The following is a 56,068-nucleotide window of genomic DNA, read 5'->3' as shown; positions in this document are numbered from 1 at the left end:
GCACGTTCTTGGTAGCGCCCGCCGTGCGCACTTGCTGGCCCGCCACGGTGAGCGCCGCCAGCATGAGAAAGCCGATGCCGCCGCCGAAGTAGCCGCCGTAGATCGCAATCGCAAACTGGATGGCCGCCAGCGTCGTGGTCGACATGCCCGCCGTCGCGTGCAACGGCTTGCGGCGGAAGCTGCCCCACGCAAACACGGTCGTCGCAAACAGCACCAGGTAGGGCACCAGCTTGGCGAAGAACGACGGCGGTGTCGCCAGCAGCAACAGCGCGCCGAGCACGCCGCCGATCAGGCTGATGACGATGAGTTGCTTGAGCGAGAGATGATGCGCGTCGGCATCGACGCCGCCGGCCAGCTTGCGTCCGGCAATCGATGAGGTGATCTGGCTCGGGAACAGCGCAATCGTCGACGTCATGTTGGCCGCCAGCGGGTTGAGCCCCGCCAGCAGCAGCGCGGGAAACGTGATGAACGACCCACCGCCGGCCAGCGCATTCTGCGCGCCGGCATAGACGCCGGCCGCCGCGACGAGCAGGGCGGTGGAAAACGAAAGCGTGGTCATGGGCGAGAGGTCCGGCGCGGCTGAGGTCAGGCCGCATGGTAATGGAACGCCCGCGCCCGCGCTTGTTACCGGAGTGGGGTGTCGCCGTGCCGCCGCAACCACCATTCGGCGAGTTCGAACGCGCCTTGCACCGCCAGTGCCAGCACTGCGGCGGGGATGGCGCCTGCCAGCAGCGTTGCGCTGTCGTTCAGGGCGAGCCCGGTGGCGATGCGCTCGCCGTAGCCGCCAGCGCCGATGAACGCAGCGATGGTCGCCGTGCCCACGCTGATGACGGCCGCTGTCTTGACGCCCGCCAGGATGACGGGCAGCGCCAGCGGCAGATCGACCACGCGCGTGCGCTGGGATGGCGTGAAGCCCAGCGCCAGGGCGGCATCGCGCAGGCCTGCGGGCACCTGCTCCAGTCCGACGATGGTGTTGCGCACGATCGGCAGCAGCGCGTACACGGCCAACGTAATCAGCGCCGGCACCACGCCGATCGACCCGACGACCGGGATCAGCATCGCCAGCAGCGCCAGCGACGGAATTGTCTGCAGCACGCCCACCATGGCCAGGATCGGCTGCTTGATCGGCCGCCGCGCCGCCATGAGCCCGAGCGGCACGCCAAGCAGGACGGCCACGCCCGTGGAAATGCCCACCAGCGCCAGGTGGCGCTGGGTGAGGCGCCACAGGTCATCGGTCAGCTGCGTGAAGAACCCTCGTGTGGGTGTGGCCGCAGGTACATCGCCATGGCCGGCCAGAAACTGCCGCGCGACTTGCGAGAACGACTTGCCCTCGAGCTCTACCGCCGCGTTCATGGCAATCATGTCGTCGCGCTGGATGCGGCGGGCCAGCGCGCCAATCGCCTGCCATTGCGCAGCGTGCCGTCGCGCAACGTCGGCGCGATAGAGCAGCACGGCGTCGTAGCGCGGGAAAATGTGCGCGGGATCGTCGAGCACGCGCAACTGTTCGCCGCGGATCCTGGCGTCGGTCGAGTAGATGTCGATCACGTCGACCTGGCTGGCGCGCAGCGCGTCGTAAGCGACGCCGTGATCGAGGCCAGTCGGACGCTGCGGCAGCTTGTAATGTGCGGCGATCGCCGGCCAGCCGTCCGCGCGGCCGAGGAATTCATGCGACAAGCCAAGGCGCAGCGCCGGGTGCGTGGCCAGATCGGCCAACGTGCGGATGTGTGCGCGTTCGGCGTCGGCCTCGCGCATGGCCAGCGCGTAGGTGTCTTCAAAGCCCAGCGGCACGCCGGCGGCGAGCCCCAACGGTGCAAGCGCACGATTGACGTCGGCCAGCAGCGCAGCCTGATCCGGATTGGCGGCTTGCGCAGCCGGCAGACGCAGGACTTCAGCGGCGATGGTGCCGAGGTAATCGGGGTAGACGTCGATGCTGCCGTTCTTGAGCGCGGCGAAGACGATGGCGGTGTTGCCGAGGCCCGGCACGTGTTGGGCAGGGCCATGCGGGGCGGCCGTCTGCGAGAGGATTTCCCCCAGCACGTACGACTCGGTAAAGCGTTTGGAACCGATGCGCAGCGGATCCTGCGCCAATGCAGATGTGCTCAGCGCCAGCCACGCCATCCACATGAGGCAGCGCCGGAAGCGCAAACTACGGATCAGTCGCCGTGCATCCAAAGTGCGTCGAGGTCGGTCAGGCCCCAGTCCCGGGGTTCTTCTCTTGAGACAATCTGGTCGCCTGTCTGCGCCAGGTCGATCACCTCGGGCGCAATCCGCGTACCCGACGATATGGAGAAGAATACCTTGACCGTGGGCGTGAGCAACGCGCCGGGCGCATGCTGCATGACCACCGCCAACCGCCCCGAGCGCAGCCGCACCAGCGAGCCCACCGGGTAGATGCCCACGCTTTTCACGAAGGCGTTGAAGACCACCGGGTCGAAATGGTTGCCGCGCCACTCGACCATGCGCTGCACCGCGTAGGCGGCCCCCCAGGCTTTCTTGTACGGGCGGTCCGACGTGATCGCGTCATACACATCGCAGATCGCTCCCATGCGCGCGAACAGCGAGATGCCGTCCCCGGCCAGCTTGTGCGGGTAGCCCGTCCCGTCCATGCGTTCGTGATGGTGCAGGCAGACGTCGAGGGCAACCTCGCACATGTTGCTGTCGCCGACGAGGATGTCGTAGCCGGCTTGCGGGTGCGTGGTCACGCTGCGGAATTCTTCTGCCGTGAGCGCCCCCGGCTTGTTCAGCACCTCGGGCGGAATGGCAATCTTGCCGATGTCATGCAGCAAGCCCGCCAGCCCCGCGTCGCGTACCTCGTCATCGGACAGCCCGAGCTGCCGGCCGAGCGCCACCATGAGCGCGCAAACCGCCACGGAGTGCAAGAAGGTATAGCGGTCCTTGGTCTTCAGGCGCACCAGGCTCGTGAGGGCGCCGGGGTGGCGGTCGACCGAGCTTGAAATCGCTTCCACCAGCGGCAATGCGTCGCGCGCTTCGACTGTGCGGCCCATGCGCGCGTCGGCAAACATCGCCTGCACGGCCGCTTCAGCCTTGCTGATGAGGCGGGCCGCGTGGCGCATTTCCTCTGCGCGCGTGATCGCGCGGGGTGCGATGGTGGCGCCTGCCAGTGTTGCCGGCGGGGTGGGCGGCGCCATTGCCGTGGGCACGGCACGTGCGGCTGCCACATCGGTGCCGCGGGCGGTGTCGATCCAGACCTCCCGCACGCCGCTGGTGCGCAGGCGTTGCAGCTGGGCGGCGTCTTCCACGCGAAAGCGCGCTCGCCAGAACGGGTGGTCGAGCCACGAGCCGACGAATTCGTCGAGGTACATGCCAACCCGCAGGTCTTCGATGGCAATGCGCTTGCGCATAGAGTGGTGTCGAGCGTCGAGACAGGGCGGTTCGCGCAAAGGAACGCCGCCTGCCAATGGGATACACCACTGTTATCGGACGTGCGTCACCGGGCTTGAGAGGGGGGAAATCCGGACTTGCCATATAGAAGCCCGCGGGCGGAGGCCTCAAAAAAAAAAGCGGCCAGAAGGCCGCTTCGGTAAGCCGGTACCGGCGCCCACTCGGGCGCGCGGCATCGGGGAGGGAGAGACGTCAGGACGAACCGCTTATTGGCCGTCGGTGAACGGGTCAGCCTTGCCGACCAGGGCGCCATCGGTGTACGGATCGGCCTTGCGCAGTTGGCCGTCGGTGTAGGGGTCGGCCTTGCGCAGAGCGCCGTCCGTGTACGGATCAGCCTTGCTCACGCGGGCGCCGTCGGTGTACGGGTCGGCCTTGGTGACGGCCTGGCCGTTGGTGTACGGGTCTTGGCTTTGCACGCCGGCAGCAAAGGCGGGAACGGCGGCAACAGCGATCAGCGAGGCGAGGATCAGGTTCTTGGTCTTCATGATGAGCTCCACAGTCTGGGGGGAAGCGCTTGCGCACGAGCAGGTTTGCTGCAGTGCGGTAACGCGATGGCATAAGCTTAGTCGTTGCTCGAAAGGGAAAAAAGCAGTTCTCTTAAACTCTTTGTTCAAAAAACAAGAACAATTGTGCTGCACCAGGCACCTGCATCTGCGTCTAAGTCATTGATTTGACACACAAATATGCGATGCGGGATAACCCTTAATGCGGAAGTCTGACTACGCGGCAGTACGAAAATTCCCGGCGCACACGCCCCGCTTTGTTGCATTGCATTTCACACATGGGGATTCCCCTCCCCACGGTGGGGCGGTTTGCCGCTAAACCTTCCGGGCGGATGGTCGTTGATGCAGGTACGGGCGACGTTTCGCGCCCACTGCAGTCAGGAAGGTCCCATGTCCATTACCTCTGGTTCCATTGCCCGTTTCGAAATCGACGGCGTCGCCTACCAGGCGAGACTGTTTGCGCTGCCGTTTCACGTGCCGGAAAACGGCCGCGTGCGCGCGCACGCGATCGGGCGCCCGGACATGCCGTTTAGCGGTGTGCATGTGCTGGGCAAGTGGCTGGAAGCGCGCGCGTTGCCGCAGGGGGTGGGCCTCGTCATGGCGGACCGCCTGTTCTCGCACGGCGCGGTGGAGCAGTGGTCCGGCGCGGACGGCGCACGCGCGGCCAAGGTGCTGTCGCAGGTGGCGCTGGGCGCCAGGTCCAGTCATCGCCTGTGGCGCAACACCGTGGCAGGCGGCTTTCGCGATGAAACCGCGTTCTTCCTCGGCGCAGCGTTTGTACAGAGCGATGCCGCCGTGGACGATGTCCGCCTGCTGGGCGATCTGATTCCGGCAGCCGAGTGGGCGAATGTGGCCGGCGCCGCTTCGACCATGATGGGGCTGCACCTGTATCGGCCGGACGAACCGGAAGCGCTGGTCAACTGTGCGCTACTGGCGCCGGCGTGGACGGAAGCCGCCGTGGAACGCGCTGACGGCTATCGTGCGCTCACGCTGCTGCATTCCTTTACCGAAGGCGACGAGGATATCCACGTCGACATCGAACTGCTGCCGCCCGGCCAGGTGGTGCTGCAGGTGGAATCGTGCTCCACGCGGTTCTCGGCGCGCTTCGACCCGGCGCTGCTGGGCCGCGACATGACCGATGCGCTGCTGCGCGACGCGCTCGCGTTGCAGCACGGCGATCGGACGCGCCTGCACTGACAGCGTGGACGCGTGGCGAGCCCGTGCTGCGTGCCACGCCGCGTGCGGATGCGCACATCCTCGCGATTTTTCGCTCTCGTGGCCCGGTTGCCGGCCAGGGCCGCGGTGCTTTTGCATGCGGGCCCTTGCCGCGAAGGCGCGGCTGCCGCGCACCGCCCTGTCTTAGCCGCGCTTACCTGGCGGCCGCGGTCCACGGATACGCGAGCCACGCATCGAAGCGCTTGGCAAATTCGCCGCTCTCGATCGTCTGGCGCAGCCACTGGTCGACGAAGTTCTTGAACACGACGTCGCGCGGCAGCAGGTAGGCCTTCTCCGAGAAATCGAACGGCGCCTCCGGGTGCACCGCGCACAGTTCCGGATGCAGCTTCTGCTGCAGCTTGGTTTCGACCGCGTCGGTCATCATCAGGTCGGCGCGGCCTGCCACGATCTCGTTGAAGATCGTCACGTTGTCCGGATACACCCGGATCTGCGCCTGCTTCAGGTTCGCGCGTGCAAACTTCTCGTTGGTGCCGCCCGGGTTGACGATGGCGCGCACGTTCGGCTGGTCGATCTGCGCCAGCGTCTGGAACTTCGCCTGGTTCTCGCAGCGGGTGATTGGCGTCTTGCCATCGCGCTGATACGGAATCGAATAGAACGCCTTCTTCTGCCGATCGAGCGTGACAGACACCCCGCTCATGGCGATGTCATAACGGTCCGCCGCAAAGTCCTGCATCAGCGTGGACCACGTGGTCGGCACGACTTCCAGCTTCACGCCCAGCGCCTTGGCCAGGCTTTCGCCCATCTCCACGTCGAGGCCGATGAAGCGGCCGTCTGCCGGGTTCTTGTAGCTGAAGGGCTTGTAGTCGCCAGTGGTGCCGACGCGCAGCGTGCCGCGCGCGATGATCTCGTCGAGGCGATTGGTCTGGGTGTGGGCCACGGCAGGTGCGGCCAGGGCGGCGCAGAACAGCAGGGCACCCGTGCGGATGAAGCGGTTCAACATGAGACTCCTCCTGTGCAACAAAAAAGCGCGACGCCGCGGCGCCGCGCCCCCTCAATGCCGGCTTACTGGCCGGACGTCTTGTTCCACTGCAGCGCGTTGAGCACGGCCAGCGACATCGCCGTCACGCCCGTCTTGATGGACGGCTCCGGCACCGGCGCAAACAGCGGCGAATGATTGGTCGGCAGCGGCTTGGCGCCCGGCTTGAGCGACGCAAGGAACGTCTGCGGATCATTTACGCCGATGAAGAAGAACATCGACGGGATGCCCGCGTCAACAAACGCCGAGAAATCTTCGCTGGCCGTGATGGGCGGCACGCGCAGCACGCGGTCGTTGCCGAAGGCGGTCTTGAACATCGCCTCGGTGCGCGCGACCACGGCCGGGTCGTTGTTGACGGCCTTGCCGCCCTCAGTGATCTTGATGTCGGCTTCGGGCGCGCCGGACATCTCCGTGACGGCCTTGGCGGTGCGGCGGATGCCGTCGAGCATCTTCTGACGCACGGCCGGCTTGTACGAACGGATCGTGCCACGCAGCAGCACGCTGTCGGGGATGATGTTCTCGGCGCTGCCGCCCTGGATGGCGCCGATGCTGACCACACCGAATTCCTGCGGATCCTTCTCGCGGCTGATCACGCTTTGCAGGTCGACCACGAAGCGCGCGGCCATCATCACCGGGTCGATCGTCTTGTCGGGCGCGGAGCCGTGGCCGCCGCGGCCCTTGAAGGTGATCTCCAGCCCGTCGGAGTTGGACGTGACGGGGCCGCTGTTGAACACGATCGAACCATACGGCCCCGGGCCCGTATGCAGCGCAAACGCATAGTCAGGTTTCGGGAAGCGCTTGAAGAAGCCGTCGTCGATCATGCTCTGCGCGCCCGATACGGTTTCTTCCGCCGGCTGGGCCACGAACACCAGCGTGCCGTGCCAGCGGTCCTTCAGCGACACCAGCGTCTTGGCCGTACCGACCCACGATGCCATGTGCAGATCGTGCCCGCAGCTATGTGCGACGCCCACGTCCTCCCCCTTCCATTTCGTCCGCACGTGGCTGGCATAGGGCAGGCCGGTCTTCTCTTCCATCGGCAGCGCGTCGAGTTCGGTACGCACCAGGATCGTCGGGCCGGTCCCGTTGCGGTACACCGCCACCACGCCCGTCCTGCCGACGTGCTCCGTCACGTCAAAGCCGATCTTGCGCATCTGCTCGGCCAGCTTGGCGGCGGTGCGCGTTTCCTGGAACGCCAGTTCCGGATGCGCGTGGATGTCCTTGTAGAGCGCATCGAGCTGGCCGTATTCGGCATTGACCGCTGCGTCGACGGCCGGCTTGATCTGCGCGACGTCGATGCCGCCCGCGGCTGGCGCGGCGGACGGGGTTTGAGCGAAGGCGGGAAGCGCAACCCCGGCAATCAGCCAGGCGAGCGCGGTGCGCTTGAAGCGGGTCGAGCGAAGGGTCATGGGGTCTCCTTGCGTGGCACGGGTTTGATGCAATATCGTTGCTTCGTCAAACGTCCTGATTATGCAATTGCGTGCAGCCGTGCGCACCCCGGGGCAGCCCGGATAGACCAGGGCGTTTGTCGCCCAACACGGACGTCAATCGGATTCAGCTCCGCCGTCATCGATGCGGATTCTGAAGCGGCGCAGGTTGGCACCGGCCGCGGGCTTGCCTAGACTGGCTCGGGTGTGCGGTCTACTGGAAATCGCAAACGGAATGACGCCGATGTGCCTGCAGCTCTCGTTTAGCGATGCCCCGCCAGCCGATTCAGCGATTGGCGCGGCGCTGGAGGCCGCCCAGCGCGTGCTGCAGCACACCGGTGTGTCGCCGCGCGAGGCATTCGCGGCGTATCAGGCGTTTGCCAGCGGCAGCCGCGGGCCGGATGCCCTGGCCCTGGCCTTTGCACGGGCCGAAGCCGAGGCCATGGATACCCTGGCCGCGCACGGGTATCCGCACTATGGCTCGGTGAGTCTCGCGGCGCTCTAGCGTGGGCGCTTCAGACTTCGGCGGCCTTCCCGCCCAGCCGCCGGGCCGTTTCCGAAACGTGGCGATGGATGCGCGCGAGGAAGTCGACCTCCGCGGCCCGTGTCGGCGAATGGCCCAGCGCCTGCGACAGATGCGTCGCCACGAACGACGACTGCGGTGCCAGCATGCTGATCAGGCGCAACAGTTCGCGGCGTGCCTGGCTGGCGTCGTAGCCGAGGTGGTCGGCCAGCGCTAGCAGGGCGTCCTGATCGATGGCGTCGTAACGTGCTTGTGCCGTGGGTGACAGCGTCTGGGCATCCCACTCGTTCGCATAGACGGCGGCACAAAAGAGGTGATCGTGCGCGGCCAGCCGGATGCCGTCGGCGCCGATATGGAAATGCAGCGTGCCGGCCGAAGCGTTGCGTCCGCCGATCAGCAGGCAGAACACCATCCAGCGGAACAGCGATGCCGTGGCCGCTACCGGGTCGGCGCACAGGCGCGCGCATTGAGACACCTGCTCCACCGTGATCGGCAAGAACCGATGCTCCGGCGAAAGGCCCAGCAACTGCACCGCCGACACCACATAGCGCGCCTGGACGAGCGCCGTATCGTCGCTCTTGCAGCGCAGGGTGCGATCGAGCCGCTGCACCACGGCGGCGGTTTCCGGAAACTGTCGCAGGCCGATGAACGGCGTTTCCAGCCCGATGCTGCGCCCGAGCAGCGTGGCCCAGCAGTGATTGATGGTCGCATAGGGCAAGGGGGCGCCTTCGCCAAGATCGAGCCGGACGAAGTGGCTCGACTGCGCAGCATTGGCCGGTGCCGAAAACCGGCCGAGCCACATCGAGACCGGCAGTCCGTTCGAGGCGAGGAACGGCAGGCGGATCGCTTCGGCCTCGCGCTCGACGTCGCTGCCGTAGCGCGCACGCGTTTCCGCCACGCGCAGGGAGGTGGCGCGCTGCGGCCGGCCGATGGTCTGCCGGAACTGCAAAACCACGTCGCGCTCCGAAAGCCCATCGGCGTGGCCATGAGAAGGCTTGGCTCCGACGGGCACGACCGTCAACGGGCCGTCGAGATGCGGTGCTGCCTGCGCAAAATGATCGAGCGCCGCAGCCGCGGCCTTGGGCGCTTCGCGTGCGGGTGCAGGCAGCAGGTATTCAAAGAAGTGGCGCACCGGCTGCGCTTTTGCCGTATCGGCGATCGTGCCGGCGCTGCGGCGCAGGTGCGGGCTCAAGTCGAAGCCCTGCGCAGAAGCCTGCCAGCGAGCATCGTATTCGAACGCCCAACCGCTGCGGCCGCACGACAGTTGACCGATCAGGTGCTTGTTCAGGTAGACGTCCAGCATGCGCGTATCCAACGTGTTTGATGGAGCGTGCGTGGTCGGCCCGTGCAGCGGACAATCCGCCGGCAAGCGGGAATGCAATGCCTGGCACCATTCCCTTGCGCGCCCCTTATCGACCGTGGCCGAGCATAACGCAGAAAATCCGGTTAATCGCTGCGAAATCCGGTTTTGGTGATGCAGATTACTGAACGGCGATTATCGGATCGTTAATATCGCGTGCGATGCCGGCGATGTCTTTGGCGCTTGGTTCTACGTTTAAAGGCCTTAAGTCGACGCGCCACCGCAGCCAATGAGGCCGTTTGCAGATTTTTCAGCATGTGCCTGTGCGTGCGGTATTTATTGCAATGCGATTCACCATTCAGTTTGCAATCGGGCGATTGGATGTCTTAATAGGCGCCTTGGATTTGAAATCTCCGGCGTTGCCGACAAATCAGCGTATTCCGGCATAGGGCCCGGTGCCGCCGGCGCGGCCAGCGGCGGCCGGGCCGCGCTCAGCGGCCGGAGCGCAGCAGATGGTCCTTGGCGTCGGCCGATTCCGTGCCGTTCGGCTTCGCCTGTTTGCCAAAGGACAGCACGCCCGTGGACAGCGACGTGCCCAGCAGGATGACGGCGCAGCCGATCACCATGTTCAGCGTCAACTGCTCGCCGAGGAACAGGATGCCCCACAGCACGCCGAACACCGGGATCAGGAAGGTGACCGACACGGCGCGCGTCGGGCCCACATGCGCAACCAGGCGGAAGAACAGGATGTACGCGACGCCCGTGCAGGCGATGCCCAGCCCGATCACATGCAGCCACACGCTGCCGGTGGGCGTTTGCGCAGGCCATAGCCAGTAGGCGAGCGGGGCCAGCACGATGGTGGCGCCCAGTTGGCTCCCGGTGGCCACCGCAAGGGCGGGCACGCCCGTCAGGAAACGCTTGGTGTAGCTGCTGGCCACGCCGTAGAGCACCGTGGCCGACAGCGCCGCCGCCACCGCCATGCCGCCCTCCTTGGCATCGATGACCGAGGAGCCGCCCACCAACACGATCACGCCGACGAACCCGATGGCGAGCCCCAGCATCCGCAGCGACGACATCCGCTCGCCCAGCCACGCAAACGCGACGATGGCCGCGAACAGCGGCGCGGCGGCGTTCAGCACCGAGGTGAAGCCCGCCGTCAGCGTGAGTTCGGCATAGGCGAACAGCGAGAACGGAATGGCCGAGTTGAGCACGCCCACGGCCAGCATGTGCGGCCAGTGCGCGCGCAGCGCCCCCAGCCCGCCGCGCCATGTCAGCACCGGCAGCAGGAAGCACGAGGCAATGGTCACGCGCAGCGCGATCAGGGGAACCGGCCCGAACGGCGGTGCCGCCACACGCATGAACAGAAAGGAACCGCCCCACAGGGCGGCGAGCGTGAGCAGTTCCAGCACATCGGAGCGGCGCATGAGGGTCTCGTTATGGTTGTGTTGTGTGAAGGGCGGTGTGCATTGTCCGCTCGATTCGCTTTTCATGCAGGCGCGAATGCCAGCGCGCCCTGGCGGGCATCGGCGGGCACGGGCAGGCGTTCGCCGACCTGCGCCGGATGGCCTTCGAGCCGCAGCAGCGCCGCCTTGCGCGGCAGGCCGCCGGCATAGCCCGTGAGCGCGCCGTCGGCACCCACCACGCGATGGCAGGGGATGGCGATCGAGATCGGGTTGCGGCCCACTGCGGTACCGACCGCGCGCGCATGTTCGCGCGGCACGCCAAGACGCGCCGTGATCTGGCCGTAGGTCGTGCGATCGCCGAAGGCGATGTCGCACAGCTGCCGCCATACCGCCTGCTGGAACGGCGTGCCCTCGGGCGCCATCGGCAGATCGAACGCACGCAGCCGGCCCGCGAAGTAAGCCACGAACTGCGCCCGCGCCTCGCGCACGATCGGCACATCGGCGCCGTCGTGCATGCGACCGGCGTGCGCGGGAATCGTCTTCTGGCCGGGGAAGAACGCGCCGGTCAGGTGCGTGTCGGTGGCAATCAGCAGCAGGTCGCCGAGCGGACAGCGGAAGGTATGGCGGTACATGGATTCAACCCGGAGCGGTCTCGGCGAGGGTGTCCTCGCGGTGCCAGAGGTGCATGGCGGCATAGGCGCGCCACGGCGCCCACGGTTCTGCGCGTTCGACCATGGCGCGGCGCGTGGGCAAGGCGCCATGGGCATCGGCCAGGCGCTTGCGAAGCACGTAATCGCCCAGCGGAAACGCGTTGGGCCAGCCCAGTGCCCGCATGGCAACGTATTGCGCCGTCCATTCGCCGACACCGGGCAGCGCCTGCAGTGCGGCCAGCGTCGGGGCGAGCGGCACCAGCGGCTCCAGGCGCAAGTCGCCGGCGTCGATGGCGCGCGCGAGCTGCACCACGGCAGCGGCGCGACTCGCCTGCAGACCGGTCTGCGTGGACAGCGCCTTCGGCGCGACTTGCGCCAGCGTTGCCGCAGACGGAAACACCGTCGACACGCCTTCGCGGGGCTGCGCGAGCGGTGTGCCATAGGCGGCCGTCAGCCGCCCGAGCATGCGCCGCGCTTGCGCCAACGAAACGACCTGCCCGGTGATGGCGCGCACGGCAATCTCGAAGCCGTCCACGGCACCAGGCACGCGCAGCCCTGGCGTGCCGGCAGCGAGCGCACCCAGATGCCCATCGACCAGGTCGGGCCGGCAGTCGAGGTCGAACAGGCGCCGCACGCGGGCCAGCACGGGCGGTATCGCGTGCAGCAGGCTCGGCGACAGCGTGAGCGCCACCGCGTGACGCTGCGGCACATTGCGCGCATGCAGCCAGCCGGTGTGGCGCATGCCGGCGTAGTCCACGGTGATGGTACGGGCATAGCTGTCGGCGTCGACCTGCTCCACGCCCTCGACGGCGCGTGCGCCCAGGAAGGCCAGCAGCGCATGCCACGCAAACGGCGGCCGGTAGCCGAGCATGAGCGTCGGCCCGTCTTCCGAGCGCGCAGCGGCCGCGCGGGCCCGCAAGCGGGTCGGCGCAAATCCGTACTGTTCGGTGAAGCCGCTGTTCAGCCGCCGCACGCTGCCAAAGCCCGCCGCAAAGGCTACTTCGCCGACCGGCAGGGCGGTGTCCGTCAGCAGCCGCTTGGCCAGCAGCAGGCGCTGCGTCTGCGCATAGTCGATGGGCGACACGTCGAACTCGGCGCGGAAGATGCGGCGCAGGTGTCGATCCGTCACGCCCACCGCGGCGGCCAGTGCGGCGAGGTCGTGTTCCTGCAGAAAGCCTTCGTCGATCATGCGGGCCGCCGCGCGCGCCAGGTCCGACGACATCTCGGCCAGGCTGTGCCCGGGCGCCAGTTCCGGCCGGCAGCGCAGGCACGGGCGAAAGCCCGCGCGCTCGGCGGCGGCGGCCGTGGCGAAGAAGCGGCAGTTCTTCTGTTGCGGCGTGCGCACCGCGCAGACGGGCCGGCAATATACGCCGGTCGACGTCACACCCACGAAGAACCAGCCGTCGAAGCGCCGGTCGCGCGATCGCACGGCGTGGTAGCAGGCGTTGTGGTCGAGGTGCATGGCGGTGATGGGGTGAACTGGCACCTAGTCTAGCCCTGTCACGGGGAGGGGGTTCGCCGGATTCGGACATCTCCCTGGGTGCCGAAATGCCGGGGGGCCGGCACAATGCCAGCACAACAACACATCGGAGATCGGCATGTCGAAGACCATCGTCATTACCGGCGGCAGCCGCGGCATCGGCCGCGCCACGGCGGTACTTTGCGCACAACGCGGCTGGTCGGTCGCGTTGCAATACCGCGGCAACCGGGCGGCGGCCGAAGAGACGGTGGGCCTCATCGAGCAGGCCGGCGCGCAGGCGCTGGCCGTGCAGGGCGACGTGTCGAGCGACGAAGACGTGATCGCGCTGTTCGAAGCGGCGGCCGGGCGGTTTGGCGCGCTGCATGGCGTGGTGAACAACGCCGGCATCGTCGCCGAGGCGCAGGACGTGGCCGACATGACCACGCATCGCCTGCGCACGATGTTCGAGACGAACGTGCTGGGCGCCTTCCTGGTGGCGCGCGAGGCGGCGCGGCGCCTGTCGACTTCGCGCGGCGGCGTGGGCGGGTCGGTGGTGAACGTGTCGTCGGCGGCGTCGCGGCTGGGCTCGCCGCACGAGTACGTGGATTACGCTGCATCCAAGGGCGCCGTCGACACCATGACGCTGGGCCTGGCGCGCGAGCTGGCCCGCGACGGCGTGCGCGTCAACGCCGTGCGCCCCGGCCTGATCGAGACCGACATCCACGCCTCCGGCGGCCAGCCCGATCGGGCGCGGCGCCTGGGTGCCACGACGCCGATCGGCCGGCCCGGCACGCCGGAGGAGGTCGCGGAAACGATCGTCTGGCTGCTCTCCGATGCCGCGTCGTACGTGACGGGCGCGCTGCTCGATTGCAGCGGCGGTCGCTGAGCCGGTCTTTCCCCCAGCGCACTTGGTGGTTCATCCCCCAATTTGTGGATGCGGCGCCCGGTGTGCGTTTCTACGATCGCAGCATGACGTTGCAGCCGCCCGGCATGGGCGAATGCGGCGTCCCTGCATCTGTACAACGTTCAGTCGGCCGTTGTACGGACGGCGACTGCGGATCGCCGGTGGGCGTGTCTTCCAGGAAGGCGCGCCTTTTTTTTCCGGGGGCGAATCGCGCGACGGGAAAGCGCGTTGCAGGGCATGCGTGACAGCATGCCCGCCTCGTCTGCGCTCAGGCGTCCGCGCCAGTGCGGAATGTGTCGCACTGGCGGAGGTCGCCGCCATCGAAGCCCTGGCGGAACCAGTGCATGCGCTGCTCGGAGGTGCCGTGCGTGAACGCATCGGGCGTGACGCTGCGGCCCGCGTTGCGCTGGAGCGTGTCGTCGCCGATGGCGTGCGCCGCGGTGAGCGCCTGCTCCAGATCGCCGCGCTCGAGCAGGCCACGCTGCTGCGCGTAGTGGCCCCACACACCGGCCAGGCAGTCGGCCTGCAGTTCGAGCTTGACCGACAGCGCATTGGCGACGCGCTCCGGCTTGCCCGCCTGCGCGCGGCTGACCTTCTCCGACACGCCGAGCAGGTTCTGCACGTGGTGTCCGACTTCGTGCGCGACCACGTACGCGGCGGCAAAGTCGCCGGGGGCGCCGAAGCGGCGGCGGAGTTCATCGAAGAAGCCGAGATCGAGGTACACCTTCGTATCCGCCGGGCAATAGAACGGGCCGACCGCCGACGTGGCGTCTCCGCAACCCGACCGGATGCCCTGGCGGAACAGCACCAGCTTGGGCGGCTGATACGCGCGCCCGGCCTGCTTGAAGAGCTGCGACCAGGTGTCTTCGGTATCGCCGAGCACGTGGCTGACCAGCGCCTTGCTGCGGTCGTTGTCGGTTTCGCCGGTGGGCCGCGCGGGGCCCGGCGCGGATTGCACCGGTGCATTCTGCGACACCTGCATCACCATGCCGAGAATCTCAAGCGGGTTCTTCCCCATCAGCAGACCGACGATGGCCACCACCGCGATGCCGCCGATGCCCAAGCGGATACCGCCGCCGCCAAAGCCGCCCCCCGAGGACGCGCGTTCGTCCTCGACGTTGTTGCTCTCGCGCATGTCATCCCAACGCACGTTGTTCTCCTTGAGGGCTAGGGGTCGGTGGCAGGTTCCGGTGTCACACCCGGTAAACTTTGCAAAGTCTACCCGCTGTATGCGCGCACGGACATGCCGTTGGGCGGCCCAATCGTCTGTTCCCGGACGTTTTTCCCGGTGGAACAAGGGTTTGCAGACGATTGCGGCAACGCACAAAGTCCGGCAGGAAACTTGCTATGCAAAGCTGCTCATCGCCCGCCGGCCCTGTCATGTTGCCGACACACGGCGGTTTCCGAATCACGATCGGCGCAGATGAGGTTGCCGATCCATGACTTCGAGTGTTCACCATGCGTTTGCCTGCTTCCATCACTGCTCAGCCACCGGACGCCGCGGATCCGTCGCATCTGGCCGCCACGCACGTCGACCCCACCGAGGTGTCGGACGTGGAGCAGACCGATGCCGAGCGCAAGCCCTTCTGGGGGCGCGTTTCCGCCGCGGTGTTTGATGGCGCGTTCGGCAGCGTCGCGGCTGCGTTCATCGCAGTCACGGGCGCGATCTACGTGGGGATGTACCACGCGCCCTGGGTGAAGAGTCTCGCCAGCCACACGCCCACGGCGGCCCAGGCGGGCAACGCGATGAGCGTGGCCGTGGCCGCCACTCCGGCCAATGCTTCGACGCCGGTGGAGGCGCCGCCTGCGGCCGAGGCGCCCGCGTCGCCCGACCGCGTGGCGGCTGCACGTGACCGGATGGAGCAGCGGATCTATTCGCAGGTCCAGCAGCCCCGCGCGCGCACCGTGGCCGAGCGCGAGACCATCGACGAGCCGGACGCCCCGGCACCGGCCAAGGCGCGCCGACACCATCGCGGCACGCGCTACATGCATCGCGGGGCACCGTTCGACGCGTCTTGGTACAAGGGCGCCTGAGGGGCCTTTCGCAAGTCGAAGCCCGCGCCGGCGCCTATGTGGTCGAGCCCGTGCACCGCTGCGCGCAGGCGGCGCCGCAGCGGTTCCGACACCGGCAGGAGGGGCGCGCGCGTATCGGCAGCAATGTGGCCCGCCTCCGACAGCAGCGCCTTGACGGGCGCCGGGTTCGGCTCGGCAAACAGCAGCTCGGCCAAGGGCGCAAGCGCGCTGGCGAGGCGCCGTGCTTCGTCGACGCGGCCCGCGCGATGGTGCGCGACCAACGCCACGAACAGATCCGGGCGCAGGTGGGCGCCCGCCAGGATGCCTCCGGTGCCGCCATGTGCGAGGCAGTCGAGGAGCGCGCCGTCATCGCCGCTCAGGACAGCGAGCGGCCCGCCTTCGAGCTGGGCAAATTGCTCGGCCACGCATTCCTTGATGGCGACGATGTTGGCGGTCTCTGCCAGCGCCAGTGCGGTGGCAGGCGCGATCGACACGCCCGTGCGCTTGGGCACGTTGTACAGCACCACGGGCCGCGCCGTGCTGGCGGCCACCTGTGTGTAATGCCAGTGCACCCCGGCTTGCGATGGACACACGTAATACGGCGGCGGAACAAGGTAGCCCGCGCTGTTCCAGCGCTCGTAATGACGGATCTGCGCGCACACCTCGCGCGTGTCCGCCGCGCCTACGCCGATCAGAAAAGGGGTGCGGTCGCCCCAAGCGTCGGCGATGGCCTCCAGCACGGTGTAGCGCTCGATCTGAGAGAGCAGCGCGGCTTCACCGGTCGTGCCCAGCGCAACGAAGCCCGACACGCCCGCGCCCTGGTAATGGCGCACCAGCCGCCGCAGGGCAGCGGTGTCGACCTGGCCATGGTGGAACGGCGTGACCAGCGGAATCCAGATTCCCGAAAACATGGCGCGCCTCAATGCAGCAGCGTATGCGCGCGTTTGTGGGACGTGCTCAGCGGCGTGATGCGGCCCAGTGTGGCGCGGGGCAGGCCACGCAGCAGCGCGCCCACTACCGCGTCGACATCCGCATGCGGCAGTTCGAGGTCGACCGTGACTGCCTTGCGGCGAGCGTCATGCCGGACGATGTACAGCCCAAGCGTGTCGCCAAGCAGCGCATGCAGCTGCCGCCGAACCGCGTGCGGTGCATCGCCGGGCACCGTCACGCGCAGGCACACATATTGGCGTGCCGGCAGCGCCGCCGCGCGAGGCACCGTCGCCGGCGAGGGCGGCAGCAATTGCGGAATCAGCGAAGACAGGAGCATCGATCGCGCCATGATGAGTTGGCGACGGCCCGCGTCGCCATGTCGTTGAACATGACGACACCGTATCGAATCGCTCGTAAAAAGCGTGAAAAAGGGGCGTGACGCTGCGTAAAGAAAGCGTAAATGCTCAGGCAGCGTCCACTGCCTTGCAACGACGCAGCGCGATGATCGTCAGCGAGATGCCGCTCACCGCAGCGGCCGTCAGCACGTAGTAGCTCGGTGCCAGCGTATCGCCCGTCGTGTGGATCAGCCATGTGACGATGAACGGCGCGAACCCGCCAAACAGCGTCACGCCGAGGCTGTAGCCGAGCGACAGCCCGGTCGAGCGCACGCGCGTGGGGAAGATCTCCGACATCAGCGCCGGCATCGGGCCCGAATACGCGGCCTTGAAGATGCCCGACACAGCTTGCAGCGCCAGCAGCGCACCGATGGTCGGGTACGCGCGCAACAGCGCAAACATCGGGTAGATCAGCAGGATCATCAGCACCGACGTGCTGAGCATGATGCGGATGCGGCCAATGCGATCCGACAGCGCGCCCATCACCGGCGAGAGCAGAAACTGCAGCCCGCCATTGAGTACCACCACCGCGAACGACTGTGCGGCCGGCAGATGCAGTTGCTTGACGGCATACGTCGGCATGTAAAGCTGCAGCACGTACACCGACACGGTGGACTGCGCCACCACGCCCACCGCCAGCAGCAGGTTCGTCCACTGCGCTTTGAACGACGCTTGCGGATCGACGGTCGTCTTCTTCTGCTCGGCGACGAACTCGGGCGTCTCATCCAGATGTCGGCGGATGTAGAAACCCACCGGGCCGACCAGCAAGCCGAAGACGAACGGCAACCGCCAGCCCCAGCCTTCCAGATCGGCCGGCGTGAGCGACGCGGTGAGCAGCGCCCCCAGCCCGGCCGCCAGAATGGTGGCAATGCCCTGGCTGGCGAATTGCCAGCTGGCGTAGTAGCCGCGCCCGCGCGTGCTGTGCTCGACCATGAAGGCCGTCGCGCTGCCGAATTCACCGCCCACCGCAAAGCCCTGCACCAAACGTGCGAGCAGGATCGTGATGGGCGCGACGATACCGATCTGCTGATAGCTCGGCATCACGGCAATCGCCAGCGTGCCGACGATCATCAGCAGGATCGACAACGTGAGCGCCGCCTTGCGCCCCTTTCTGTCGGCATACATGCCCAGCACGATCGCGCCCACCGGCCGCGTGATGAACGACACGCCAAAGCTGCCCACTGCAAACAGCAGCGAGACCCATTCGTCATCGGCCGGAAAGAACAGCTTGCCGATGACCGACGCAAAGAAGCCGTAGACGAGAAAGTCGTACCACTCCAGCGCATTGCCGATCGACGACGAAATGACGATGCGGCGTGCGTGCGCTGCAGTCGTTGTTGCGTGCCGAGCAGGTGCAGCAGTGCCTGCCGCAGAGGGGGCGGTCATGATGAGGGTTCCTTTGGTGCCGGCCGGGATCGTTTTTATGGGAACTGCAGCGCGTTGCCCGCCCGGTCCGACGGGTCAGCGCGCTGGTGCGGCGGGGCTTTCTTAGAAGCCCACCGCGTGGCCGTCGCGGCGGCTGTCGCTGGCGGCCACGTAGCCGTGGTCGGCGTCGTCCGACAGGCGCCAGATGAACTGGCCGGAGCCGAAATCCATGTACGGATCGGCTACCGATTCGAGCTTGTGGCCGCGCGCTTCCAGTGCAGCGACGGTCTTGGCGTTCATCGTGCCTTCCACGTCCAGCGTGAAATCGCGGTTGACCTTCCAGCGCGGCGCGTCGCACGCGGCCTGCGGCTGCTGCTTGTAATCGAGCATGCGAACGAGCGTCTGCAGGTGGCCTTGCGGCTGCATGTCGCCGCCCATCACGCCGAAGCTCATCTGCGGCTGGCCATCCTTGGTCAGGAACGCCGGAATGATGGTGTGGAATGGTCGCTTGCCGCCTTCCACCACGTTGGCCGAACGCGCATCCATCGAGAAGCCGAAGCCGCGGTTCTGCAGGCTGATGCCGGTGCCGGGCACCACCACGCCGGAACCGAATCCCATGTAGTTGGACTGGATGAACGAGACCATCATGCCGCTCTCGTCAGCGGCCGTCAGGTACACCGTGCCGCCGGCGCGCGGCATGCCGAAGGTCGGCATCTGCGCGCGGCCCATGTCGATGAGCTTGGCGCGTGCATCGAGGTACGCGTCGTCGAGCATCTGCTCTGGCGTGACTTCCATCGAGCGCGGGTCGGCCACGTATTGGTAGAGATCGGCAAACGCCAGCTTCATCGCTTCAATCTGCAGATGCTGCGAATCGGCGGAGTCGACCGGCAGGGCGCCAAGATCGAAGCGATCGAGAATGCCCAGCGCGATGAGCGCGGCGATGCCCTGGCCGTTCGGCGGGATCTCGTACAGGTCGTAGCCGCGGTAGCGCTTGGTGATCGGTTTGACCCATTCGGGACGATAGTCGCGCAGGTCTTGTGCGGTCATGCCGCCGCCGCATTCGCGCGAATAGGCGGCGATGCGCTCGGCGAGTTCCCCTTCGTAGAAATCGCGGCCATTGGTCTGGCCGAGGCGGCGCAGCGTGGCGGCTGCGTCGGGCAGTTTGAATTTTTCGCCCACTTCCGGCGCGCGGCCGTGCGGCATGAAGGCCTGCGCGTAGCCGGGCTGGTTGTGCAGCTCGGGAATGGCCGCCGCCCATTTGTGCGCGACGATGGGCGCGATGGTGTGGCCGCGCTCGGCAATCTCGGCGGCAGGTTCCAGCACGTCGGCAAACGGCAGCTTGCCGAAGCGCTCGTGCAACGCAGCCCACGCGGAGATGGCGCCGGGCACGGTTACCGCGTCCCAGCCGCGCGTGGGGCGCTTGGGGTTGCCGTTGGCGTCTTCGCCGTATTTCTTGCGGAAGTAATCGAGGTTCCAGGCCTGCGGCGCGGTGCCGGAGGCGTTCAGGCCGTGCAGTTCCTTGCCGTCCCACAGGATTGCGAATGCATCGCTGCCGAGGCCGCACGAGACGGGCTCGACCACGGTCAGCATGGCCGCTGCGGCGATAGCCGCATCCACGGCGCTGCCGCCCGCGAGCAGCATGCGCAGCCCAGCCTGCGCGGCCAGCGGGTGCGACGTCGACACAACGTTGCGCGCAAACAGCGGAATGCGCACGGTCGGATAGGGGTTCTGCCAGTCGAAGCGGTGGGACATGGTGCTCAAGCGGGATGGAGTTGAACGCCGATTATTTGCCTCGCGCTGGATTTAATAAAGTTAAAATTCATTTGATGTTGCTTAAGAAAATCTTGAGATTCCGTCGGTGAGTACGATCCGCTTTCTCCGAACCTTCGTCGCAGTGGCGCGCCATGGCTCGTTTGCCGCCGCTGCCGAGCGCGTGGCGCTCACGCAGGCCGCCGTGAGCCTGCAGATGCGTGCGCTCGAGGCCGAGTTGCGCCGCGACCTGTTCGACCGCTCGGGCCGCACCGTCACGCTCAATGCGCGCGGGCGGGCGCTCCTGCCGCAGGCCGAACATCTGCTGGCGCTGTACGACGCCATGCGCATCGGCGACGAGCCGCAGACCGAGCTTGCCGGCGCCGTGGCGATCGGCGCGGTGGTGTCGGTCATGGGGTCGTTGGCGCATGCGGTGGCGGGCCTCAAGCAGGTGCACAAGGCGCTCGACGTGAAGCTCATCACCGGCAAATCGGGCGAACTGGCCGAGCAGGTGGAGGCGGGGGAACTCGATGGCGCGCTGGTGGTGGAGCATCTGGAGCGGCTGCCGGCCAACCTCGCGTGGCACCCGCTCTACACCGAGCCGCTGGTCGTCGTGGCCGGGCGCCATACGCGCGGCCGTGCCGAGGAGGTGTTGCGTACGCACCCGTTCCTGCGCTTTGACCGCGCGGTGCGCACGGGCGCCCTCATCGACCGTGCCTTGCGCAAGACGCACATGGCGGTCAACGAGTTCATCGAGGTCAATTCGATCGAGGCGATCGTTGAGCTGGTGCGCCAGCAGGTTGGGGTGACGCTGGTGCCGCGCCTGCGCCGCGCCAGTTGGGAGAGCGATCCCGCCCTGCGCGTGCTGCCCATGCCGCCGCAGACCCCCGTGCGCACTGTCGGCATGATCGAGCGCAAGGAGCACGTGCGGCACGGTGTGATCCAAGCGGTACTCGATGCGCTCGAAACCACACTTGGCAAATCGAGCGCCTAGACTGCAATCACCAAAATCCGCCCCGGAGGCCAGAAATGGACGCGTTCATCGAACGTTGGCGAAACGAGCTGATGCTGCTCGCCCGCATCCTCATGATGGTGCTGTTCGTGATGTCCGGATGGGCCAAGCTCAGCGGCTTCCAGGGCACGGTCGGCTACATGGCAAGCACGGGCGCGCCCGTACCGGCGGTGGCCGCCGCCATTGCCGTCATCATGGAGTTGGGCGTGGGGATCTGCCTGCTGATCGGTTTCTGGACGCGGCCGCTGGCCTTGCTGATGGCGCTGTTCGTGCTCGGCACGTCGCTGATTGGCCACCATTACTGGAGCATGGAAGGCGCGGCGCAGGCGGCCAACAAGATCCAGTTCTACAAGAACCTGACGATCATGGGCGGCTTGTTCCTGCTGGCCGCCGTGGGGCCGGGCAAGTACGCGGTGCAGACATCGTAGCGGGCGCTTTCAGCGCAGCGAGCGCTGCATCAGCACCACCACCGCCAGCACGCCGCACACCACGGCAAACCAACTGAAGAGCTGCGTGCCGGCCAGCAGCGTGGCCTGTCGGTCGATCTCCGCCGACAGGCTCGCCAGGCGTTGCGGCGTCAGCGGTCCGGCGGCCTGCAGATCCGATGTGAAGCGCGTGACGTGCGCCACGATCAGCGAGCGCGATTCGGCCTGCTGCGTCTGCAGCGACACCGCCGCCAGCCCCGTGCCGACTGCCGTGGCGAACTGGCGTGCGATGTTCTTCATCTGGTAGCCGTGCGCGAAGTCTTCCCGGTCGAGATCGAGGTAGGTCATCATCGCGACCTGGATCATCACCGCACCCGGCGTGATGCCTTCGAGCATCGATACGGGGAAGAAGGCGTAGTCCGGTGCGCCCGGCATCAGGCTCGTGCCGAGCAGCAGCGCTGCCGCCGCATACACGCCAAAGCCGATCGCGATGAAGCGGCGCTTGCGGAAGAAGAACGGCAGCCAGATCGTCATGATCACCGCCACCACGGTCGATACCGCGCCGCTGATCATCAGGAACAGCGTGGTCGTGCGGAACGTGAAACCGAGCCCGCCTTGCGACACCGCCGGAAACAGGTAAGACCAATAGCCGCTCATCAGGTAGTACACGCCGTAGAAGCCGATGCCCCACAGGTAGCGGCGGCCGTTCAGGCGCGACAGGTCGAGCCACGGATCGGGGTGCGTGCGCAGCCGGTGCATGGCCAGCAGCAGCGATGCCGCCCCGCCAATCAGGAGCAGCGGGATCGCCGGCGACGCCGTGAGCCGGCTATAACGCAGCTCCGACAGGCCCATCAGGAACGACAACGCGCCGATGGCCATGGTGCCGACGCCGACCCAGTCCCACAGGCTGTCCTGCGGCGGCGCCTCGTGCGGGCGGCGTGCGGCGCGTGTGCGGGGCTGGTGACGTTCGGGCGGCAGGAAGAACATCGCCATCCAGGCCACGACGGCCAGCACGAGCTCCAGCCAGAAGATCACGCGCCATTCGCTGTATTCGAGCACCTCGGCGCAGATCCACGGCGCGATCGTCGTCAGGCCGAAGAGACCGACGCTGAACATGAGCATCGGCGGGATGCGCTCGTCGGGCTCTGCGGTGAGCTGCACCAGGATCCGCGATGCCGAGAACAGGCCGCCCGCGCCCAGCCCCTGGATCGTCCGGCCGACCACCAGCTCGCCAATCGTGTTCGATTGCGCGCACACCACGCAGCCGGCGGCAAACAGCGCGATCCCTACGAGCGAGTACATGCGGTAGCCCACGTGCGCGGCAATGCGGCCGATGGCGAGGTTTGCCACCACCGCGGCCACGGCATAAGCGGTGACGGCGTACAGATACGCTTCGGGGCTGGCATGCACGCCGCCCTGGATGTGCTGCCCGGCCACGGCGAACATCTGCGAAGACACGAAGTCGAGCCCGGTGGACAGGCCCAGCGCGAGCCCGAATGCGTGGACACGCGCAGAAGAAAAATGGGGAAACGCCCGCAGCGACGCGGGTTTGAGGATTTGCAGCGACATGTGCCCGAGCATAAACTTGCCCGCCAGCCGGATAAACGGCCAACTCTAGGAACACTGTCCAGTCATGCGAACAATGGAGTGGAACGACTGGGAGACCTTCTGCCGCGTGGTGGAGGCCGGCAGCTTCACCGCCGCCGCCGAGGCGCTCGGGATCCCGAAATCGACCGCCAGCGCCGCCGTCTCGCGGCTGGAAGCCTCGCTCGGCGTGCGGCTCATGACGCGCACCACGCGCCAGCTGCGCCTGACCGAAGCGGGCTCGCACTTCTACGACGACATCGCCCCACTGTTCGAGCGCCTGCGCGAAGTGCACGCCGACACCACCGCCGCCAGCGAAACCGTCGCCGGCACGCTGCGCATCGCTGCGCCGTACGAGGTGGGTGCACAGCACCTGACCGAGCCGGTATGCCGCACGCTCGAGAAATACCCGCACTTGCAGATCCAGGTGCACATCTCGTGGGAGCAGCCCGATCTGCTGGCCAGCGGTTACGACATCGTCTTCGTGATGGTCGACCAGATGCTGCCGGACTCGTCGCTGGTGGCGCGCCGCGTGGTGATGATCCCGCGCGGCCTGTACGCCTCGCCGGCATTGCTGGCGGAACGCCCGCCGCTGAAGACGCCCGCCGACCTGGCCGGCTGGCCCTGCCTCTCCGGCCCCGACGATGCGAGCTGGGCCTTCCGCCCCGCGGGCGACCCAGCGGCTGAGCCGATCGAGGTTCCGATCCAGCCGCGCCTGCAGACGCTGAATGCCGAAATGCGCGCCCGCGCCGCCGTGCGCGGCTTGGGCGTGGCGCGCATGGCGCGTTCCGTGGGCGATGCCGAAGTCGCCACCGGCCGGCTCGTGCGCGTGCTGCCCGACTTCGAGCTGACCGCGCTGCGTGTGTACGCGCTGATGCCGGCGCGCAAGCTCGTGCCGCGCAAGGTGCGCGTGTTTCTGGATGCGCTCGAGGCGGAGGGCGTCGCCGCCACGCCGGCGCCCGCCGATCCGGCCTAGCCGAAGACTCGGGGCCGATGTCACAATCGGCGCTTTCCCATTCGGATTTGTGAGGACCGGCGGCCATGCGCTTGCGCCAGATCGAAGTCTTCCGCGCCGTGATGCTGGTGGGCACCGTCAGCGAGGCCGCGCGCATGCTCAACGTGTCGCAGCCCGTGGTGACGCGCGTGCTGCAACACACCGAGCTGCAGCTCGGCTTCCGCCTGTTCGATCGAACCAAGGGACGCTTGCAGCCTACCGCGGAGGCATTCGAGCTGTTCGCGGAGGTCGAACGCCTGTACCAGGAGGTCGAGCGCGTGCGGCGCGTGTCGGCCAACCTGCGCCACAAGGGGGCGGGGCGCCTGCGCGTGGCGGCCACGCCGAGCCTGGCGCCGAGCATTCTCGCGCCGGCTGTGCGCCGCTTCTCACAGCGTCACCCCGACACGCTCGTGCGCGTGTTCACCCATCACACCGCCGAGATCGTGCAGGGCTTGCTCTCGCAGGATATTGATGTCGGCTTCGCCTTTGCGCCGCCCGTGCATCCCGCCATCAGCACGACGCCGGTCGCCCAGGGCCGCATCCTGCTGGCCGCACCGCGCGCGTGGGTCGGCGGAAAGACCGACGGTCGCGTGCTGCACAGGCTCGTCGCCGAGAAACCGTTCATCGGCCTCGAAGACCAGATCTCGCTCGGCTCGCTCGTCGGGCAGACGCTGGCACGCGGCGGACTGGCGCCGCAGTCGACGCTGGAGGTGCAGACGTATTCGCTGGCGCGCTCGCTGGTGGAGGAATCGCTGGGGGTGACGATGCTCGACCAGTTCACCGCCGCCACCGGCAGCATGGAGCGCATCGCGCTGTTCGCGCTGGAACCGGCGCAGACCTTCGATGTGCGCGCCATGCGTGCCGAGCACCATGCGCCGTCATCGCTGGCTGACAGCCTCGTGCAGTGCTTTGCCGAAGCGGCGCGCGCGTTGTCCGAGGAACTGCCGCAACGCCTGGAGCCGACACCGCTTGTGCTGAGCCCGTCAGCCGCGGAAGCCGACGACGCGGCGGACTGACTTTTCGGGCCCGTACACGTCTAACGGGCTCCCGCTGATCTTCCAAGGAGACCGATCCATGCGTCGTTCTGCAACCGCAATGATGTTGGGCGTGGCGCTGGGCGCCGGCGTGTTCAGTGGCTTCGCCACCGCGCAGCAGTCGCCCGTGCCCGGCATGTCGTCCGACGATCTGAATACCGCGCTCGACTTTGCCAAGGCCGGGTTGAACAAGGCCATCGACCAGGCCCGCGCGTATTCCGCACTGCCGATCAAGGAGCCGCACGACGTGCGCTACAGCTGCGGGGGCGGCAAGACGCTGCTCGTGAAGTACATGACGGTGGGCGATACACCGCTGGCGGCCATCACGCTCGACGGCAAGACCCACGTGTTCGCCAACGTCATCTCGGCGTCGGGCGCGCGTTATGCGTCGGGCCCGTACGTCTGGTGGACGAAGGGTCCCACCGGCTTCCTCACCGATGAGACGCTGCCCGCCAACCGCAACGTCCTCTACCGCGACTGCAACGAAGCGACCAGCGGCCGCCCCTAGATTTCCTGCAGGTCGCGGCCCACGATGATCTCGCCCTTGAAGTGCGGGCGCACCGCATCCAGCCACACCGCATCTTCCAGATACGGATAGCCGCCCGGCACGAAGTGCGACAGCACCAGCGTCTTGACCTTGGCCTCGGTGGCGATGCGGCCGACGTCTTCGGTGGAGGTGTGGCTCGCCAGCAGATGCTCGCGCAGCGTCTTGGCATTCGGCTCGGTGGCGAGCAGCCTGTCGAGCGACGGCAGGTGCATCACCTCGTGCACGAGCACGTCGGCGCCATAGGCCAGGCGCACGAGGTTTTCGCTCGGCGCCGTATCGCCGGAAATGACGATGGAGCGGTCTGCCGAATCAAAGCGGAACGCCAAGGCGGGCGCCACCGGGGGGTGCTTCACCAATGCGCTCGTGACCTTGACGTTGGCGTCTTGCATCACCAGCCCGCCTTCGGTGATCTCGTGCGGGTGGATCATCGGCGCCAGCGGCGGCCGGCCTTCGTCGGCAATGCGGGTGCGGATGTCGTAGTCATACAGTTCGAGAAACCTGGTCGTCATCGCGGCCAGCGGGGGCGGGCCCCAGGCGTCGACGGGGCCGGTCAGGTCGGTGGCCCAGGCGAGCAGCATCAGCGTGCCGTAATCGGCGTTGTGGTCGGAGTGCTGATGCGTGAGGAAGACGTGGCGAATGTCCTTGAGCTTGAGCCCCGCCGTTACATACTGGCGTGCGACACCGTTGCCGCAGTCCACCACGTACGACACGCCGTTGATGACGATCACCTGCGCCGGCGCTGAGCGGTTCTTCTTGGGCGTCGGCCCCCCGGCGGTGCCGAGCAGGATCAGGCGCGTGCCCTTGCCCGCCCCTGCCGCCGATGCTGCCATCGGCCAGCCTGCGGCGGCAGCGCCCGCGCCTGCGGCCAGTGCGCCTGCCTGCTGCATCCAGCGGCGGCGGTTGTTGCTGAATGCGTGCATGCGGCGGTCTCCTCTCTGTTGTTGTGGGATGCGCCTCAGCGCGGCAGGCCGCCGACCTTCATGCCGGGCTTGATGCCCTTGCGCGAGAACCAGCCCTTGTTCATTTCGAGCGCATAGCGGCCGGCGCGGGTCGGGCAGTGGTTGTCTTCGGTCTGCGGCTTCATCTCGGCAATGTCGGAGATGGTGCCGTCCTCGGTGATGAACGCGATCGAGAGCGGCAGATCCGTGTTCTTCATCCAGAAGCAGTGTCCGGCAATCTCGTCGAACACGAACAGCATGCCGGCCGTGTCGGGCATCGACTTGCGGAACATCAGCCCCGTCTCGCGAGACTGCGGGGTGGCGGCCACTTCAGCGTGGACCTTGTACATGCCGATCGTCAGATCGGTGACGGGCAGGCCGGTGTTCGGGCCGGTCGGCGTTTGCGCGAAGGCCGTGCCGGCGGCGATCGACAGGCACAGGCCGGCAAGCAGGCGGGAGAGCGTGGTCATGGCAAGCAAGGCAGAAACGAAACGCACCATGATCGGCACTCGACCTCCCGGCGTCAATGCGGCGAGGGCCCGCGGGGATAAAAAGTTGTTACCGCGTAGTGGCCTGGTCGGGCCGGATGGCGGCGGTCCTTGTGCCCGCCCTGGGCGCGTGCGCCGAGCGTGCCTTGTCCACCGCGGGGTCCGGCATCTGCGCCACGTAGCGCGCATCGGTGAGCGTGCGCAGGAAGGCGACGATGTCGTCGATTTCGTCTTCCGTCAGCGCGGGTGTAGCGCCGGCGCGGCGGTTCATCGGCACAGCGTTCACGTTGATGTTGCCCTGGTATCTGGCGGGCACGTCGTCGAAACGCTTGCCGCCGGGGTACCACTGCGCCGGGTCGGTCGAGCGCGTGGCATAGAAGGCCACCGCATCGCGCAGCGTGCGGAACACGCCGTTGTGCATGAACGTCTGCCGCACGGCCACGTTGCGCAGGCCGGCCGTGCGGAAGTAGCCGCACCACTGGTCGGGCTCGGGCCATCCGAGGGCGCGGGCGGTCTGGCACAGGCCGACGTCGAAGTGGCGCGCGTCCTTGTTGGCGGGCAGCCGCGGGTTGCGCGGCACGGCGATGGCGTCGTAGCCGAAATCGGTGAACAGCGAGCGCTCCGGGCGCGACGACGATTCCACCATCAGGTGGCACGAGGCGCAGTTGCCCTTGTCGGGGTTGCGGAAGAGGGCGAGGCCGCGCATCTCGGCCGGCGAAAGCGGCGTGCGCTTGCGCAGGAAATCATCAAAGCGCGAGGTGAACGGCGCCATCTCGTCGCTCTGGAAATACGCCTCCAGCGCCTTTCCCAGCGCGCCCACGAGCCGTTCGGGGTCGCGGACCGCATCGGCACCGAATTGCTGCGTCAGCGCTTGGCCGAGGTCCGTGCCGGCCACCTTGCGCTGCAGCGTGCGCGGCGAGCGATTGCCCATTTCATCGGGGCTGAACAGCGGGCCGCGAATCTGCTCGGCGATGGAGTCGGCACGGCCATCGGCAAAGAAGCCGCCAAACGGCGACGGGAAGCTAGCGTCGTCGTCCTGGAAGAAGTACCGCTGCGGCACGTAACGCAGATACAGCAGCGATGGCGCATTGCGCGCGGCTATGTGCCCCGGGCGGCTGCCTGCCGGCACGCCGATGCGCAGCGCCTCGCCCTTGAGCGTGGGCGCGAACGCCCGGCCGGGGTCATGGCACGCCGCGCACGACGTGCCCTGCGGCTCCGACAGGCGCGGGTCGAAAAACACCCGCTTGCCGAGCGCGACGAGGTTCGGGTCGGGCTTGAACACGGCCGACTCGGCAGGCGGCGGCACGGCGTCCAGCTTGGGCGTCATGCCAATCGATTCGGCTAGCGCCACACCCGGGATGAGTGTGGCGGCAACCCAAAGCGCAATGCGCAGGCGCTTCAAGGTGCGACGAAGCCGGTCTTGTCGCACACCAGGCTCGAACCGTTCTGCGTGCACGTCGTCAGCAGCTTGCCGTTGACGGTGTACGCCTTGAACAGCCAGCCCTTGGCGGGCGCCGGCTGGCGGTCCATCACCATGAAGCCGAACGAGTTGTTGTGCGAGATGCTGCCCACCGTCACGCCGGAGGCCGGGCTGATGGCCGGGAACGGATCGGGCAGGGCCACATCCAGCGAATCGCCGGCGTTGCCCGCCACGATGGTCGCCGGATGGTTGCTGGTGAAGTTGATGGCCTGGAAGTCGTGCACGTGACCATGTAGCGCCACCTGCACGCCGGGCGGGTAGTAGGCCGTGGCGTTCAGGCTGTTCATGACCGACAGCAGTGCCGCGTTGCCGCCCAGCGGCGTGCCCCCTGCGATCGGCACGAAGCCGAGGATCGGGTGGTGGTTGGTGAAGATCGACATCACGCCCGGCTTGGCGGCCAGCGTACCGACGGTGGCGAACTGCTTCTGGTAGGTCTGGAACCACGGGTCGGTGGTCGCCAGCGGCGTGGTGCCCGCCTTGGCCGAATCGAACACGATGACTTGCGTATCGCTCCCGATGGCCACGGCGTACGGGTCCGACGCGTTGGCTGCGGTGTCGTTGGCCGGGTTGTCGCACGAGCGGTCCGCGGAATACGGGCGCGGATCGAGGAAGCGATACCAGCCCTGGCCGGCGCGCGCGCATTCCTCGTGATTGCCACGCACCAGCACCCACGGGGCGGCGGCCATCAGCGGGGCGGCGGGCTGGAACAGGTCGGCCTGCCATGTATCCCAGCCGTAGCCCCACGGGCTGCCCTGGCAGCCGGCCACGTCGGGCGGGCAGGCGTTTTCGCGGTAGTGGTAGTCGCCCACGTGCAGGACGAGGTCGGGTTTCATGGCCGCTGCCGTGGCGGCAGCAGTCGAGAACGGCCACGACAGCGGATCGTTGCACGCCTGGAACGTGTTGCTCGACTTCTTCATGCGGCAGCCGGTGTCCGCCAGGATCACCACGCGTTGCGGGTTGGCCTTGGGCAGCGGCAGCACACGGGAGCCGATCGACGCGGCCTTGGCGGTCGATGCCACCGTGGCCTCGCAGGCGCTCACCGGAAAGGACGAAGCCTTGGAATCGCTCGCGGCGCTGGCGGTGGTGCGTTGTGCCACGGTGCCGGCGGCCACGCGCAGGCTCATGCGGGTGGTGGAGCCGTCCACCGTCAGCAGCGGACACACCGAGCTGTCGGCCGGTGTTGCGCCGTTCGTGTAGCTCGTGGCGACGCGGACGATGGCCTGATTGTTGTCACCGATCTCCACCCACGCGGCCTGGATATTGGCATCCGCCGTGGCGGCGTCAGCCGGCGCGGGCGTCGGTGCAGGCGTGGAATCGGAGGACGAGCCGCCGCAGCCTGCGATCACGGCTGCCGCAGCCAGCGCGGCAAGAGAGAGCATCGTCAACACGGTGCGTTTGCGCCGCACCGCAGCGAACATCGATCGGAATTCCATCGCGCCTTCCCTGTTTCTTGTTGTGAGGAACGCGCAACGTACCCAAGCTAGATGGCGCTATTTTGACAGCCCCACTTGCGTGCTGGGGTATCGGCCAAAGCGGGGCGAAAAAAAAAGCAGATGCAAAAGCATCTGCTTTCTCTGGGCCAGCCGAGCCGCGAGGGCCCGGCGTCGCCACAAGCTTATTGCTGGGCAGCCGGAGCCGAAGCGTCAGCAGCAGCGGCCTTCTTGGCCTTCTTGTGGTGGTGCTTCTTGGCCTTCTTGGCCTTCGGAGCAGCCTTTTCAGCGGCCGGAGCAGCAGCTGCGTCAGCAGCCGGGGCCGAGGCTTGAGCGAACACACCGGTGGCGAACAGGCCGGCGATCAGGGCAGCGATCAGCTTCTTCATGGTGAATCCTTTTATAGATCAGTGAGTTAAACCATCGACCCGCTAAATGAGTCATCTGCAATAACGCAGCCCGTTACAGGCCCGTTGACACGCCGGATCGAATTTTTTGCGGGCGGAGGCGAAAGTCCCGGCACACGCGGATCCGCGATGTGAACCATGTTGCGCCACGCAAGAAAGTTGCCCGACGCGCCGCCTGCGGGCCGCCATTTCAGACTCGTCTGATAGGAGGGCGCCGCTGCGGACCTTGAGAATGCAGGCCCGTTTTCCTTCATGCTGCCGTGTCCCCGCTTTCGTTGTCGCTTTCCCCGCCCAAGCCGGAGCCGCTTCGGCGCCGCGACGTGCTGCTGGCCGCCGGTGGTTGGGTGGCGCTCGCCGCCTTGCCGGGAGTTTTCCGCTCCGCGCCGGGGCCCAGTTCGCACCTCGACGATTTCCTTCTGGTATCGGAGACGATCGCCGGAGCGCCGCTGGACCGCCGTGCGGCCCTGGCACGTTTGTGCCCCTTGCTCGAGGCGGACGGCAGCTTCGGCGACCACATTCAGACGCTCGCCTGGCTGGTGCGCCGTCAGCCCGGTCTGGATGCCGCGGGGCTGGCCGGGTTGCTGAACACCGACGCTTCCGCCGGGCTGCGCGACGCGTTGGCCCGGGTTGTCGCCGCCTGGAGCGCGCTGCCCGACGCCGCGCCCGCACTGACGGATGCCCGCACCGTTGTCGCACACCGTCCGGACGGTGGTTTGCCCGGCAGCTAGGGGCCGGTCCGCCACGCGCGGGAGTATGGCGGATGGTGAAATTTTCCGGCATAATGCGGAATTCACTCTTGTGTCTTATATAAGAGTTGCGGCTTGCAAGGATTTTGTGCGGTGCATCGTGAGAGCGCCATCGCGGGCCGCTAGAATCGCCAGTTCATTGCAGCGTGCCGCATCGGCCAACCCGCGCGCGGCGCGCTGTGCTGTCAACCCCCACCGTCCATCCGCTCACCTGCGGTCAGCACTGGAGTCGTCATGTACCAACACATCAAGGTCCCGGCCGGCGAGAAGATCACCGTCAACAAGGACTTCTCCCTGAACGTCCCCGACAACCCCATCATTCCCTACATCGAGGGCGACGGCACGGGCTTCGACATCACGCCGGTCATGATCAAGGTCGTGGACGCCGCGGTCGAGAAGGCCTACGCCGGCAAGCGCAAGATTTCCTGGATGGAAATCTACGCCGGGGAAAAGTCGACCAAGGTGTACGGCCCGGACGTATGGCTGCCCGAAGAGACCCTGCAAGTCCTGAAGGACTACGTGGTGTCCATCAAGGGCCCGCTGACGACGCCGGTGGGCGGCGGCATCCGTTCGCTCAACGTGGCGCTGCGCCAGGAGCTGGACCTGTACGTCTGCCTGCGCCCGGTGCGCTACTTCAAGGGTGTGCCGTCGCCGGTGCGTGAGCCCGAGAAGACCGACATGGTCATCTTCCGCGAGAACTCGGAAGACATCTACGCCGGCATCGAATGGGCCGCCGAGAGCGAGCAGGCCAAGAAGGTCATCGCCTTCCTGCGCAACGAAATGGGCGTGAAGAAGATCCGTTTTCCGGAAACGTCGGGCATCGGCATCAAGCCGGTGTCGAAGGAAGGCACGCAGCGCCTGGTGCGCAAGGCCATCCAGTACGCGATCGACAACGACAAGCCGTCGGTCACGCTGGTGCACAAGGGCAACATCATGAAGTTCACGGAAGGCGGCTTCCGTGACTGGGGTTACGAACTGGCTCAGAAGGAATTCGGCGCCGAGCTGATCGACGGCGGCCCGTGGTGCAAGTTCAAGAACCCGAAGACGGGCAAGGAAATCATCGTCAAGGACGCCATTGCCGACGCCTTCCTGCAGCAGATCCTGCTGCGTCCGGCCGAGTACTCGGTCATCGCCACGCTGAACCTGAACGGCGACTACATCTCCGACGCCCTGGCCGCGCAAGTCGGCGGTATCGGTATCGCCCCGGGTGCCAACCTGTCGGATTCGGTGGCAATGTTCGAAGCCACCCACGGCACCGCGCCGAAGTACGCGGGCAAGGACTACGTGAACCCGGGTTCGGAAATCCTGTCGGCCGAAATGATGCTGCGCCACATGGGCTGGACGGAAGCCGCTGATCTGATCATCAGCTCGATGGAAAAGTCGATCCTGTCGAAGAAGGTCACGTATGACTTCGCCCGTCTGCTGGAAGGCGCGACCCAAGTGTCGTGCTCGGGCTTCGGTCAGGTGATGATCGAGAATATGTAAGCATGTCGCTCGCGGCTCCGGCCGCGATGGATATGACAAAAACCCCGGCAGCTTCGGCTGGCCGGGGTTTTTCGTTTCGAGCCGCAACCAGCCGCCCGCGTGTGCTCCAGTCTTGGGCGGCTTGCACTCTCAAAGGGGCGGGCGAGTCCCAACAAGCCTCAACGCCGATGCTGCAACAAAGGCGCCGCGGCCCATGCGTCGGCCTCGCCCATCAATCAGCGGGGGCCCGCGACGTTCCGGCGAAGCCGTCTTGCTCGTGGCGGCCTGCTTCATGGCTGCGGCGCGCGCGGCCAATGCATGCAGGAGTTCCCGCGCAGCACCAACGCCCTTTTGATATTCGCCGCGCGAATCGGCAACAGCGGGATCGACGGATGGGAAGATCGAGCGGGTCACGGCATTCCTCTTCATGTGATGAACGGAACCGCGCCCAACCCTTGGCGGGAGGGGTGGGCGAGCACAGGCAAGGTGGAAAACCGAGGTATAGCGATCGGCACGGCCGAAGCCGTTCAAGCCTGGCTCGCCCCAGGAAGGAGACGAAGCCAAGCCATAACGGTTCAGGACAAGCACCTATGCTCGGCGCTTGCCCGCTATACCCGAGGTTTCCACACCTCGATCGCATTCTCTATGGCACTGAAGCGATGGGCGCGAGTGTACCGATGGCTGCTTCGTCTGAGCAGGGGCGAAACAATAAATCAGAGTTTGTCTAGGGGAGGCACGTGCAGCGCCTAGAGGCGCGTTGTCGCGGCTGCGCGCGGATGGCGCCTAGTGAGGCACCCGCGTTGTGCCGGGCGATTGCGGCCCCGGCGAGCGCCCGCGCAGCACATCGCGCAGCCGCCGCACGCCGCGCCACAGCTTGGGCAGCAGCCACGCCGATACCAACAGCAGCAGCGCCAGCACCACCAGGAACGCGATCGGCAGGAAAAACGCCATCAACAAACCGCCGCTGGCGGCCACGTCTTCACTGAACGACGCCACCCAGTTCGAGAACGGTTCCGGCGACGTGTTGATCAGCGCGCGCGTGCCGGCCTTGGTGGCATGGGCTGTGCCGGCCAGCGTCCCGCCAATCAGTCCCGCAGCCACCATCCATTGCGGATCGAGCTGTCCGAACGCAGCCGCAGCCAGGATCGCACCGGCAGGCACGCGGATGAAGGTCTGGATGCCATCCCAAACGGAATCGAAACCGGGAATCTTGTCGGCGAGGAATTCCGCCACCGCCAGCACGCCGGCCAGGCCGATCACCCACCACGATTCCAGCATCTGCAGACCGGGCGGCAGGTGCAGCCACCCCGCGCGGCCCAGGATGCCCGCAGCGAACACGGCCAGGTAGAGACGGAAGCCGCTGGTCCAGGACAAGCCGGCGGCCAGCGCGGCGGTTTCCAGCATGGGTGCCTCGAGCAAAATGGCGGGCGAACGCCCATCGATACTGCAGTGTAGTGCGCGCCTGGCCGCGTCGCGCCTCAGAGCAGCGATTTGCCCTGCGACAGGATCTTGTCGCAGGCCTGGCGGGTGATCTGCGACTTGATGCTGGCCAGGTCGAATGTGCTGCCGTCGGCGCCGGTGAGGATGCCCCGGGTGCCATCCGTATAGCCTGGGTCAGACGCGGGCGCGCCCCCCAGCTTGCCGAGCAGCCTGTCCTTGACCGACTCCGCGCCGGCGCCGCTCAGGTAATTGTTCTTCACGCAGAACTCCAGCACCCCGGCCACATTGCCGGTGCTGCCCGAGCTGAGCGAACCCAGCGACGGCAGGCCGCCGCCCATTCCACCGAGATTCCCCAGGGCGCCCAACCCGCCGGAGGATTCGTGCCCGCCTTGCGTGGCGCTTTTGATGAGATCGCCGATCTGCGCTGGCACCGGCCGGCAGTAACGCCGCAATGAGGGCGACGGAGAGGGCGGTACAGGCGATGTGCTGTTTCATGCGGGGGGCTCCTTGAACACGGGGATCATCCACGCACCCTGGCGCACGCTGCGACGAAATGGCGTGTTGCTTGCGGTGTGCCGCCATTGTCCGCCGCTGCGGCAACAAAAAACCCGGCGTGGTACCGGGTTTTTTGCAATTGGGCGTCCGCCAGCGGCGGGCGCCCCATGACGCCGATCAGGCGGCCGACTGGATATTGGTGGCCTGCTTGCCCTTCGGACCCTGCGTCACCTCGAACGTGACGCGCTGGCCTTCCTTGAGCGTCTTGAAGCCGCTCATCTGGATGGCCGAGAAATGCGCGAACAGTTCTTCACCACCCTCGTCAGGCGAGATGAAACCGAAACCCTTGGCATCGTTGAACCATTTGACAGTACCGCTTGCCATAAACAACCCCTCCGTGGAAACACAAGTCCGAGCGGGGAAAGCATGCCTGTCGGGCCAGTGCAGAGCGGTACCGCGCAGTCATCGCCGGGCGTCGGCCGTGGGGCACGACGAAAGGCGCGGATGGAACCGCGCCGTCAGCGATCGGTCTTCTCGTGGCAGGCGCCACAGCCTGAAGCGGTTGTCGATCTGTTGTCGACTGGTGTGAGGCCTCCCCGGCTCACCATCATGAGGCCTGCTGCCAACGGTTTGCGGGGCAGTAAGACGCACATGTTGAATTCGATTGTTCGAGGAAAGCAACAGACTGTCAAGGCCGCCGAAGATGGGTTTGTGGCGAAAAACGGTCAGTTTTTGAAGAGGTTTCGCTCGAAATTGAGCCGGTCGCCCCCACTGTGAGAAAACGATTGGCATGGCAGGCCCGGAGCTTGCGCCGCTCTCCGGCGGGCAGCGGCGGAAAAACCCCTCCGCGCCGAGGGCCGACGCAAGCACGCCGGCTCGGCCAAACCGTTTGCAGACCTTGAAGTCAGCGTTATTTCCCCAAATTGCGAAGTCGAAAGGAGTGGTTAGAATAAGACCATGGCAATCCGGCAAGCGACCACTCCACAACACGATGCAGGCACCGTCCTGGAGCGGAAAGAGCAAGCGCTCAAACCGCCCGCGATGTACAAGGTGCTGCTGCTCAACGACGACTACACCCCGATGGAATTCGTCGTGATGATCCTTCAGCAATATTTCAGCAAAGACCGGGAGACTGCCACACAGATCATGCTGACTGTGCATCGGGAAGGTAAGGGCGTGTGCGGTATCTACACTCGGGATATCGCCGCGACGAAAGTGGAATTGGTATCAACCCATGCACGGCAGGCGGGGCACCCGCTGCAGTGCGTGATGGAGGAAGCATGATCGCGCAAGAACTGGAAGTCAGCCTGCACATGGCGTTTGTCGAAGCCCGTCAGGCTCGCCACGAATTCATTACGGTGGAGCACCTGCTGCTTGCGCTGCTGGACAATCCGACGGCCGCGGAGGTGCTGCGCGCCTGCGCCGCCAACATCGAAGATCTCCGCACGCACCTGAAGAACTTCATCGCTGACAACACGCCCGTCGTGCCCGGCACCGACGAGGTGGACACGCAGCCGACGCTCGGCTTTCAGCGCGTGATCCAGCGCGCCATCATGCACGTGCAGTCGACCTCCAACGGCAAGAAGGAAGTCACGGGCGCGAATGTGCTGGTGGCCATCTTTGGCGAGAAGGATTCGCACGCGGTGTACTACCTGCAGCAACAGGGCGTGACCCGCCTGGATGTCGTCAACTTCATCAGTCACGGCATCCGCAAGGACCAGGCGGAGCCCGCCAAGCAAGGCGAGGGCAACCCCGAAGGCGAAGGCGGCGACGGCAAGGAAAGCCCGCTCGAGCAGTTCACCCAGAACCTGAACGCGCTGGCCAAGGCCGGCAAGATCGATCCGCTGATCGGCCGCGAGCAGGAAGTCGAGCGCGTGGTGCAGGTGCTGTGCCGCCGCCGCAAGAACAACCCGCTGCTGGTCGGCGAGGCCGGCGTCGGCAAGACGGCCATCGCTGAGGGCCTGGCATGGCGCATCACCAAGGGCGAAGTGCCGGACATCCTCGCGAAGTCCGTCGTCTACTCGCTCGACATGGGCGCCCTGCTCGCCGGCACCAAATACCGCGGCGACTTTGAGCAGCGCCTGAAGGGCGTGCTGAAGTCGCTCAAGGACAACCCGAACGCGATCCTGTTCATCGACGAAATCCATACGCTGATCGGCGCGGGCGCTGCATCGGGCGGCACGCTGGATGCCAGCAACCTGCTCAAGCCGGCGCTGTCGTCGGGCGCGCTCAAGTGCATCGGTGCGACGACGTTCACGGAATACCGGGGCATCTTCGAGAAGGACGCAGCGCTGTCGCGCCGCTTCCAGAAGATCGACGTGGTGGAGCCGTCGGTGGATCAGACCGTGCAGATTCTGCGCGGCCTGAAGTCGCGCTTCGAAGAACACCATGGCGTGAAGTACGCGTCGTCGGCGTTGACTGCGGCGGCTGAGCTGTCGGCGCGCTTCATCACCGACCGTCATTTGCCGGACAAGGCGATCGATGTGATCGACGAAGCGGGTGCGGCGCAACGCATCCTGCCGAAGTCGAAGCAGAAGAAGACCATCGGCAAGAGCGAGATCGAAGACATCGTGTCGCGCATCGCGCGCGTCCCGCCGCAAAGCGTGTCGCAGGACGATCGCAGCAAGCTCCAGACGCTGGAGCGTGACCTGAAGTCGGTCGTGTTCGGGCAGGATCCGGCCATCGACGCGCTGGCTTCGGCCATCAAGATGTCGCGTGCCGGCCTGGGCAAGACGGACAAGCCGATCGGCTCGTTCCTGTTCAGCGGCCCGACGGGCGTGGGCAAGACGGAAGTCGCCAAGCAGCTCGCGTTCATCCTCGGCATCGAGCTGATCCGCTTCGACATGTCGGAGTACATGGAGCGCCATGCGGTGAGCCGGCTGATTGGCGCGCCTCCGGGCTACGTGGGCTTCGACCAAGGCGGTCTGCTGACGGAAGCCGTGACCAAGAAGCCGCACTGCGTGCTGCTGCTGGACGAGATCGAGAAGGCGCACCCGGACATCTTCAACATCCTGCTGCAGGTCATGGACCACGGCGCGTTGACGGACAACAACGGCCGCAAGGCGGACTTCCGCAACGTCATCATCATCATGACGACCAATGCGGGCGCCGAGACGATGAACAAGGCAACGATCGGTTTCACCACGGCGCGCGAACAGGGCGACGAGATGGCCGACATCAAGCGCATGTTCACGCCGGAGTTCCGCAACCGTCTGGACGCAACCATCAGCTTCCGCTCGCTCGATGAGGAAATCATCATGCGCGTGGTCGACAAGTTCCTCATGCAGCTGGAAGAGCAACTGCACGAGAAAAAGGTGGATGCCATCTTCACCGAGAAGCTCCGTCGCTTCCTGGCGAAGAAGGGTTTCGACCCACTGATGGGTGCGCGCCCGATGCAGCGCCTGATCCAGGACATGATCCGCAAGGCGCTGGCCGACGAACTGCTGTTCGGCAAGCTGGTGAACGGCGGAAAGGTGGTCGTGGATCTGGACGATGCGGATGCGGTGAAGCTGGAATTCTCCGAGAACGAAGCACCGCCCGCACCTGCCCAGGAAGAAGCGGAAGCCTGACCCGTCAGACGCTCCAAAGAAAACGGCCCGGAAAAACTCCGGGCCGTTTTTCTATGTGCGGACGATGCACTCAGTGGCGTCCCGTGCTGCCGAATCCACCGGCACCGCGCTCGCTTTCTGCAAAGTCATCGACGATGTTCAACTCGGCTTGCACCACCGGCACGATCACCAGTTGTGCCAAGCGCTCCATCGGATTGAGCACGAACGCCGTGCTGCCACGGTTCCACGTGCTCACCATCAGTTGGCCCTGGTAATCCGAATCGATCAGGCCGACCAGGTTGCCCAGCACGATGCCGTGCTTGTGGCCCATGCCCGAGCGCGGCAGGATCAGCGCGGCATAACCGGGGTCGGCCAGGTGGATCGCCATGCCGGTCGGAATCAGGTGCGTGGTGCCGGGCTCGATGGTGAGCGGGGCGTCGATGCAGGCGCGCAGGTCCAGCCCGGCGCTGCCGGTGGTGGCGTACCGCGGGAGCTGTTCGTGCAGGCGGGCGTCGAGAATCTTGACGTCGAGTTTCATGCGGGGCAGGCCGAGGAGGTTGCAGAAGCCGGAGATGGTAGCGCAAACGCCTCGGCCAGCAGCTCGTACGAGCGCAGGCGCGCCTTGTAGCTGGGCGCGACGGTCAGCACGATCAGTTCGTCGGCGACAAAGCGGCTCTTGAGCGCAAGCATCTGCTCGGCCACGGATTCCGGTGTGCCGATGATGCTGCGCGGCCGCTCCCGCATGACGATGGCCTGGTCGCGCTCGGTGTAGACGTGCGCTTCGGCTTGCTCGACAGTCGGGACCGGGCCATTCACGCCAATCGCCATCTGCACGCGGCGCAAATCAATCGCAGCTTCGTAGCGGCGCGCCTCGGCTTCAGTGTCCGCCGCGATCACGAAGACGGCGGCAGCGCTGTACGGCCGTGCGTCGTAGCCGGGTTCGAAATCGGTACGGTACTGCTGCGCGACGATGTGCCCGACGTGCGGATTGATGAAATGCGCAAACGCGAAACGGATACCGAGGCGCGCGGCCAACGCGCCACCAAAATCGCTGGAGCCGAGCACCCACAGTTCGGGTTGGGTGTCGATCTCGGGCTGCAGGATGACGCCGTAAGCGGGGTGATCCGGTGGCAGCGTGCCCGTCAGGTGCCAGATCAGTTCCTGCACCTGCTGCGGGAAGATGTCGCCGCGGTTGTAGTCGCCCATGGCCACGGCCTGCGCGGTACGCATGTCGCCGCCGGGTGCGCGGCCGACACCCAGGTCGATACGGTTCGGGAACAGCGCTTCCAGCAAGCGGAACTGCTCGGCCAGCTTGAACGGGCTGTAGTACGGCAGCATCACGCCGCCGGAGCCCACGCGCAGGTGCTTCGTGGCGCTCGCCACGCGGGCGATCATCACTTCCGGCGCGGGGTTGCTGACGCCGCGCAGGCCGTGGTGTTCGGCGCACCAGTAGCGCGTGTAGCCGAGCGAATCCGTCAGTTGCGCCAGGTCGACCGTCGCGGCAATGGCATCGCGTGCGCTGTGGCCATAGATGACGGGGCTTTGGTCCAGGACCGATAGACGGATCGGCGCGGCGCTCATGACCGTGCTCCGTGCACGCGGTCGGCGATGGCGGCGACGATCTGGCGTGCCAGCGTCAGCTTGTCGGCACGCGGCAGGCGCGTGATGCCCTTTGCATCGAAGAGCGCGACTTCATTGTCGTCGCGGCCGAAGGTCTGATGGCCGAGATTGCCGACCAGCAACGGGATGCCTTTTTTCTGGCGCTTGGCCTCGCCGAACTCTTCCAGGCGTTCGGTTTCTGCTGCAAAGCCGACGCAGAAGGGCGCATTCGCACGGCGTGCCACGGCGGCCAGGATGTCCGGGTTTTGCGTGAACGTCAGTGTCGGTACGTCGGAATCGCTCTGCTTCTTGAGCTTCTGCTCAGCGGCTTGCGCCACACGCCAATCCGCCACGGCGGCAACGGCGATGAAGATGTCGTTCTTCGTGGTGTCCAGCTCGCGCATGACGGCATCGTGCATCTGCTGGGCAGTCTGCACATCGATGCGCAATACGCCTGCAGGCGTGTCCTGATGGCACGGCCCAGCGACGAGCGTGACCGTCGCACCGGCCTGCGATGCAGCCCGCGCCAGCGCAAAGCCCATCTTGCCGCTCGACAGATTCGTGATGCCGCGCACCGGGTCGATCGGCTCGAAGGTCGGGCCGGCTGTCAACAGCACGCGGTGGCCGCGCAGCAGCTTGGGCTGGAAGAAGCCGATGAGTTGCTCGACGATGTCTTCCGGCTCGAGCATGCGGCCGTCGCCGACTTCGCCGCAGGCTTGGTCGCCGGCATCGGGGCCGAGCAGCGTGACGTCATCCGCGCGCAGCTGCGCGGCGTTGCGCTGAGTAGCGGGCGCGGCCCACATCTGCCGGTTCATGGCGGGGGCCACGAGCAGCGGGCAGTCGCGCGCGATGCATAGCGTGGAGAGCAGATCGTCGGCCATGCCGTGCGCAAGCTTGGCGAGGAAGTCCGTCGATGCTGGGGCGATGACGATTGCGTCCGCTTCGCGCGAGAGATCGATATGCGGCATGTTGTTGCCGATGCGGTTGTCCCACTCCGACGTGAAGACGGGGCGTCCGGAAAGCGCCTGCATCGTCACCGGCGTGATGAAGTGCGTGGCGGCGTCGGTCATCACCACCTGCACGGTCGCACCGGCCTTGGTCAGCAGCCGCACGAGCTCGGCCGACTTGTAGCACGCGATGCCGCCGGTCAGGCCGAGCACGAAATGTTTGCCTTGCAGTTCCATAACTGTCCGCTGGGGTCCGATTGACGCAATGTGCTTGGGCAGGATACAACCCGGAGCCGGATCGGCCCGCCCGTCAGTGTGGCGATGATACCGGCTTGGCCCGAAGCCCGTCCGGCGCCCGGATTTTTCCTCAAATGCTCATTCCCGATATGGTTTTCGCTCGTTCGGCAGTCTGCAATGTCCTGGCGGTAGTCGGCGCATTGTCCCTTGTCGCCCTGGTGACGGGCGCGGTGCTCGTGCGCGAAGCCAAAGCGTGGTTGCGCGAGGAGTCCGTGCCTGCGAGGGCAGACGTGATCGTTGTCCTCGGCGGGGAATCGGGTCAGCGCGTGATCGGTGCGGCGGAGCTGTATCACGCGGGTGTGGCGCCGCGCGTGTTCGTGAGCGGGGAGGGAGATTGCCTGCTGATCGTGCGCCGGCTGGTGATGGCCGGCATACCGGCTGACCGCATCGGCTACGAGTGTGAATCGGGTAGCACGATGGAAAACGCGCAGATGACGCACCGGGCGTTGACCGGTCAGCATGTCGGCCGCGCGGTGCTGGTCACTAGTTGGTACCACACAGGCCGGGCGCGGGACGTATTCCGCCAGGTGTGGCCTGATGTGGCATGGGGCGTGCACGGCGTATTCGCCGGGGACACGCTCACCAAGTCGTTGCCGATTTACGAGAGCGGAACCATCTTGGCCGAGTACATCAAACGGGCGTGGTACGCGATTCGATACTGATTCACTACCACGCCACTGCGTCGGCGTTCAGCGCCGCACGCGCCGCAGTTCGTCAACGATCAACAGCACGGCGCCGATCGTGATCCCGCAGTCCGCCACATTGAATGCGGGCCAGTGGTAGGTGTTGAGGTGAAAGTCGAGGAAGTCCACCACGTGGCCGTAGACGACGCGGTCGATCACGTTGCCAAGCGCCCCACCCAGGATGAGCGCGAGCGCAAAGCAGAACAGCTTCTGCGCGCTGTGCCGCTTGAGCAGCCACACGATGAACAGCGCCGCCGCGATTCCCAGGCCTGTGAAGAACCAGCGTTGCCAGCCCCCAGCCGCCGCCAGGAACGAGAACGCCGCCCCCTTGTTGTAGGCCAGCACCAGGTTGAAGAAACCCGTGATCGGGCGCGATTGTCCGTACGTGAACGTCTTCAGGATCGCGATCTTGGTCAGCTGGTCCAGCAGGATCCAGATCACGGCCAGGCCCAGCCAGGGGCCCAGACCATGACCGCCGCCTGAACGCGAAACCGCCTTGCTCTTGCCGTTGTTGCGAGTGGCCATCAGGCAGCGCTCCGTTGTTCACCGGCGCCAAACAGGTTGTCAGTGCAGCGCTTGCACAGCGTCGGGTGGGCGTGGTCGTGGCCGACGTCGGCGCGGTAGTGCCAGCAGCGTTCGCACTTGGCATGCGTCGAAGGTGCCACGGTGATGAGCAGATCGCCGCCCTCGGGCGCGCGTTCGAGTTTGGCCGCCGACGTGATGAGCACGAAGCGCAGGTCGTCGCCGAGGCTCGCCAGGGCGTCGTACACGGTGTCACCGGCAGCGACCGTCACTTCCGCCTGCAGCGACGCGCCGATCTTGCCGTCGATGCGCAGCGCTTCGAGCTGCTTGGTCACTTCGCCGCGCACGTTGCGGATGGCGGCCCACTTCTCCAGCAGCGCGCTGGCGCCTTGCGGCACCGGGGCGTCGTAGTAGGTGCTGGTGAAGATGGTGTCGGTGTGCTCGGTGCCGTGTGCGAAGACCTGCCATGCCTCTTCGGCCGTGAACGACAGGAACGGCGCCATCCAGTGCAGCATGGCCTGGGTGATGTGATACAGCGCGTTCTGTGCCGAGCGGCGCGCCACGGAATCGGGTGCCGTGGTGTACAGGCGGTCCTTCAGCACGTCGAGGTAGAAGCCGCCCAGGTCTTCCGAGCAGAACGTCTGGAGCTTGGCGACCACCGGGTGGAATTCATACACGTCGTAGTGCGACAGGACTTCCTTCTGCAACGCATCCGTCAGCGCTACGGCATAGCGGTCGATTTCGAGCCATTGCTCGGTCGGCAACGCGTGTTTGGCGTGATCGTAGTCGGTCAGGTTGGCGAGCAGGAAGCGCAGCGTGTTGCGGATGCGGCGATAGCTTTCGACCACGCGCTTCAGGATCTCGTCAGAGATGGCGAGTTCGCCCGAATAATCCGTCGAGGCGACCCACAGGCGGATGATCTCCGCGCCCATCTTGTTGGCGATTTCCTGCGGTGCGATCGTGTTGCCGATCGACTTCGACATCTTCCGGCCTTCGCCGTCCACCGTGAAGCCGTGCGTGAGCAGGCCCTTGTACGGCGGCTTGCCGTACAGCATCGAAGCCGTCAGCAGCGACGAGTGGAACCAGCCGCGGTGCTGGTCGGAGCCTTCCAGGTACAGATCGGCCAGGCGGCCGTCCGGCAGCTCGGCCGAAGCGTCGTACAGATCCGCCGCATGCGAGCCGCGGATGACGTGCCAGTGCGTCGTGCCCGAGTCGAACCACACGTCGAGCGTGTCGCGATTCTTCTCGTACATGTCAGCCTCGTCGCCGAGCAGCTCGCGCGGGTCGAGCGTCTGCCAGGCTTCGATGCCGTTTTGTTCGATGCGCTGCGCGACCTGCTCCAGCAGCTCAGGCGTGCGCGGGTGCAGCGCGCCGGTTTCCTTGTGCACGAAGAACGCCATCGGCACGCCCCATTGGCGCTGGCGCGACAGCGTCCAGTCCGGGCGGTTGGCGATCATGTTGTGCAGGCGCTGCTTGCCCCACGACGGGTAGAACGCGGTGGCATCGATGCCGGCGAGCGCCGTTTCGCGCAGCGTGGCGTTGCCGTCGTTGGGCTGCACGTCCATCCCCGCAAACCACTGCGACGTGGCGCGATAGATGATCGGCGTCTTGTGGCGCCAGCAGTGCATGTAGCTGTGGTTGTACTTGTGCGCGTCGAACAGGTTGCCCGATTCGCGCAGCACCTCGACGATCTTGGGGTTGGCATCCCAGATCATCTGGCCGCCGAACAGCGGCAGCGTCGATGCGTAGACGCCGTTGCCCATCACCGGGTTGATGATGTCCGCGTCGGGCATGCCGTGCGCCTTGCACGACTGGAAGTCTTCCACGCCATAGGCGGGCGCGGAGTGGACGATGCCGGTGCCGGTGTCGATGGTCACGTAGTCGCCCAGGTAGACGGGCGAGGTGCGGTCGTAGCCCGCATCCATCTTCGCGAGCGGATGGTGGAAACGCACGCCCGAGAGCGCGGCACCTTCGCACGTGGCCAGCACGGTGCCTTCGAGCTTCCAGCTTTGCAGGCAGGCCTCGACGCGCTCCTTCGCGACGATCAGCAGCCCGCGCGGCGTGTCGACCAGCGCGTATTCGATTTCCGGGTGCAGGTTCAGCGCCTGGTTGGACGGGATCGTCCACGGCGTCGTCGTCCAGATCACGATCCAGCCCGGCTTGGCCTTGAGCACATCGGCGCCGACGTGGAAGGCGCTCGCCAGCGCGTCGATGTCGGCGAACGGGAAGCCGACGTCGATCGACAGGTCGGTGCGATCCGCATATTCGACTTCTGCCTCAGCCAATGCCGAGCCGCAGTCGAAGCACCAGTTGACCGGCTTCAGGCCGCGGAAGACGTAGCCCTTTTCGAGAATCTTGCCCAGCGCGCGAAGCTCGTCGGCTTCGTTGCGGAAGTTCATGGTGAGGTATGGGTCCGCCCAGTCGCCCAGCACGCCCAGGCGCTCAAAGTCGGCCTTCTGGCGCGCGATCTGGCCGGTGGCGTAGGCGCGCGCCTTCTCCTGCACTTCCTTGACGGGCAGGCCCTTGCCGAACTGCTTTTCGATCTGGATCTCGATCGGCATGCCGTGGCAATCCCACCCCGGCACGTACACGGCATCCAGGCCGGTCAAGCCGCGCGACTTGATCACCATGTCCTTGAGGATCTTGTTGACCGCGTGGCCGATGTGCAGGTCGCCGTTGGCATACGGCGGGCCATCGTGAAGGATGAACTTCTTCGCGCCTTTACGCGCGGCGCGGATCTTCTTGTAGAGCTGCTTGTCCTGCCACTGCTTGACCCATTGCGGCTCGCGCTTGGGCAGATCGCCGCGCATGGGGAAGGGGGTGTCCAGCAGGTTGACCGGGTACTTGCTTTTCTCCGGCGTGGGCTTCTTGGCGTCAGACATGGTGTGATGTGAGGCAGATTCGGGCAAATCGGATCGATGCAGCGCGCCGGTCAGAGCAGGCGCGTGCGTGGTGTGGCTTTCGGGCGGCGGGTGCGTCAGCCGCCTACTGAATTCGGTCGGTGGCGGAGGTCGCGAAGTCGCGCCGAAGCGTTGGCGACTCGCCGGCCGGTGGAACGGGCAGGCCGAAGAACTGCCGCGCGTGAACACAGTCCTGCGCGATGGCGTCCTTGAGCGCATCGAGCGAATCGTAGCGAGCCTCGTCGCGCAGCTTCTTCATGAATTCCACGCGGACCAGCTTGCCGTAGACGCTGGCGTTGTAATCAAAGACGTGCACTTCCAGCAGCACGCGGCCGGAATCGTCCACCGTCGGGCGCACTCCAATGCTGGCGACGGCCGGCAGCGGCTTTTCGGCCAGCCCGTGCACCTGCACGACAAAGATGCCGGCCACTGCGGGCTTGCGATGCGAAATGCGCAGATTCAGCGTCGGGAAGCCGAGCGAGCGCCCGAGCTTTTGCCCGTGCACCACGTGCCCGCTGATGGCATAACCGTGACCGAGCAGGCGGCGGGCATGTTCGAGGTCGCCCGCGGCCAGCGCCTCGCGCACCGCCGAGCTGGAGATGCGAATGCCGGACTCCGACACCGAGCCCATCTGCTCGACTTCAAATCCGAACTGCGCGCCGGCGGCCTGCAGGTAGGTGAAGTCTCCGGCGCGCTTGGCGCCAAAGCGGAAGTCATCGCCCACCAGCAGCCAGCGCGCATGCAGCCCGTCGACGAGCACGTTGCGCACGAACTCGTCCGGCGTCTGGCCGGCGAAATGCGCGTTGAAGTGCTCCACGACCACGCGGTCGACGCCCTGGCGCCGCAGGCTTTCGAGCTTGTCGCGCAGCAGGGCAATGCGGGTGGGCGCGCGATCCGGCATGAAGAATTCGCGCGGATGCGGCTCGAACGTCATCACCGTGAGCGGCAGCCCGCGTGCGTCAGCCGCCGCGCGCGCCCGGGCCAGCAGAGACTGGTGCCCGCGGTGCACGCCGTCAAAGTTGCCGATGGTCAGCGCGCACGGCGCGCGACTTTCGGCATTGGGCAGGCCGCGAAAGACTTTCACGAGAGGCGTCGGTGATGGAGGAAGAAAGGGCAGCGTTTCGGATTGGATTGCCGCGGCACTGCGCAAAAATCCAGCAAAACGCACATTATATAAGGGATTGCCGCGTCCCCGGCGCGCCGCGAGCCAGGTGTCGGGCTGTTGCACAATCCTCCGAACGGTGCGCCCGCCCGTTGCGGGCTTGCGGCACAATCCGATATCCGCTGAGATCCGGCTTCTTCTTCCCCGCATTCCCTTGAACGCCTCGTTGCGCCTTTTCTTCGCCAAGTTCGGGCTGGCCAGCCGTGCGCCGCTCGAACTGGATGCCCGAGCCAAGCTGCTCGCCGCCGTGCATCGGGGGGCGCCCATGGGGATTGCCGCCTCGGTCGTGCTGCCTGCGCTGACAGTGGCGGCATTCTGGGATGCGCCCAATCGCCCGGCGCTGCTGGGCTGGTGCCTGATCATGCTGTGCCTGACGGCGTCGGGCCTGCGCTTCTATTTCGGATACCGCTACGACCTCCCCCGCATGACGCTGGCTGCGCACACCCGCAAGTGGTGGACGGGCATGCACGTCATGTCGGCGGTGGGTGGCGTGGCATGGGGCTGCTCGGCCGGGTTGTACCTGATGTCGCCGTCGCTGGAGTTCAGCAGCCTGCTGATGATCGTGATCATCGGCGTGGCGGCGGCCGCGGTGCTGTCGCAGGCGCCGGTGCCGTCGAGCCTGCTGATCCTCGGCACGGGCATCCTGGCGCCGCACTTCGTGCTGGCGGAGCAGGCGTTTCCGGGCCACGGGCTGTACCTGCGCGGGGTGCTGCTCTTCTTTGCGGCCCTGCTGACGCGCCATGCGGTGAACATCCACAACACGCTCGTGCGTGAAATCCAGCTCGAGAACGAAAGCCGCCAGCTGGCGCGCCGCTACCAGGACGAAAAGCAGCGCGCGCTGTCGGCGTCGGAGGAAAAGTCGCGCTTCCTGGCCGCGGCCAGCCACGATCTGCGGCAGCCCGTGCATGCGCTCGTGCTGCTGGTGGAGGCGTTGCGGGCGCGCAACCAGTCCGAATCGCTGGCGCCGCTGGTGGAGCAGCTTGCCTCGGGCGCGGCGACGATCGATCTGCTGTTCCGCTCGCTGCTCGACCTGTCCAAGCTCGAGAGCCGCAAGACCTCACCGACGCTGGAGCCGGTGGATCTGGGCGAGGTCATCACCGAGGTGGTCCAGCAGTTCATGCCGGATGCGCGCGCCAAGGGTCTGACGCTCACGCAGCGCATTCCGCCGCTGCCGGTATTCGGCATGGCCGAGCCGGTGCTGCTGCGCCGGGCGCTGTTCAACCTGCTGCAGAATGCGCTGCGCTATACCGAGCGCGGCGGCGTGATGGTGGCGTTGCGCGTGCGCCAGAAGCATCTGCGCATCGAGGTGTGGGATACCGGCATCGGCGTGGCGCCGGAGCACCAGAAAGAAATCTTCTCGACCTACTACCAGGTCGAAAACCCCGAGCGCGACCCAAGCCAGGGTCTCGGCTTGGGGCTGGCGATCTACAAGGAATGCGTGCGCCTGCTGCGCGGTACGTTCGGCGTGCGTTCGGTGCCGGGCCGGGGCTCGATGTTCTGGATGGCGCTGCGGCCCGTGCCGGCCGAGGTGAAGGCGCCGCTGGCCGCCCAGCCGCGGGCGGAGCAGAAGCGTGCGGTGCTGGACCAGCCGCGTTTCTCGGGCGTGGTGCTGGTGGTGGACGATGATCCGCAGATCCGCAAGGCCTGGCACGCACTGCTCGAGGCGTGGGGCGTGGAGGTGCACAGCGCCGCCGATGGCCGTGCCGCGGACCAACTGCTCGCGCGCGGCATTCGCCCGCAGATCATCTTCTGCGACCTGCGCCTGCCCGGAGAGGAAGACGGCCTGCAACTGCTCGAACGCTGGCAGGTCAGCCATCCCGACGCCCACGCCGTGCTGCTGACTGGCGACCGCAACTCCGCCGCGCTGGCGCGTGCGGAAGAGGCCGGCTACCTGCTGCTGGCCAAGCCGATGGATCCGAACATGCTGCGCGTACTGCTCAAGCGCTGGCTGCGGGGCCGTGCGGCCGAGCCACAGGTCGCGTACTGAGCAACGCGGAAAGCCGGCGCCGTCGGATGCGGCGCCGCGCAAATCAGGCCGCGCCCGTCAGGCGGAAGCGCTCCATGCGCGAGATGATCTGGATGCGCGTGCGCACGCCCAGCCGCTGCAGGATCGCCGAGACGTGTTCCTTGACGGTGTTCTCCGTCAGGCCCAGCTGGCGGGCGATCGATTTATTGGGCAGTCCTTCAAGCAACAGCGCGAGCACAGAACCCTGGCGCGGCGTCAGGCCGAGTTCTGCCGGCGTGATCGGGATGCCGTGGGAGGCGCCTCCTTTGTTGCTGCCGCCCATGTCGTCTTCCGACGGGAACGACGCATCGCCGCTGAAGATGCCGGCCACGGCCTTCGAAAACGCATGGGCATCGGCGTGCTTGCCGATGAAGCCGATGGCGCCCAGCGCCTGTGCCTTGGCGACGATCTCCGGCGTGTTCTCAGCCGACATGAAGGCAAAGCGCGCTTCGGGCAGCTTGCCGCGCAGCTCGCGCATGGCGTCGAAGCCGGTGCAGTCGGAGAGCCAGACGTCGAGCAGCACCACGTCGGGCCGGACGCCTTCGTCCACCAGCGCCAGCGCCTGGCGGCGGCCGATTGCTGCGTGCACCTGGACTTCAGGCAAGGCGTGCGCGAGAAACGTGGTCGTGCCAGACAAGGCGAGGGGGTGGTCGTCGACCACCAGCAGGCTACGCAGCGAGCTCGTCATTCTTATTCCCCGGTGAGGGCAAGGCCCTCTTGTTGTTGTACGCGTGCCGACCCGGCGCGGGCGGTGGCCGGCGGGCCGGGCTGGGTCGCCCACGGCCGATCGGCTTTCACGGTTATTGCCCGCGCAGTGTTGCAGCGAAGATGCCGGAACGCCGCAAGGGACTTCCAGTCGTCGCTGACGGCACACCGGACCCCCCCGGGTGTGCGGGCAATTATGGTGTTGAGATTATCAGAGCGCGCCATCGCACGCCAACGGTTGCACCCTCCATTTTTGGGATGCGGCGAGCTTTTTGCTACGCGCCGTCGGCAAAATGCCACGGTACGCCGGAAAGCCGCGTGACGCGGGCTTGCCAAGCGCCACACCGGATTTTCTCCGGGGAACTGCGGCGCACTTGATAAAATGCCGCGATGAAAAACATCGTCATTCTCATTTCCGGGCGCGGCTCCAATATGGAAGCCATCGTGCGGGCTTGCCAGGCAGAAGGCTGGCAGGCGCGCATTGCCGCCGTCATTTCTAATCGGCCTGATGCGGCCGGACTTAAATTTGCCGCGTCGCACGGCATCGCCACGGCGGTGGTCGATCACAAGACGTTTGCCGACCGCGAGCACTTCGATGCTGCGCTGGCGCAGGCCATCGACGGCTACTCACCTGATCTGGTCGTGCTGGCGGGCTTCATGCGCATTCTCACGCCCGGCTTCGTGAAGCATTACGCCGGACGCATGCTGAACATCCATCCGTCGCTGCTGCCGTGCTTCCCTGGTCTGCATACGCATGAGGCGGCGCTGGCCATGGGCGTGAAGGTGCATGGCGCGACCGTCCATTTCGTGACCGCGGATCTGGATCACGGTCCGATCGTGCTGCAGGCCATCATCGACGTGCGCCAGGACGACACGCCGCAGTCGCTCGCCGCGCGGCTGCTCACGCAGGAGCACGTGATCTATCCGCGCGCCGTGCGCTGGTTTGTCGAAGACCGGCTGAGTGTGCAGAACGGCGTGGTGCGTGTTTCGCCGGACGCTCCACAACTCGTGATCGGGGCCGATGCCCGGGAGGCTGCATGAGCCAGGATCGCCAGCGGCCGCGCAATGGGGGGTCGGGTAGCAAGCGTTCGGGTTCGGGGGGCGGTGGCTGGTACCGGGCACCGCAAGGCAAGCCGGCCCAACGTACGCCGCGCCCGCGCACGGGCGTGCACGGCAGCCATCTTGAGCACCTGGACAAGGTGCTCGCCCGCCTGCTGCACTTTGCTGCACCGGCCGACATGGTGGTCAGCCAGTACTTCCGTGAGCACCACGAACTCGGCCACCGCGAGCGCGGCATCGTCGCCGAGGCGGCCTTTGCCGTGCTGCGCCGAAAGAACGAATTTGGCCAGTTCGCCGAAAGCGGTTCGGGGCCGGCGCGCCGCCGCCTCGCGCTGCTCGGCCTCGTGCAGACCGCAGGACGTGAAGCGATCGCGCCGTTCCTGAATCCCGCGGAAGCCGAGTGGCTCGACCGCTGGCAACTGCGCGACCGCGCTGCGCTGGCGCCCCGTGTGCGAGCCAACCTGCCCGACTGGCTCTTTGACGCCCTGGTTGCGCAGCACGGTGCGGAATTTACCGAGGCCCTTGCCGAGGCGTGGCTCAATCCCGCGCCATTGGACCTGCGCGTCAACACGCTCAAGGGCGATCGAGACACGGTGCTGGCGACGCTGGCCGAAGCCGGCATCGAGGGCGCCGCGGCACCGCTGTCGCCGGTGGGCATTCGCCTGGCGGGCAAGCCGGCGCTGAACAAGCTCGAGATCTTCACCAACGGCACCGTCGAAGTGCAGGACGAAGGCAGCCAGCTGCTGTGCCAGCTCCTGGCGCCCAAGCGCGGCGAGATGGTGGTCGATTTCTGCGCGGGCGCGGGCGGCAAGACGCTGGCGATCGGTGCGGCGATGCGCTCGACGGGGCGGCTGTACGCATTTGACGTATCGGAGAAGCGCCTGTCGAACCTGGGCCCGCGTCTGGCGCGCAGCGGCTTGTCCAATGTGCATCCGAGCCGGATCGACAGCGAGCACGACGCCAAGGTCAAGCGCCTGGCGGGCAAGATCGACCGCGTGCTGGTCGACGCACCGTGCAGCGGGCTCGGCACGCTGCGCCGCAATCCGGACCTGAAATGGCGGCAATCCGCGCGGGCCGTGGAAGAGATGTCAGCCAAGCAGCGGTCGATTCTGGACTCCGCGGCGCGGCTCCTCAAGCCGGGCGGCCGCCTCGTCTACGCAACGTGCAGCGTGCTGGCGCGCGAGAACCAGCAGGTGGTCGAGCAGTTCCTGGCCGCGCATGAAGACTTCGTGCTCGTGCCTGCCGGCGAGGTGCTGGCGGCCCAGAAGATCGCGCTCGAGATGGGCCCTTACCTGGAGCTGTATCCGCACGTGCACCAGACCGACGGCTTCTTCGCGGCCGTACTGGAGCGCCGCGCATGACCGCACGCCAAGTCGGTCTGCTGCTGGCCGCTGCGCTTGCATTCAGTGGCACCGGCCTCGCCCAGGCCCGCAGCACACCACCGGTTCTGCCGGCCAAAGGTACGGTGCAGGCCGCCTTCACGCCCGATGACGATATCGAGGGCCTGCTCGCGGACGCCATCGACCAGGCGCGCGAGCAGGTGCTGGTGCAGGCCTACCTGCTGTCAAACAAGGCGATCGTGCGCGCGCTGCTGGCGGCGCATCAGCGCGGCGTCGATGTGCGGGTGCTGGCCGACCGCGAACAGATGATGCGCGCCAACGGCAGCCGCGTGCCGGAAATCGCCAATGCCGGCATTCCCGTGTGGCTGGAAGTGCGCTACAAGAACGCGCACAACAAGGTCATCGTGATCGACCCGCGCGGCGCCCGCCCGGTGCTCGTGACGGGCAGCTTCAACTTCACGCAGACGGCGCAGCGCGGCAATGCCGAGAACGTCCTGATCGTGCGCGGCGACGCCGATCTCGCCCAGCGCTATGCCGCCAACTGGCAGAAGCACGCGGGCGACGCCCTGCCTTATCGAACGCAATAACGTGTCGGCCGAATGAACGGATTGCCACAGAACCTGAGCCACCTCGCGCTGGGCCACATGATCGACGACATCGTCGCCGACCTGGGCGGCCCGCGCTTTATCTGGCAGCTGGGCGTGCTCGTGCTGCTGCTCGGCGCGGCCTGGCTCATGGCCCGCTCGATCGCGCGGCGCCTGCATGCGCGCCACGTGAACGAGACCTTCGCGCTGCGCTTTGCGTGGTCGAGCCTGGAGCGGGCGATGTTCCCGCTGATCGGCTGGCTGCTGGTGCTCGGGGCCCGTTACGCGCTGGTCGGCACCATGCCGATCAGCGTATTCCGGCTCGCGGCGGTGCCGCTCTTCGGGCTGGCGGTGCTCTACCTGGGCTTCTATGTGCTGCGCCGCGTGTTGTCGGCCAACGGCGAGCTGCACGGCATGCTCGTGCTGGCCGAGCGCGTGCTCACAACGCTCATGTGGATCGGCATGGTGCTCTACGTGCTCGGTGTGCTGGGCGACGTGGTCGATTACCTCGAGGGCATCCGCTTTGCGCTGGGCGGCAAGCAGAAGGTCAGCCTCGCCGCCTTGCTCATGGGCGTCGTGTGGATTCTCGTCACGGTGCTCGTGGCGATGTGGTTCGGCTCCTGGCTTGACAGCCGCATCACCCGCGCCACGGCGCTCGACGCCAACCTCAAGGTGGTGCTGTCGCGCGTGACCAAGGCGATGTTGCTCCTGGTGTCGCTGCTGCTGAGCCTGTCGCTGGTCGGCATCGACCTGACGGTGCTGTCGGTGTTTGGCGGCGCGCTGGGTGTGGGGCTGGGCCTGGGCCTGCAGAAGATCGCGAGCAACTATGTGTCGGGCTTCATCATCCTGCTCGAGCGCTCGCTCAAGCTGGGCGACCAGATCACGGTCAGCAGCTACACCGGCATCGTCACGCAGATCCGCACGCGCTACACCGTCGTGCGCAACGGCGACGGCGACACACTCGTGCCGAATGAGTTGATGGTCGCGCAGGCCGTGCAGAACCATAACGAGCGCGGCACCGTCCGTGTGGCGGTGCGGGTGCAGGCCTCGTATGCGGCAGACCCCGAAACCGTGCTGGCCTTGCTGGTCCAGTGCGCCGAGGGCATTCCTCGCGTACTCGCAGATCCGGCGCCCGCCGCGTTCCTCGCGCTGTTCGGCGACAGCGGCATCGAGTACGAACTGGGCGTGTGGATCAACGATCCGCACAACGGCAAGCTCGGTGTGCAGTCCGATCTGAATCGGGCGATCTATCGGCGCTTCAAAGAGGCGGGGATCGACATTCCATACCCGCAGCGGGAAGTGCGCGTGCTGGGGCCCGTGGCTGGGGATAGCTTATCGGCGGGTGATGCATGAGGCGCCTGGGTGCCCGGCTTTAACACATCCCGGTGCGGAACGGTGCGCCCTTGCTCAGGGTCAAACTCACGGTTTTCCCCCATGGAGTAGAGGGGGTCTTCGGTTAAAATGCCGGATGTTCCCCCGAAGGATCAGGCGGCCGTCGCAATGGCCTGAAGTTTGCGACGCATTGCCGCGAAAGCCTTGCATTGCGCAGGGGCGGAGGTCATATGACCGGCAGCCGGAGAGTTCGCCGATGTGACGCGCAAGCCGGGTGCCAACACCCGAATCTCCGCCAACACGACCCCACTGTCGCCACCGTGCGACAGCGGATGGCCTGACGAGGCAGCAATGGCGCTATCGACCCAGGCTGCTTCAATCACCCGAGTTGACCACGGAGAACACTTTGATCGACTCTCTTCTGAATTTCCTTGCCAACGGCACCCTGGACTGGGCCTGGTGGCAAATCCTGATTTTTACGCTGGTGGTGACGCACATCACCATCGCGAGCGTGACGATTTTCCTGCACCGCTGCCAGGCGCACCGGGCGCTGGACGTGCATCCCATCGCTGGACATTTCTTCCGGTTCTGGCTCTGGCTGACCACCGGCATGGTCACCAAGGAGTGGACGGCCATTCACCGCAAGCACCACGCCAAGTGCGAAACCGAAGACGATCCGCACAGCCCGCAAACGCGAGGCATCCGCAAGGTGCTGCTCGAGGGCGCCGAACTCTACCGGGCCGAGGCCAAGAACAAGGAAACGATCCAGAAGTTCGGCCACGGCACGCCCGACGACTGGATCGAGCGCAACGTGTATTCGAAGTTCACGTGGCAGGGTGTCGGCCTGATGCTGATCCTCGACGTCGTGATGTTCGGCGCGATCGGCCTGACGGTGTGGGCCGTGCAGATGCTGTGGATTCCCATCCACGCTGCCGGCATCATCAACGGCCTGGGCCACTACTGGGGCTATCGCAACTTCGAGTGCGAAGACGCTTCGACCAACGTGTCGCCGTGGGGCATCATCATTGGCGGCGAAGAGCTGCACAACAACCACCATACGTACGCCACGTCGGCCAAGTTCTCGGTCAAGTGGTACGAGTTCGACATCGGCTGGGGCTACATCCGTGCGCTGGAAATGGTTGGGTTGGCCAAGGTCAAGAAGGTGGCGCCCAAGGCACGTTTTGGCGACGTCAAACCGGTCGACCAGAACACGCTGGAAGCCATCATCGCCAACCGTTATGACGTGATGGCGCGCTACGCCAAGACCGTCAAGGCGGCCTATCGCCAGGAGCTGGCCAAGCTCAAGGCGTCGCGCGATGTCGAATACCGTGCGCTGAAGCCGGCCCGCAAGTGGTTCCACCGCGACGAGACCAAGCTCGGCCCGCCGCAACGCGAGCAGCTTTCGCAGATCGTCTCGGACCATTCGTCGCTGCACACGTTCGTGGAGATGCGCCGCGAACTGGGCGCGCTGTGGAGCCGTTCGAACGCTACGCGCGAGCAGCTGCTGCATCAACTGCAGGACTGGTGCAAGCGCGCCGAGGAAAGCGGCATCCACGCGCTCCAGGAATTCGCTGTGCGCCTGCGCCGCTACGCCTGACTTTTCTGTTTCATAGGTGAAGCCCCGCTCCGCAGCGGGGCTTTTCTTTTGGGTAAACTGCCCCAATTCACATTCTTAAGCTGCGGCAAAGCATCGCGGCGCGAGTCCTCCTCACACGCCGTCCGTTTCATTGCCACGCCACCTTTCTGACGCCTTAACGGCAGGAACGGACGCGGAGACCACCATGGAAACCCACATCAAGACGGTTGAATTCGAGCGCCCGGACATGCTGGCCGAGACGCAATCCGGCGCGAGCTGTGTCGCCCACGCATGGGCGAAAGTGCCGCCGGCGCTGTCGCGCGAGGAGCGCGATGGGCTGAAAGCCCGCATCAAGCGGCTGCTCAAGGAGCGCGAGGCGGTACTCGTCGCGCATTACTACGTCGACGCCGACCTGCAGGACCTCGCCGAAGAGACCGGCGGCTGCGTGTCCGACTCGTTGGAGATGGCGCGTTTCGGCCGCGACCATTCCGCCAAGACGCTGGTGGTCGCAGGCGTGCGCTTCATGGGCGAGACGGCCAAGATACTGAGCCCCGAGAAGACCGTGCTGATGCCCGACCTGGACGCCACGTGTTCACTGGACCTGGGCTGTCCGCCGGACGAATTTGCCGCATTCTGCGACGCGCATCCGGATCGCACCGTCGTCGTCTATGCGAATACCAGCGCGGCCGTGAAGGCGCGAGCCGACTGGATGGTCACTTCGTCCATCGGGCTGAAGATCGTGCAGCATCTGCACGCGCAGGGCAACAAGATCCTGTGGGCCCCGGACCGGCATCTCGGCAGCTACATCCAGAAGCAGACCGGCGCCGACATGCTGATGTGGCAGGGCTCGTGCCTCGTCCACGACGAGTTCAAGGGCGTGGAACTGGACCTGCTGCGTGCCGAACACCCGAACGCGAAGATCCTCGTGCACCCGGAATCGCCCGAATCCGTGGTGGCGCAGGCCGATGTGGTGGGCTCGACGTCGCAATTGATTGCGGCTGCGCAGTCGCTGTCGGCCAACGAGTTCATCGTCGCGACGGACAACGGCATCCTGCACAAGATGCGCATGGCCGCGCCCGGCAAGCGCTTCATC

53 protein-coding genes (1 of these 53 cut by a window edge) are annotated in these 56,068 nt (G+C 66.4%); 21 read left to right on the top strand and 32 right to left on the bottom strand.

Annotation, left to right across the window (positions count from 1 at the left end; genetic code table 11):
* From A6M56_RS15120 to A6M56_RS15105, 4 genes are all read right to left on the bottom strand, one after another.
* Positions 1-559, bottom strand: partial view of a sulfite exporter TauE/SafE family protein gene (locus tag A6M56_RS15120; protein WP_102080069.1) — the 5' portion only. 209 nt of this gene lie to the left of the window's left edge; 559 of the gene's 768 nt are visible here — the first part of the coding sequence; the start codon lies at positions 557-559; its stop codon lies beyond the left edge, outside the window.
* Between the two features lie 65 nt (positions 560-624).
* Positions 625-2,172, bottom strand: coding sequence for an ABC transporter permease/substrate-binding protein (locus A6M56_RS15115; protein WP_102080068.1), 1,548 nt, complete (start codon positions 2,170-2,172; stop codon positions 625-627).
* Entirely contained in the window at positions 2,154-3,362 is a 1,209-nt protein-coding gene (locus tag A6M56_RS15110) for an HD-GYP domain-containing protein (protein WP_062737890.1), read from the bottom strand. Before A6M56_RS15110 ends, A6M56_RS15115 begins: the two co-directional genes overlap by 19 nt.
* 246 nt (positions 3,363-3,608) lie before the next feature.
* Positions 3,609-3,887 carry a hypothetical protein gene (locus A6M56_RS15105; protein WP_062737889.1) on the bottom strand — a complete coding sequence of 93 codons (279 nt, stop codon included), beginning with the start codon at positions 3,885-3,887 and terminating at the stop codon, positions 3,609-3,611.
* A 408-nt stretch (positions 3,888-4,295) separates the two neighbouring features.
* Here A6M56_RS15105 and A6M56_RS15100 point away from each other — a divergent pair, with 408 nt between their 5' ends.
* A complete protein-coding gene (locus A6M56_RS15100; RefSeq protein ID WP_045787549.1) occupies positions 4,296-5,102 on the top strand; it encodes a hypothetical protein in 807 nt (268 codons plus the stop codon).
* Between the two features lie 172 nt (positions 5,103-5,274).
* Here A6M56_RS15100 and A6M56_RS15095 read toward each other — a convergent pair whose 3' ends face one another.
* Together A6M56_RS15095 and A6M56_RS15090 are read right to left on the bottom strand one after the other, a co-directional pair.
* Entirely contained in the window at positions 5,275-6,081 is an 807-nt protein-coding gene (locus A6M56_RS15095) for a transporter substrate-binding domain-containing protein (RefSeq protein ID WP_045787548.1), read from the bottom strand.
* A 62-nt stretch (positions 6,082-6,143) separates the two neighbouring features.
* Positions 6,144-7,523, bottom strand: coding sequence for a M20 family metallopeptidase (locus tag A6M56_RS15090; protein ID WP_045787547.1), 1,380 nt, complete (start codon positions 7,521-7,523; stop codon positions 6,144-6,146).
* 253 nt (positions 7,524-7,776) lie between these two features.
* On the opposite strand from A6M56_RS15090, the gene A6M56_RS15085 reads away from it, so the two are divergent.
* Positions 7,777-8,046: a hypothetical protein gene (locus tag A6M56_RS15085; RefSeq protein ID WP_045787546.1), complete on the top strand. Its 270-nt coding sequence runs from the start codon at positions 7,777-7,779 to the stop codon at positions 8,044-8,046.
* 10 nt (positions 8,047-8,056) lie between these two features.
* Here the strand turns inward: A6M56_RS15085 and A6M56_RS15080 are convergent, their stop codons facing one another.
* The 4 genes from A6M56_RS15080 to A6M56_RS15065 form a co-directional block, all read right to left on the bottom strand.
* Complete coding sequence (locus A6M56_RS15080) at positions 8,057-9,367, bottom strand: HipA N-terminal domain-containing protein (RefSeq protein ID WP_102080067.1); 1,311 nt, start codon at positions 9,365-9,367, stop codon at positions 8,057-8,059.
* Between the two features lie 488 nt (positions 9,368-9,855).
* Entirely contained in the window at positions 9,856-10,788 is a 933-nt protein-coding gene (locus A6M56_RS15075; RefSeq protein WP_045787544.1) for a DMT family transporter, read from the bottom strand.
* Between the two features lie 62 nt (positions 10,789-10,850).
* Positions 10,851-11,399: a methylated-DNA--[protein]-cysteine S-methyltransferase gene (locus A6M56_RS15070; protein ID WP_062737887.1), complete on the bottom strand. Its 549-nt coding sequence runs from the start codon at positions 11,397-11,399 to the stop codon at positions 10,851-10,853.
* A gap of 4 nt (positions 11,400-11,403) precedes the next feature.
* Positions 11,404-12,879 carry a DNA-3-methyladenine glycosylase 2 family protein gene (locus A6M56_RS15065; RefSeq protein WP_102080066.1) on the bottom strand — a complete coding sequence of 492 codons (1,476 nt, stop codon included), beginning with the start codon at positions 12,877-12,879 and terminating at the stop codon, positions 11,404-11,406.
* Between the two features lie 136 nt (positions 12,880-13,015).
* Here A6M56_RS15065 and A6M56_RS15060 point away from each other — a divergent pair, with 136 nt between their 5' ends.
* Positions 13,016-13,762 carry an SDR family oxidoreductase gene (locus tag A6M56_RS15060; protein ID WP_045787541.1) on the top strand — a complete coding sequence of 249 codons (747 nt, stop codon included), beginning with the start codon at positions 13,016-13,018 and terminating at the stop codon, positions 13,760-13,762.
* A gap of 286 nt (positions 13,763-14,048) precedes the next feature.
* Here A6M56_RS15060 and ypfJ read toward each other — a convergent pair whose 3' ends face one another.
* On the bottom strand, positions 14,049-14,930 hold the full coding sequence (gene ypfJ / locus A6M56_RS15055) for a KPN_02809 family neutral zinc metallopeptidase (RefSeq protein WP_045787540.1): 882 nt from the start codon (positions 14,928-14,930) through the stop codon (positions 14,049-14,051).
* 308 nt (positions 14,931-15,238) lie between these two features.
* Between ypfJ and A6M56_RS15050 the strand changes: the two genes are divergently transcribed.
* On the top strand, positions 15,239-15,814 hold the full coding sequence (locus tag A6M56_RS15050) for a hypothetical protein (protein WP_045787539.1): 576 nt from the start codon (positions 15,239-15,241) through the stop codon (positions 15,812-15,814).
* Here A6M56_RS15050 and dapA read toward each other — a convergent pair.
* The 4 genes from dapA to A6M56_RS15030 all read right to left on the bottom strand — a co-directional run bounded on the left by dapA (position 15,763) and on the right by A6M56_RS15030 (position 20,235).
* Positions 15,763-16,704 carry a 4-hydroxy-tetrahydrodipicolinate synthase gene (dapA, locus tag A6M56_RS15045; protein WP_102080065.1) on the bottom strand — a complete coding sequence of 314 codons (942 nt, stop codon included), beginning with the start codon at positions 16,702-16,704 and terminating at the stop codon, positions 15,763-15,765. The genes A6M56_RS15050 and dapA overlap by 52 nt on opposite strands.
* 8 nt (positions 16,705-16,712) lie before the next feature.
* Positions 16,713-17,060 (bottom strand): hypothetical protein, encoded by a 348-nt coding sequence (locus tag A6M56_RS15040; protein ID WP_102080064.1) that lies wholly within the window; start codon positions 17,058-17,060, stop codon positions 16,713-16,715.
* A gap of 127 nt (positions 17,061-17,187) precedes the next feature.
* Positions 17,188-18,504 carry an MFS transporter gene (locus A6M56_RS15035; RefSeq protein WP_102080063.1) on the bottom strand — a complete coding sequence of 439 codons (1,317 nt, stop codon included), beginning with the start codon at positions 18,502-18,504 and terminating at the stop codon, positions 17,188-17,190.
* A gap of 102 nt (positions 18,505-18,606) precedes the next feature.
* Positions 18,607-20,235: a gamma-glutamyltransferase family protein gene (locus A6M56_RS15030; RefSeq protein ID WP_102080062.1), complete on the bottom strand. Its 1,629-nt coding sequence runs from the start codon at positions 20,233-20,235 to the stop codon at positions 18,607-18,609.
* 106 nt (positions 20,236-20,341) lie between these two features.
* Here A6M56_RS15030 and A6M56_RS15025 point away from each other — a divergent pair, with 106 nt between their 5' ends.
* Together A6M56_RS15025 and A6M56_RS15020 are read left to right on the top strand one after the other, a co-directional pair.
* On the top strand, positions 20,342-21,226 hold the full coding sequence (locus A6M56_RS15025) for a LysR family transcriptional regulator (protein WP_045787534.1): 885 nt from the start codon (positions 20,342-20,344) through the stop codon (positions 21,224-21,226).
* 35 nt (positions 21,227-21,261) lie between these two features.
* Positions 21,262-21,672 (top strand): DoxX family protein, encoded by a 411-nt coding sequence (locus A6M56_RS15020; protein WP_102080061.1) that lies wholly within the window; start codon positions 21,262-21,264, stop codon positions 21,670-21,672.
* 9 nt (positions 21,673-21,681) lie between these two features.
* Here the strand turns inward: A6M56_RS15020 and A6M56_RS15015 are convergent, their stop codons facing one another.
* Positions 21,682-23,238 carry an MFS transporter gene (locus tag A6M56_RS15015; protein ID WP_102080279.1) on the bottom strand — a complete coding sequence of 519 codons (1,557 nt, stop codon included), beginning with the start codon at positions 23,236-23,238 and terminating at the stop codon, positions 21,682-21,684.
* A 73-nt stretch (positions 23,239-23,311) separates the two neighbouring features.
* Here A6M56_RS15015 and A6M56_RS15010 point away from each other — a divergent pair, with 73 nt between their 5' ends.
* The 3 genes from A6M56_RS15010 (at position 23,312) to A6M56_RS15000 (ending at position 25,789) form a co-directional block, all read left to right on the top strand.
* On the top strand, positions 23,312-24,229 hold the full coding sequence (locus tag A6M56_RS15010) for a LysR family transcriptional regulator (RefSeq protein WP_045787532.1): 918 nt from the start codon (positions 23,312-23,314) through the stop codon (positions 24,227-24,229).
* A 65-nt stretch (positions 24,230-24,294) separates the two neighbouring features.
* Complete coding sequence (locus A6M56_RS15005) at positions 24,295-25,263, top strand: LysR family transcriptional regulator (RefSeq protein ID WP_102080060.1); 969 nt, start codon at positions 24,295-24,297, stop codon at positions 25,261-25,263.
* 58 nt (positions 25,264-25,321) lie between these two features.
* Positions 25,322-25,789 (top strand): MliC family protein, encoded by a 468-nt coding sequence (locus A6M56_RS15000; protein ID WP_045787530.1) that lies wholly within the window; start codon positions 25,322-25,324, stop codon positions 25,787-25,789.
* Here A6M56_RS15000 and A6M56_RS14995 read toward each other — a convergent pair.
* The 5 genes from A6M56_RS14995 to A6M56_RS14975 all read right to left on the bottom strand — a co-directional run bounded on the left by A6M56_RS14995 (position 25,786) and on the right by A6M56_RS14975 (position 30,553).
* Positions 25,786-26,748, bottom strand: a complete 963-nt coding sequence (locus A6M56_RS14995) for an MBL fold metallo-hydrolase (RefSeq protein ID WP_102080059.1) — start codon at positions 26,746-26,748, stop codon at positions 25,786-25,788. The two genes, A6M56_RS15000 and A6M56_RS14995, sit on opposite strands and share 4 nt — an antisense overlap.
* A 35-nt stretch (positions 26,749-26,783) precedes the next feature.
* Positions 26,784-27,236 (bottom strand): DUF192 domain-containing protein, encoded by a 453-nt coding sequence (locus A6M56_RS14990; RefSeq protein WP_045787928.1) that lies wholly within the window; start codon positions 27,234-27,236, stop codon positions 26,784-26,786.
* Between the two features lie 88 nt (positions 27,237-27,324).
* Positions 27,325-28,656 carry a cytochrome-c peroxidase gene (locus A6M56_RS14985; protein ID WP_102080058.1) on the bottom strand — a complete coding sequence of 444 codons (1,332 nt, stop codon included), beginning with the start codon at positions 28,654-28,656 and terminating at the stop codon, positions 27,325-27,327.
* On the bottom strand, positions 28,653-30,167 hold the full coding sequence (locus tag A6M56_RS14980) for a metallophosphoesterase (RefSeq protein ID WP_045787527.1): 1,515 nt from the start codon (positions 30,165-30,167) through the stop codon (positions 28,653-28,655). Before A6M56_RS14980 ends, A6M56_RS14985 begins: the two co-directional genes overlap by 4 nt.
* 182 nt (positions 30,168-30,349) lie before the next feature.
* Positions 30,350-30,553, bottom strand: coding sequence for a hypothetical protein (locus A6M56_RS14975; protein WP_045787526.1), 204 nt, complete (start codon positions 30,551-30,553; stop codon positions 30,350-30,352).
* A 338-nt stretch (positions 30,554-30,891) separates the two neighbouring features.
* Here A6M56_RS14975 and A6M56_RS14970 point away from each other — a divergent pair, with 338 nt between their 5' ends.
* Positions 30,892-31,299 carry a sugar dehydrogenase complex small subunit gene (locus A6M56_RS14970; RefSeq protein WP_257984052.1) on the top strand — a complete coding sequence of 136 codons (408 nt, stop codon included), beginning with the start codon at positions 30,892-30,894 and terminating at the stop codon, positions 31,297-31,299.
* A 252-nt stretch (positions 31,300-31,551) separates the two neighbouring features.
* Positions 31,552-32,802, top strand: coding sequence for an NADP-dependent isocitrate dehydrogenase (icd, locus tag A6M56_RS14965; RefSeq protein ID WP_062737880.1), 1,251 nt, complete (start codon positions 31,552-31,554; stop codon positions 32,800-32,802).
* 129 nt (positions 32,803-32,931) lie between these two features.
* On the opposite strand, the gene A6M56_RS14960 is transcribed toward icd, so the two are convergent.
* From A6M56_RS14960 to A6M56_RS14945, 4 genes are all read right to left on the bottom strand, one after another.
* On the bottom strand, positions 32,932-33,195 hold the full coding sequence (locus tag A6M56_RS14960; protein WP_164490847.1) for a hypothetical protein: 264 nt from the start codon (positions 33,193-33,195) through the stop codon (positions 32,932-32,934).
* A gap of 369 nt (positions 33,196-33,564) precedes the next feature.
* Positions 33,565-34,185, bottom strand: coding sequence for a DUF4126 domain-containing protein (locus tag A6M56_RS14955; protein WP_062737879.1), 621 nt, complete (start codon positions 34,183-34,185; stop codon positions 33,565-33,567).
* 74 nt (positions 34,186-34,259) lie between these two features.
* A complete protein-coding gene (locus A6M56_RS14950) occupies positions 34,260-34,652 on the bottom strand; it encodes a DUF2501 domain-containing protein (RefSeq protein WP_373271735.1) in 393 nt (130 codons plus the stop codon).
* 241 nt (positions 34,653-34,893) lie between these two features.
* Positions 34,894-35,100, bottom strand: a complete 207-nt coding sequence (locus A6M56_RS14945) for a cold-shock protein (RefSeq protein ID WP_045787522.1) — start codon at positions 35,098-35,100, stop codon at positions 34,894-34,896.
* Positions 35,101-35,673: 573 nt separating this feature from the next.
* Here A6M56_RS14945 and clpS point away from each other — a divergent pair.
* Both clpS and clpA read left to right on the top strand, forming a co-directional pair.
* Positions 35,674-36,000, top strand: a complete 327-nt coding sequence (clpS, locus tag A6M56_RS14940; protein ID WP_003261876.1) for an ATP-dependent Clp protease adapter ClpS — start codon at positions 35,674-35,676, stop codon at positions 35,998-36,000.
* A complete protein-coding gene (gene clpA, locus A6M56_RS14935) occupies positions 35,997-38,285 on the top strand; it encodes an ATP-dependent Clp protease ATP-binding subunit ClpA (protein WP_045787521.1) in 2,289 nt (762 codons plus the stop codon). The genes clpS and clpA overlap by 4 nt, the downstream gene beginning before the upstream one ends.
* Positions 38,286-38,355: 70 nt before the next feature.
* On the opposite strand, the gene dut is transcribed toward clpA, so the two are convergent.
* Genes dut through coaBC form a run of 3 tightly spaced genes read right to left on the bottom strand, consistent with a single transcriptional unit; the run spans position 38,356 to position 41,047 of the window.
* Positions 38,356-38,802 carry a dUTP diphosphatase gene (dut, locus tag A6M56_RS14930; protein ID WP_045787520.1) on the bottom strand — a complete coding sequence of 149 codons (447 nt, stop codon included), beginning with the start codon at positions 38,800-38,802 and terminating at the stop codon, positions 38,356-38,358.
* On the bottom strand, positions 38,799-39,845 hold the full coding sequence (locus A6M56_RS14925; protein ID WP_045787519.1) for an LLM class flavin-dependent oxidoreductase: 1,047 nt from the start codon (positions 39,843-39,845) through the stop codon (positions 38,799-38,801). The genes dut and A6M56_RS14925 overlap by 4 nt, the downstream gene beginning before the upstream one ends.
* Entirely contained in the window at positions 39,842-41,047 is a 1,206-nt protein-coding gene (gene coaBC / locus A6M56_RS14920) for a bifunctional phosphopantothenoylcysteine decarboxylase/phosphopantothenate--cysteine ligase CoaBC (protein WP_045787518.1), read from the bottom strand. Before coaBC ends, A6M56_RS14925 begins: the two co-directional genes overlap by 4 nt.
* A gap of 149 nt (positions 41,048-41,196) precedes the next feature.
* Between coaBC and A6M56_RS14915 the strand changes: the two genes are divergently transcribed.
* Complete coding sequence (locus A6M56_RS14915; RefSeq protein ID WP_045787927.1) at positions 41,197-41,769, top strand: YdcF family protein; 573 nt, start codon at positions 41,197-41,199, stop codon at positions 41,767-41,769.
* A 27-nt stretch (positions 41,770-41,796) separates the two neighbouring features.
* On the opposite strand, the gene lspA is transcribed toward A6M56_RS14915, so the two are convergent.
* From lspA to A6M56_RS14900, 3 genes are all read right to left on the bottom strand, one after another.
* Positions 41,797-42,315 (bottom strand): signal peptidase II, encoded by a 519-nt coding sequence (gene lspA / locus A6M56_RS14910; RefSeq protein ID WP_045787517.1) that lies wholly within the window; start codon positions 42,313-42,315, stop codon positions 41,797-41,799.
* The gene (gene ileS / locus A6M56_RS14905) at positions 42,315-45,194 is read right to left on the bottom strand and encodes an isoleucine--tRNA ligase (protein ID WP_102080056.1); all 2,880 of its coding nucleotides are present in this window, start codon (positions 45,192-45,194) and stop codon (positions 42,315-42,317) included. The genes lspA and ileS overlap by 1 nt, the downstream gene beginning before the upstream one ends.
* Before the next feature lie 103 nt (positions 45,195-45,297).
* Positions 45,298-46,296, bottom strand: coding sequence for a bifunctional riboflavin kinase/FAD synthetase (locus A6M56_RS14900; protein WP_045787515.1), 999 nt, complete (start codon positions 46,294-46,296; stop codon positions 45,298-45,300).
* A gap of 232 nt (positions 46,297-46,528) precedes the next feature.
* Here A6M56_RS14900 and A6M56_RS14895 point away from each other — a divergent pair, with 232 nt between their 5' ends.
* Positions 46,529-48,361 (top strand): ATP-binding response regulator, encoded by a 1,833-nt coding sequence (locus tag A6M56_RS14895; RefSeq protein WP_045787514.1) that lies wholly within the window; start codon positions 46,529-46,531, stop codon positions 48,359-48,361.
* A 43-nt stretch (positions 48,362-48,404) separates the two neighbouring features.
* On the opposite strand, the gene A6M56_RS14890 is transcribed toward A6M56_RS14895, so the two are convergent.
* The gene (locus A6M56_RS14890) at positions 48,405-49,067 is read right to left on the bottom strand and encodes a response regulator transcription factor (protein ID WP_045787513.1); all 663 of its coding nucleotides are present in this window, start codon (positions 49,065-49,067) and stop codon (positions 48,405-48,407) included.
* Positions 49,068-49,474: 407 nt separating this feature from the next.
* Between A6M56_RS14890 and purN the strand changes: the two genes are divergently transcribed.
* The 6 genes from purN to nadA all read left to right on the top strand — a co-directional run.
* Positions 49,475-50,125 carry a phosphoribosylglycinamide formyltransferase gene (gene purN, locus A6M56_RS14885; protein ID WP_045787512.1) on the top strand — a complete coding sequence of 217 codons (651 nt, stop codon included), beginning with the start codon at positions 49,475-49,477 and terminating at the stop codon, positions 50,123-50,125.
* Entirely contained in the window at positions 50,122-51,504 is a 1,383-nt protein-coding gene (locus A6M56_RS14880) for an RsmB/NOP family class I SAM-dependent RNA methyltransferase (RefSeq protein WP_045787511.1), read from the top strand. Before purN ends, A6M56_RS14880 begins: the two co-directional genes overlap by 4 nt.
* Entirely contained in the window at positions 51,501-52,070 is a 570-nt protein-coding gene (locus A6M56_RS14875; protein ID WP_045787510.1) for a phospholipase D family nuclease, read from the top strand. Before A6M56_RS14880 ends, A6M56_RS14875 begins: the two co-directional genes overlap by 4 nt.
* Positions 52,071-52,082: 12 nt before the next feature.
* A complete protein-coding gene (locus tag A6M56_RS14870; protein ID WP_062737872.1) occupies positions 52,083-53,420 on the top strand; it encodes a mechanosensitive ion channel family protein in 1,338 nt (445 codons plus the stop codon).
* A 385-nt stretch (positions 53,421-53,805) separates the two neighbouring features.
* Positions 53,806-54,996, top strand: coding sequence for a DesA family fatty acid desaturase (locus A6M56_RS14865; protein WP_045787508.1), 1,191 nt, complete (start codon positions 53,806-53,808; stop codon positions 54,994-54,996).
* A 184-nt stretch (positions 54,997-55,180) separates the two neighbouring features.
* On the top strand, positions 55,181-56,068 hold an 888-nt coding region (gene nadA, locus A6M56_RS14860), incomplete at its 3' end, for a quinolinate synthase NadA (RefSeq protein ID WP_286758210.1).

The organism is Ralstonia sp. RL, assembly GCF_001683835.1.
Taxonomy (GTDB): domain Bacteria; phylum Pseudomonadota; class Gammaproteobacteria; order Burkholderiales; family Burkholderiaceae; genus Ralstonia; species Ralstonia mannitolilytica.
The sequence above is the reverse complement of the archived record's forward strand: the minus strand, read 5'-3'. Positions and strand labels throughout refer to the sequence as shown.

What these genes read in the sequence shown, in the direction of transcription:
- A6M56_RS14945 (WP_045787522.1), bottom strand. Translation starts at nt 35,100, where the DNA reads ATGGCAAGCGGTACTGTCAAATGGTTCAACGATGCCAAGGGTTTCGGT.
- A6M56_RS15010 (WP_045787532.1), top strand. Translation starts at nt 23,312, where the DNA reads ATGGAGTGGAACGACTGGGAGACCTTCTGCCGCGTGGTGGAGGCCGGC.
- A6M56_RS14975 (WP_045787526.1), bottom strand. Translation starts at nt 30,553, where the DNA reads ATGAAGAAGCTGATCGCTGCCCTGATCGCCGGCCTGTTCGCCACCGGT.
- A6M56_RS15065 (WP_102080066.1), bottom strand. Translation starts at nt 12,879, where the DNA reads ATGCACCTCGACCACAACGCCTGCTACCACGCCGTGCGATCGCGCGAC.
- icd (WP_062737880.1), top strand. Translation starts at nt 31,552, where the DNA reads ATGTACCAACACATCAAGGTCCCGGCCGGCGAGAAGATCACCGTCAAC.
- A6M56_RS15075 (WP_045787544.1), bottom strand. Translation starts at nt 10,788, where the DNA reads ATGCGCCGCTCCGATGTGCTGGAACTGCTCACGCTCGCCGCCCTGTGG.
- A6M56_RS15105 (WP_062737889.1), bottom strand. Translation starts at nt 3,887, where the DNA reads ATGAAGACCAAGAACCTGATCCTCGCCTCGCTGATCGCTGTTGCCGCC.
- A6M56_RS15050 (WP_045787539.1), top strand. Translation starts at nt 15,239, where the DNA reads ATGCGTTTGCCTGCTTCCATCACTGCTCAGCCACCGGACGCCGCGGAT.
- A6M56_RS14980 (WP_045787527.1), bottom strand. Translation starts at nt 30,167, where the DNA reads ATGGAATTCCGATCGATGTTCGCTGCGGTGCGGCGCAAACGCACCGTG.
- A6M56_RS14955 (WP_062737879.1), bottom strand. Translation starts at nt 34,185, where the DNA reads ATGCTGGAAACCGCCGCGCTGGCCGCCGGCTTGTCCTGGACCAGCGGC.
- ileS (WP_102080056.1), bottom strand. Translation starts at nt 45,194, where the DNA reads ATGTCTGACGCCAAGAAGCCCACGCCGGAGAAAAGCAAGTACCCGGTC.
- A6M56_RS15080 (WP_102080067.1), bottom strand. Translation starts at nt 9,367, where the DNA reads ATGCTGGACGTCTACCTGAACAAGCACCTGATCGGTCAACTGTCGTGC.
- dapA (WP_102080065.1), bottom strand. Translation starts at nt 16,704, where the DNA reads ATGTTTTCGGGAATCTGGATTCCGCTGGTCACGCCGTTCCACCATGGC.
- A6M56_RS14990 (WP_045787928.1), bottom strand. Translation starts at nt 27,236, where the DNA reads ATGACCACGCTCTCCCGCCTGCTTGCCGGCCTGTGCCTGTCGATCGCC.
- A6M56_RS14880 (WP_045787511.1), top strand. Translation starts at nt 50,122, where the DNA reads ATGAGCCAGGATCGCCAGCGGCCGCGCAATGGGGGGTCGGGTAGCAAG.
- lspA (WP_045787517.1), bottom strand. Translation starts at nt 42,315, where the DNA reads ATGGCCACTCGCAACAACGGCAAGAGCAAGGCGGTTTCGCGTTCAGGC.
- A6M56_RS14890 (WP_045787513.1), bottom strand. Translation starts at nt 49,067, where the DNA reads ATGACGAGCTCGCTGCGTAGCCTGCTGGTGGTCGACGACCACCCCCTC.
- A6M56_RS15020 (WP_102080061.1), top strand. Translation starts at nt 21,262, where the DNA reads ATGGACGCGTTCATCGAACGTTGGCGAAACGAGCTGATGCTGCTCGCC.
- A6M56_RS15085 (WP_045787546.1), top strand. Translation starts at nt 7,777, where the DNA reads ATGACGCCGATGTGCCTGCAGCTCTCGTTTAGCGATGCCCCGCCAGCC.
- A6M56_RS15035 (WP_102080063.1), bottom strand. Translation starts at nt 18,504, where the DNA reads ATGACCGCCCCCTCTGCGGCAGGCACTGCTGCACCTGCTCGGCACGCA.
- A6M56_RS15100 (WP_045787549.1), top strand. Translation starts at nt 4,296, where the DNA reads ATGTCCATTACCTCTGGTTCCATTGCCCGTTTCGAAATCGACGGCGTC.
- coaBC (WP_045787518.1), bottom strand. Translation starts at nt 41,047, where the DNA reads ATGGAACTGCAAGGCAAACATTTCGTGCTCGGCCTGACCGGCGGCATC.
- dut (WP_045787520.1), bottom strand. Translation starts at nt 38,802, where the DNA reads ATGAAACTCGACGTCAAGATTCTCGACGCCCGCCTGCACGAACAGCTC.
- A6M56_RS14995 (WP_102080059.1), bottom strand. Translation starts at nt 26,748, where the DNA reads ATGCACGCATTCAGCAACAACCGCCGCCGCTGGATGCAGCAGGCAGGC.
- A6M56_RS15110 (WP_062737890.1), bottom strand. Translation starts at nt 3,362, where the DNA reads ATGCGCAAGCGCATTGCCATCGAAGACCTGCGGGTTGGCATGTACCTC.
- A6M56_RS15095 (WP_045787548.1), bottom strand. Translation starts at nt 6,081, where the DNA reads ATGTTGAACCGCTTCATCCGCACGGGTGCCCTGCTGTTCTGCGCCGCC.
- A6M56_RS15040 (WP_102080064.1), bottom strand. Translation starts at nt 17,060, where the DNA reads ATGCTCCTGTCTTCGCTGATTCCGCAATTGCTGCCGCCCTCGCCGGCG.
- A6M56_RS15015 (WP_102080279.1), bottom strand. Translation starts at nt 23,238, where the DNA reads ATGTCGCTGCAAATCCTCAAACCCGCGTCGCTGCGGGCGTTTCCCCAT.
- A6M56_RS14925 (WP_045787519.1), bottom strand. Translation starts at nt 39,845, where the DNA reads ATGAGCGCCGCGCCGATCCGTCTATCGGTCCTGGACCAAAGCCCCGTC.
- A6M56_RS14915 (WP_045787927.1), top strand. Translation starts at nt 41,197, where the DNA reads ATGGTTTTCGCTCGTTCGGCAGTCTGCAATGTCCTGGCGGTAGTCGGC.
- purN (WP_045787512.1), top strand. Translation starts at nt 49,475, where the DNA reads ATGAAAAACATCGTCATTCTCATTTCCGGGCGCGGCTCCAATATGGAA.
- A6M56_RS14870 (WP_062737872.1), top strand. Translation starts at nt 52,083, where the DNA reads ATGAACGGATTGCCACAGAACCTGAGCCACCTCGCGCTGGGCCACATG.
- A6M56_RS15030 (WP_102080062.1), bottom strand. Translation starts at nt 20,235, where the DNA reads ATGTCCCACCGCTTCGACTGGCAGAACCCCTATCCGACCGTGCGCATT.
- clpA (WP_045787521.1), top strand. Translation starts at nt 35,997, where the DNA reads ATGATCGCGCAAGAACTGGAAGTCAGCCTGCACATGGCGTTTGTCGAA.
- clpS (WP_003261876.1), top strand. Translation starts at nt 35,674, where the DNA reads ATGGCAATCCGGCAAGCGACCACTCCACAACACGATGCAGGCACCGTC.
- A6M56_RS14875 (WP_045787510.1), top strand. Translation starts at nt 51,501, where the DNA reads ATGACCGCACGCCAAGTCGGTCTGCTGCTGGCCGCTGCGCTTGCATTC.
- A6M56_RS15000 (WP_045787530.1), top strand. Translation starts at nt 25,322, where the DNA reads ATGCGTCGTTCTGCAACCGCAATGATGTTGGGCGTGGCGCTGGGCGCC.
- A6M56_RS15060 (WP_045787541.1), top strand. Translation starts at nt 13,016, where the DNA reads ATGTCGAAGACCATCGTCATTACCGGCGGCAGCCGCGGCATCGGCCGC.
- A6M56_RS15090 (WP_045787547.1), bottom strand. Translation starts at nt 7,523, where the DNA reads ATGACCCTTCGCTCGACCCGCTTCAAGCGCACCGCGCTCGCCTGGCTG.
- A6M56_RS15005 (WP_102080060.1), top strand. Translation starts at nt 24,295, where the DNA reads ATGCGCTTGCGCCAGATCGAAGTCTTCCGCGCCGTGATGCTGGTGGGC.
- A6M56_RS15070 (WP_062737887.1), bottom strand. Translation starts at nt 11,399, where the DNA reads ATGTACCGCCATACCTTCCGCTGTCCGCTCGGCGACCTGCTGCTGATT.